This window comes from Mesotoga sp. H07pep.5.4, assembly GCF_003664935.1.
Taxonomy (GTDB): domain Bacteria; phylum Thermotogota; class Thermotogae; order Petrotogales; family Kosmotogaceae; genus Mesotoga; species Mesotoga prima.
Genome location: NZ_JFHM01000008.1, coordinates 1 through 57671, shown reverse-complemented (window position 1 = coordinate 57671; position 57671 = coordinate 1). Strand labels below are relative to the sequence as shown.

Annotated in this window: 48 protein-coding genes and 4 pseudogenes (1 of these 52 running past the window's edge); 32 read left to right on the top strand and 20 right to left on the bottom strand. The window is 44.9% G+C overall.

What is annotated here, in order from left to right; translation table 11 throughout:
- Positions 1–510, top strand: partial view of an amidohydrolase gene (locus tag Y696_RS06255; protein WP_006486510.1) — the 3' end only. It extends 654 nt beyond the left edge of the window; 510 of the gene's 1164 nt are visible here — the last part of the coding sequence; the start codon falls outside the window, past its left edge; the stop codon is at positions 508–510.
- 1191 nt (positions 511–1701) lie between these two features.
- A complete protein-coding gene (locus Y696_RS06250) occupies positions 1702–3093 on the top strand; it encodes an ATP-binding protein (protein ID WP_121509998.1) in 1392 nt (463 codons plus the stop codon).
- A gap of 1442 nt (positions 3094–4535) precedes the next feature.
- On the opposite strand, the gene Y696_RS06240 is transcribed toward Y696_RS06250, so the two are convergent.
- Positions 4536–5843 (bottom strand): nucleotide sugar dehydrogenase, encoded by a 1308-nt coding sequence (locus tag Y696_RS06240; protein ID WP_121509996.1) that lies wholly within the window; start codon positions 5841–5843, stop codon positions 4536–4538.
- Complete coding sequence (locus Y696_RS06235) at positions 5836–6507, bottom strand: winged helix-turn-helix domain-containing protein (protein WP_121509995.1); 672 nt, start codon at positions 6505–6507, stop codon at positions 5836–5838. Before Y696_RS06235 ends, Y696_RS06240 begins: the two co-directional genes overlap by 8 nt.
- A 187-nt stretch (positions 6508–6694) precedes the next feature.
- On the opposite strand from Y696_RS06235, the gene Y696_RS06230 reads away from it, so the two are divergent.
- The 5 genes and pseudogenes from Y696_RS06230 to Y696_RS06205 all read left to right on the top strand — a co-directional run.
- Positions 6695–7711, top strand: a complete 1017-nt coding sequence (locus Y696_RS06230; RefSeq protein WP_121510000.1) for a glycosyltransferase family 2 protein — start codon at positions 6695–6697, stop codon at positions 7709–7711.
- A gap of 11 nt (positions 7712–7722) precedes the next feature.
- Positions 7723–8556 carry a glycosyltransferase gene (locus Y696_RS06225; protein WP_259459866.1) on the top strand — a complete coding sequence of 278 codons (834 nt, stop codon included), beginning with the start codon at positions 7723–7725 and terminating at the stop codon, positions 8554–8556.
- Between the two features lie 13 nt (positions 8557–8569).
- The gene (locus Y696_RS06220; RefSeq protein WP_121509993.1) at positions 8570–9562 is read left to right on the top strand and encodes a glycosyltransferase family A protein; all 993 of its coding nucleotides are present in this window, start codon (positions 8570–8572) and stop codon (positions 9560–9562) included.
- 15 nt (positions 9563–9577) lie between these two features.
- The gene (locus tag Y696_RS06215; RefSeq protein ID WP_121509992.1) at positions 9578–10453 is read left to right on the top strand and encodes a beta-1,6-N-acetylglucosaminyltransferase; all 876 of its coding nucleotides are present in this window, start codon (positions 9578–9580) and stop codon (positions 10451–10453) included.
- A gap of 323 nt (positions 10454–10776) precedes the next feature.
- Positions 10777–11151: pseudogene (locus Y696_RS06205) on the top strand (alpha-1,2-fucosyltransferase); the annotation flags it as partial.
- Here the strand turns inward: Y696_RS06205 and Y696_RS14270 are convergent.
- The 5 genes and pseudogenes from Y696_RS14270 to Y696_RS06180 all read right to left on the bottom strand — a co-directional run bounded on the left by Y696_RS14270 (position 11117) and on the right by Y696_RS06180 (position 15994).
- Positions 11117–11227, bottom strand: a complete 111-nt coding sequence (locus tag Y696_RS14270; protein ID WP_259459864.1) for a hypothetical protein — start codon at positions 11225–11227, stop codon at positions 11117–11119. The pseudogene Y696_RS06205 and the gene Y696_RS14270 overlap by 35 nt on opposite strands.
- 424 nt (positions 11228–11651) lie before the next feature.
- Positions 11652–11843: pseudogene (locus Y696_RS14480) on the bottom strand (HNH endonuclease); the annotation flags it as partial.
- A gap of 79 nt (positions 11844–11922) precedes the next feature.
- On the bottom strand, positions 11923–13359 hold the full coding sequence (locus tag Y696_RS06190; RefSeq protein ID WP_147431774.1) for a Coenzyme F420 hydrogenase/dehydrogenase, beta subunit C-terminal domain: 1437 nt from the start codon (positions 13357–13359) through the stop codon (positions 11923–11925).
- Positions 13331–14758, bottom strand: coding sequence for a lipopolysaccharide biosynthesis protein (locus Y696_RS06185; protein WP_121509988.1), 1428 nt, complete (start codon positions 14756–14758; stop codon positions 13331–13333). Before Y696_RS06185 ends, Y696_RS06190 begins: the two co-directional genes overlap by 29 nt.
- The gene (locus tag Y696_RS06180) at positions 14759–15994 is read right to left on the bottom strand and encodes a polysaccharide pyruvyl transferase family protein (protein WP_259459865.1); all 1236 of its coding nucleotides are present in this window, start codon (positions 15992–15994) and stop codon (positions 14759–14761) included.
- A 1588-nt stretch (positions 15995–17582) separates the two neighbouring features.
- On the opposite strand from Y696_RS06180, the gene Y696_RS06175 reads away from it, so the two are divergent.
- The 9 genes from Y696_RS06175 (at position 17583) to Y696_RS06130 (ending at position 27368) form a co-directional block, all read left to right on the top strand.
- A complete protein-coding gene (locus Y696_RS06175) occupies positions 17583–19298 on the top strand; it encodes a hypothetical protein (protein ID WP_121509986.1) in 1716 nt (571 codons plus the stop codon).
- Between the two features lie 868 nt (positions 19299–20166).
- Entirely contained in the window at positions 20167–20469 is a 303-nt protein-coding gene (locus tag Y696_RS06165) for a nucleotidyltransferase family protein (RefSeq protein WP_121509984.1), read from the top strand.
- Complete coding sequence (locus Y696_RS06160; protein WP_121509983.1) at positions 20462–20818, top strand: DUF86 domain-containing protein; 357 nt, start codon at positions 20462–20464, stop codon at positions 20816–20818. The genes Y696_RS06165 and Y696_RS06160 overlap by 8 nt, the downstream gene beginning before the upstream one ends.
- A 1029-nt stretch (positions 20819–21847) precedes the next feature.
- The gene (locus Y696_RS06155; protein WP_183084189.1) at positions 21848–22585 is read left to right on the top strand and encodes a GntR family transcriptional regulator; all 738 of its coding nucleotides are present in this window, start codon (positions 21848–21850) and stop codon (positions 22583–22585) included.
- A 4-nt stretch (positions 22586–22589) separates the two neighbouring features.
- Positions 22590–23450, top strand: a complete 861-nt coding sequence (locus Y696_RS06150; protein ID WP_121509981.1) for an ROK family protein — start codon at positions 22590–22592, stop codon at positions 23448–23450.
- A gap of 11 nt (positions 23451–23461) precedes the next feature.
- On the top strand, positions 23462–24226 hold the full coding sequence (locus Y696_RS06145) for a sugar isomerase domain-containing protein (RefSeq protein WP_121509980.1): 765 nt from the start codon (positions 23462–23464) through the stop codon (positions 24224–24226).
- A 55-nt stretch (positions 24227–24281) separates the two neighbouring features.
- On the top strand, positions 24282–25574 hold the full coding sequence (locus tag Y696_RS06140; RefSeq protein WP_183084188.1) for an extracellular solute-binding protein: 1293 nt from the start codon (positions 24282–24284) through the stop codon (positions 25572–25574).
- A gap of 65 nt (positions 25575–25639) precedes the next feature.
- The gene (locus Y696_RS06135; protein ID WP_121509978.1) at positions 25640–26530 is read left to right on the top strand and encodes a carbohydrate ABC transporter permease; all 891 of its coding nucleotides are present in this window, start codon (positions 25640–25642) and stop codon (positions 26528–26530) included.
- Positions 26523–27368: a carbohydrate ABC transporter permease gene (locus Y696_RS06130; RefSeq protein WP_121509977.1), complete on the top strand. Its 846-nt coding sequence runs from the start codon at positions 26523–26525 to the stop codon at positions 27366–27368. Before Y696_RS06135 ends, Y696_RS06130 begins: the two co-directional genes overlap by 8 nt.
- A gap of 270 nt (positions 27369–27638) precedes the next feature.
- Here the strand turns inward: Y696_RS06130 and Y696_RS06125 are convergent, their stop codons facing one another.
- Entirely contained in the window at positions 27639–27896 is a 258-nt protein-coding gene (locus tag Y696_RS06125) for a hypothetical protein (protein WP_121509976.1), read from the bottom strand.
- Positions 27897–28593: 697 nt separating this feature from the next.
- Between Y696_RS06125 and Y696_RS06120 the strand changes: the two genes are divergently transcribed.
- The 10 genes and pseudogenes from Y696_RS06120 to Y696_RS06060 all read left to right on the top strand — a co-directional run bounded on the left by Y696_RS06120 (position 28594) and on the right by Y696_RS06060 (position 36302).
- Positions 28594–28842 carry a hypothetical protein gene (locus Y696_RS06120; RefSeq protein WP_121509975.1) on the top strand — a complete coding sequence of 83 codons (249 nt, stop codon included), beginning with the start codon at positions 28594–28596 and terminating at the stop codon, positions 28840–28842.
- Between the two features lie 1217 nt (positions 28843–30059).
- Positions 30060–30227 carry a hypothetical protein gene (locus tag Y696_RS14010; RefSeq protein ID WP_183084187.1) on the top strand — a complete coding sequence of 56 codons (168 nt, stop codon included), beginning with the start codon at positions 30060–30062 and terminating at the stop codon, positions 30225–30227.
- The gene (locus Y696_RS06105; protein ID WP_121509972.1) at positions 30227–30793 is read left to right on the top strand and encodes a GNAT family N-acetyltransferase; all 567 of its coding nucleotides are present in this window, start codon (positions 30227–30229) and stop codon (positions 30791–30793) included. Before Y696_RS14010 ends, Y696_RS06105 begins: the two co-directional genes overlap by 1 nt.
- A 703-nt stretch (positions 30794–31496) precedes the next feature.
- Positions 31497–31706, top strand: coding sequence for a 2-oxoisovalerate dehydrogenase (locus Y696_RS06095; protein ID WP_121509970.1), 210 nt, complete (start codon positions 31497–31499; stop codon positions 31704–31706).
- Positions 31703–31801: pseudogene (locus tag Y696_RS14475) on the top strand (type II toxin-antitoxin system HicA family toxin); the annotation flags it as partial. The gene Y696_RS06095 and the pseudogene Y696_RS14475, both read left to right, overlap by 4 nt.
- Before the next feature lie 1106 nt (positions 31802–32907).
- Entirely contained in the window at positions 32908–33258 is a 351-nt protein-coding gene (locus Y696_RS06080) for a helix-turn-helix domain-containing protein (protein WP_121509967.1), read from the top strand.
- Positions 33251–34000: an ImmA/IrrE family metallo-endopeptidase gene (locus tag Y696_RS06075; RefSeq protein ID WP_121509966.1), complete on the top strand. Its 750-nt coding sequence runs from the start codon at positions 33251–33253 to the stop codon at positions 33998–34000. Before Y696_RS06080 ends, Y696_RS06075 begins: the two co-directional genes overlap by 8 nt.
- Positions 33993–34526 (top strand): hypothetical protein, encoded by a 534-nt coding sequence (locus tag Y696_RS06070; protein ID WP_121509965.1) that lies wholly within the window; start codon positions 33993–33995, stop codon positions 34524–34526. Before Y696_RS06075 ends, Y696_RS06070 begins: the two co-directional genes overlap by 8 nt.
- A 1130-nt stretch (positions 34527–35656) precedes the next feature.
- On the top strand, positions 35657–35902 hold the full coding sequence (locus Y696_RS06065; protein WP_183084186.1) for a hypothetical protein: 246 nt from the start codon (positions 35657–35659) through the stop codon (positions 35900–35902).
- Positions 35895–36302: a type II toxin-antitoxin system VapC family toxin gene (locus tag Y696_RS06060; RefSeq protein ID WP_121509964.1), complete on the top strand. Its 408-nt coding sequence runs from the start codon at positions 35895–35897 to the stop codon at positions 36300–36302. Before Y696_RS06065 ends, Y696_RS06060 begins: the two co-directional genes overlap by 8 nt.
- Before the next feature lie 606 nt (positions 36303–36908).
- On the opposite strand, the gene Y696_RS06050 is transcribed toward Y696_RS06060, so the two are convergent.
- Positions 36909–37295, bottom strand: coding sequence for a hypothetical protein (locus Y696_RS06050; protein ID WP_147431773.1), 387 nt, complete (start codon positions 37293–37295; stop codon positions 36909–36911).
- Between the two features lie 47 nt (positions 37296–37342).
- On the opposite strand from Y696_RS06050, the gene Y696_RS06045 reads away from it, so the two are divergent.
- Complete coding sequence (locus tag Y696_RS06045) at positions 37343–37939, top strand: hypothetical protein (protein WP_121509961.1); 597 nt, start codon at positions 37343–37345, stop codon at positions 37937–37939.
- Positions 37936–38778, top strand: coding sequence for a nucleotidyl transferase AbiEii/AbiGii toxin family protein (locus Y696_RS06040; protein WP_121509960.1), 843 nt, complete (start codon positions 37936–37938; stop codon positions 38776–38778). Before Y696_RS06045 ends, Y696_RS06040 begins: the two co-directional genes overlap by 4 nt.
- Positions 38779–39038: 260 nt before the next feature.
- Here Y696_RS06040 and Y696_RS06035 read toward each other — a convergent pair whose 3' ends face one another.
- The 8 genes and pseudogenes from Y696_RS06035 to Y696_RS05990 all read right to left on the bottom strand — a co-directional run bounded on the left by Y696_RS06035 (position 39039) and on the right by Y696_RS05990 (position 49970).
- Positions 39039–39407 (bottom strand): putative toxin-antitoxin system toxin component, PIN family, encoded by a 369-nt coding sequence (locus Y696_RS06035; protein WP_259459863.1) that lies wholly within the window; start codon positions 39405–39407, stop codon positions 39039–39041.
- Positions 39391–39639, bottom strand: coding sequence for a type II toxin-antitoxin system Phd/YefM family antitoxin (locus tag Y696_RS06030; protein WP_121509959.1), 249 nt, complete (start codon positions 39637–39639; stop codon positions 39391–39393). Before Y696_RS06030 ends, Y696_RS06035 begins: the two co-directional genes overlap by 17 nt.
- Positions 39640–40634: 995 nt before the next feature.
- Entirely contained in the window at positions 40635–41480 is an 846-nt protein-coding gene (locus Y696_RS06025) for a hypothetical protein (protein WP_147431772.1), read from the bottom strand.
- Positions 41458–42039, bottom strand: a complete 582-nt coding sequence (locus Y696_RS06020) for a nucleotidyl transferase AbiEii/AbiGii toxin family protein (RefSeq protein WP_183084185.1) — start codon at positions 42037–42039, stop codon at positions 41458–41460. The genes Y696_RS06025 and Y696_RS06020 overlap by 23 nt, the downstream gene beginning before the upstream one ends.
- Positions 42040–42917: 878 nt before the next feature.
- Positions 42918–44066: a Fic family protein gene (locus tag Y696_RS06010; RefSeq protein WP_121509955.1), complete on the bottom strand. Its 1149-nt coding sequence runs from the start codon at positions 44064–44066 to the stop codon at positions 42918–42920.
- An 891-nt stretch (positions 44067–44957) separates the two neighbouring features.
- Positions 44958–45948 (bottom strand): annotated as a pseudogene (locus Y696_RS06005) (nucleotidyl transferase AbiEii/AbiGii toxin family protein).
- Positions 45932–46567: a DUF6088 family protein gene (locus tag Y696_RS06000; RefSeq protein ID WP_121509954.1), complete on the bottom strand. Its 636-nt coding sequence runs from the start codon at positions 46565–46567 to the stop codon at positions 45932–45934. The pseudogene Y696_RS06005 and the gene Y696_RS06000 overlap by 17 nt, the downstream one beginning before the upstream one ends.
- A 1249-nt stretch (positions 46568–47816) precedes the next feature.
- Complete coding sequence (locus tag Y696_RS05990; protein WP_121509952.1) at positions 47817–49970, bottom strand: hypothetical protein; 2154 nt, start codon at positions 49968–49970, stop codon at positions 47817–47819.
- Between the two features lie 546 nt (positions 49971–50516).
- Between Y696_RS05990 and Y696_RS05985 the strand changes: the two genes are divergently transcribed.
- The 3 genes from Y696_RS05985 (at position 50517) to Y696_RS05975 (ending at position 53559) form a co-directional block, all read left to right on the top strand.
- Complete coding sequence (locus Y696_RS05985; protein WP_121509951.1) at positions 50517–51695, top strand: ATP-binding protein; 1179 nt, start codon at positions 50517–50519, stop codon at positions 51693–51695.
- A 410-nt stretch (positions 51696–52105) separates the two neighbouring features.
- A complete protein-coding gene (locus Y696_RS05980) occupies positions 52106–52702 on the top strand; it encodes a type IV toxin-antitoxin system AbiEi family antitoxin domain-containing protein (RefSeq protein ID WP_121509950.1) in 597 nt (198 codons plus the stop codon).
- Complete coding sequence (locus tag Y696_RS05975; protein ID WP_121509949.1) at positions 52699–53559, top strand: nucleotidyl transferase AbiEii/AbiGii toxin family protein; 861 nt, start codon at positions 52699–52701, stop codon at positions 53557–53559. The genes Y696_RS05980 and Y696_RS05975 overlap by 4 nt, the downstream gene beginning before the upstream one ends.
- 501 nt (positions 53560–54060) lie before the next feature.
- On the opposite strand, the gene Y696_RS05965 is transcribed toward Y696_RS05975, so the two are convergent.
- Both Y696_RS05965 and Y696_RS05960 read right to left on the bottom strand, forming a co-directional pair.
- Entirely contained in the window at positions 54061–54465 is a 405-nt protein-coding gene (locus tag Y696_RS05965) for a putative toxin-antitoxin system toxin component, PIN family (protein WP_121509947.1), read from the bottom strand.
- Positions 54449–54697, bottom strand: coding sequence for a type II toxin-antitoxin system Phd/YefM family antitoxin (locus Y696_RS05960; protein ID WP_006486447.1), 249 nt, complete (start codon positions 54695–54697; stop codon positions 54449–54451). The genes Y696_RS05965 and Y696_RS05960 overlap by 17 nt, the downstream gene beginning before the upstream one ends.
- 712 nt (positions 54698–55409) lie before the next feature.
- Here Y696_RS05960 and Y696_RS05955 point away from each other — a divergent pair.
- Positions 55410–56084 carry a P-loop NTPase fold protein gene (locus Y696_RS05955; RefSeq protein WP_183084184.1) on the top strand — a complete coding sequence of 225 codons (675 nt, stop codon included), beginning with the start codon at positions 55410–55412 and terminating at the stop codon, positions 56082–56084.
- Here the strand turns inward: Y696_RS05955 and Y696_RS05950 are convergent.
- Complete coding sequence (locus Y696_RS05950) at positions 56030–57313, bottom strand: transposase (protein WP_121509946.1); 1284 nt, start codon at positions 57311–57313, stop codon at positions 56030–56032. The genes Y696_RS05955 and Y696_RS05950 overlap by 55 nt on opposite strands.
- Between the last annotated feature and the right edge of the window lie 358 nt (positions 57314–57671).

The following is a 57671-nucleotide window of genomic DNA, read 5'->3' as shown; positions in this document are numbered from 1 at the left end:
ATCCCCGCTAGAATTCACGCTCACAGACAGGACGATATTCTCACAGCAATCAGGCTCTCAAAGGAGTTTGATTTCGATCTAGTAATCGAACACGCGACGGAAGGTTATAAGATTGTCGATTTTCTCAAAGAAAACAATGTGCCGGTAGTTCTTGGGCCAATCTTCGGATTCAGGACTAAGCTTGAACTTAAGGATATGAGTTATGACGCTCCAAGGATACTCAACGAAAAGGGCGTTCTTGCAGCTTTCATGTGCGATCACCCTGTTATTCCCCTTGAGAACACGAACGTGCAGCTTGGCGTAGCCTTACGGTACGGGTCAAAAGAGGAAGATCTTTTGAAGATGGTCACCATAAATGCCGCTAAGATCCTGAAGATCGACGAAAGAGTTGGATCTCTCGAAGTTGGAAAAGATGCCGATATTGCAATCTGGACAAAGCATCCATTCAATCTGGCAGCCAAGGCAGAGAGAGTTTTCATAGAAGGCGAGGAAGTCTACAGCGATCTTTGAAGCACACACTTCCAGAAGAAGATCAAAGAAAAATTGTATGTAATCAGGATCAGATAGATTCGAAACTTCGCTGTACCGCGCTTTTTTGCCAGAGGTGATGGGGTTTCACACCAACGGAAATTAGATGTTCCGATTCACACTTCAATTTGGATCCGAGAGAGAAAAGTATTATAATAGTAATGCGGTCACCCGGAAGGGTTTCACGCACTAGGCCATAGAGCCTGCTCACGGCGAAAAGCCGTTGATGAAGACGTGGGAGTATTCCCACGCCTTCTTTATTTCTTCTCTTTAGTAGCACTCAAATTATGGAGTCAACTGAAACGAACGAGATGATAGAGAAGTTCAGATGAGCACATTTTAAAGGTTTAGGAAAAGCAAAACGTTCGCATCACGGGTAATTTGCCCAAAAGCTTCTTCAGTCAAGTTGCAGAAGTCCCACGGGTCCTAAGCCTTCCGCTGAAAGCTGCTTCACTTCCTTAGAAAATCTTTCTCGTATCAGATCATAGTCAGCAGTATTGCGCCCTGGCTTAATTTTCGCGAGAGCCGCTTCCCGGCATGGACTCTTCGGCCTCGCGCCGCGTCCAGATCCTGACCAAGAGCATTGTCAGGATGACGTTAAGAGAGGAGAGTATACTGCCCTGAAAAGATATTATTTCATCCCGTAATGTCACCTCACTGTCATTCCATAGAGCCTGCCCCTAAAGCCACTCACTTTGTCATCCCGCAGTGATCCTGTACAGGATCTCGCATTCAAGAACCGCTTCACGCTTAAGAACGAAAACCCGCTGATCGCTGTGAAGACAACGTTGTCAGTCAACGGTCCACCGTCCTCCGCATATTTTTTAGGCTGGCGTAGCGGAACTGGCGTTTGCGAAGCAAAGACTGGCCACCGAAGGTGACTGGCCTGTGTCAGCAGATTGGCTGATTTGTGCCCAAAATCCACCCTCCTTGTCATCCCGTAGTGCTTCTATACGGGATCTAGGTTTTCGCCATATGTATGACTGAGCGAAAATAGGGACTGACAATTCTCCTCTTGTCTGTCCCATTTTTCGCGTAAAAGGCAGAGATTCCAACCAGGACCTTTTTCGGGCGAACAGCCGTTCGCCCCTACAAGAGAACTGCACAGATAATGATATAATTAACTCTAGAGTTAGTAACTTACGAGTTAGAAGTTGTGTTGGAGGTTGTTAAATGTTCATCAACAGAGAGAAAGAGCTTGCTTATCTCAGGAAACTAATGAACAGCGGAAAGTTCGAGATGGTCGTTGTTTATGGACGTCGAAGAGTGGGTAAGACCGCTCTTCTAAAACAGTTCTGTCATGATATGGAAAGCATCTTCTTTGTCTGTGATGAGGTCAACGAGAAAATGATGCTGCGAAACTTTTCGGAAGTCGTTCTAGAGCACTTCGGCCAGAAAGACACATTATCTTCTTTTGAGTCATGGGAGAAGGCGATTAGGTTCGTTGCGTCCCAAGCAAAAGAAAAGCGTCTTCTCCTAATAATAGATGAGTACCCATATTTGGCGAATGCTAGTAGCTATTTCCCGTCTCTCTTACAGCGCCTTATAGATCATGAGCTACTTGAAACAAGGCTCTATTTAGTTCTTTGCGGTTCATCTGTGAGTTTCATGGAGAGTGAAGTGTTGGGCAGTAGGAGCCCCTTGTTTGGAAGAAGAACTGCTCAGATGAGAGTCGAGCCATTCACCTATCGCGAAGCCTCGCTGTTCTTTCCGGAACTGAGCAATGAAGAAAAAATTATCGCGTATGGAATTTTGGGGGGCATCCCGCAGTATTTGCAGAAGTGGAACCAGCATCTTCCATATAAAGAGAATATTGCAAACAACTTTCTCGATACATCGGCGTATCTTTATGCCGAGCCGAGATTCTTGTTGAGACAGGAACTGCGCGAACCTTCCCTATACAACACAATAATTGAATCAATTGCCCAAGGCGCTACTCGCCTGAACGAGATAAGCACAAGGGTAGGAGAGCCTAATGATAAGACTGCAAAGTACATAGCTACACTGCTGAACTTGAATATATTGGGACGAGAAGTGCCCGTTACAGAGAAGAACACTTCACGGAAGGCGATCTACTATATCAGAGACAACCTTTTTAAGTTCTGGTACACGTTTGTGTTTCCTAATCTCTCGCTTATCGAAACCGGTATGACAGAAGAGCTTCTGAACAAGAAGATCGCCGACGGACTCAGCAAGTATCTAGGTCTAGCTTTCGAAAATATATGCAGGGAATATTTATCGCACAAGAGTGTCAGGGGAGAACTACCCTTCAGAATTATGAAGTTGGGCAAGTGGTGGGGAAACAACCCGGCAACGAAGAAGGAAGAGGAAATTGACCTTCTTGGTCTCGGAGATAGTCAAGTAATAATCGGTGAATGCAAGTGGACAAACGCTAGAGTCGGCGTAGGCGAACTTGAGAGATTAAGAGAAAAGGGATCGAATATCGCTTGTCAAGAAAGGATATTCGTGATCTTTTCCAAGAGAGGATTCACCGCAGATCTGGAAGAACTAGCAGCAAGAGATGCAAGTGTTTACCTGGTGACCTTAGACGACCTCTTTGCCTGAAACGAAATTGGATCTCAAGTGGTTTCATTAGGGCAAGGTCTCGAAGGCCTCCTGCCGAAGGCAGCCTTGCGTCCACTGATGTTCTTCAGTGCCCTGCGTCCCGGCATGTTCTTTGCTCACCAACTTTTCAAATTCACGGATTCATCATCTTAGATGCCTTCAAAGAATAGATCCCGAAACAAGTTCGGGATGACAATGAGAGGGACTTCCAAAAACCGCTGTCCGGATAACCTTCTCAGTTGCATTGAAACCCTGAATTGATTGCCGGTTCTCTTCACTAGACTCCATACCCTTTAATCGGCAGCGCGCCCTTCACGTCATGAACTCGTTTCAGCATCTAGTTCTTGAAAGCCGCTGTCCGGTTGTTCTGCTCTTGTGACTTGCAACTTGCATCATGAAACCTGAAACCGTTCTTTTCGGAGAACGGAGAACCATTCAACGGTTGACCTCGCGCGGCGTCCAGATCCTGACCAGAAGCATTGTCAGGATGACGTGAAGAGCTGTCATACAGTAAGCCTATGCGATGTTGTTCCTTTAGCCGCCCTAAAATCCACCCCTTTGTCATCCCGTAGTGCTTCTATACGGGATCTGGGTTTTAACCCTCCTGCCGGAGGCAGCCTTGCGGCCACTGATGTTCTTCAGTGGTTTGCGTCCCGGCACAATCTTTGCATATAGTGCGACCGCCGATGCGTTTCGGCGCATTGCGGCTTTCGACTAAAATATGTTCTTGTCGGAGGACGGTGGTCCCTTGACGATTGACCTGAGAAGGGGTTGTCATTCCGTAGAGCCTGCCCTGATTAGCTCACCTTCTGTCATCCCGTGATGCTTATGCACGGGATCTATCACCTGAGATCCGCTTTTCGCTGCACGCTGAACGCTATAAGCGAAAATAGGGACTGACGATTCTTCTCACGTCCCATTTTTCGCGTAAAAGGCATGAGATTCCAACCAGGACCTTTTTCGGGCGAACGGCCGTTCGCCCCTACAAGAGAACTTCACAATCATCTTGAATTGTCATCCCGTAGAGCCTGCCCTGATTAGCCTGCCCCAATATGATCCTGTTTGGGGCTCCTGTTCAGGGGGTCTGCACGGGATCTCGCTCTTCAAAACTTGTTTCTGACAACCCGCTTTTATCAACCCGATCTTTCTAACCCGCTCCTAGACACCGCTCTTCTGCCAGGGACCTGCACGGGATCTTGCTAGTGCGAGACCTTGGACCGGCTTTTCGTTTTTTCGGAGGAAGGAGCATTGACGGACAACGTGGTTTCATAAGCGAACAGAGACTTTTGGCCCGAAGTGCTGAGACAATTCCAGCATAAGCAGTGGTGAAGTTTTCGAAATGGCCAAACGCTGTCATTCGTAATAAGCGCTAATTACGTAAGCAGAACACCGCCCAATTCTCTGACCCGGTCCGAAGATTGCCTTGCTCCCGCAATGATTTACTACAGAAGACTCACATTGTTTTTGCTTTCGAGACCCAGCTTCCTCAAGACGCTCCTAGTGTCTAGGATTAGCTGAGCGTTATCAACGATCAGTTCGTAGTCCACGTTCTTTATATGAGCGGTTGTTATTATGACTGCGTCCGAATTGGTAAAAAGGTCCCCTGTCAGTTTGGATGTCTTCCTTTTCGCACCTTGCCACTCGAACTGTTCAATGTAAGGATCGACGATATCTACAACGGCGCCGTTCTCTTCGAGAATTCTGAGAACATCCAGAGCGGGACTTTCTCTGAGATCAGAGATATCACTCTTATAAGCCAGCCCGACAAGAATGATTTTCGAGCCGTTGAGGCATTTCTTGTGACCGTTGAGTAGTTTCATCAGCCTTTCAACGACATACTCCGGCATCGAATTGTTTATTTCACCCGCAAGTTCTATCAGTCTGGTGTGATAGTCGTACTTTCTCGCGATGTAGGTCAAGTAGAATGGATCGATTGGAATGCAGTGGCCTCCTACTCCAGGGCCCGGGTAAAATGGCATGAAACCAAAGGGCTTCGTAGAAGCCGCATCAATTACCTGCCATATGTTTATTCCCATTCTCTCGGCAACAATAGCCATTTCGTTCGCCAGAGCAATGTTTACTATTCTAAAAGTGTTCTCAAGGATTTTCGTCATCTCCGCCTCTCTCGGAGAGTCGACAACGAATATCGGAGCGTTAAGTACTTTGCTGTAGAAGGCTTTTGCTAGGGAGGTTGATTTTTCACCGCAACCTCCGACAACTTTCGGAGTATTTCCAGTCTTGAAGCTCTGATTCCCTGGATCCACTCTCTCTGGACTGAAGGCAAGAAAGAAATCCTCTCCACAAGTTTTCCCGGCTTCTTCCAGTATCGGCTTCATGATATCTTCAGTCGTACCAGGGAAAGTTGTAGATTCTAGAACAACTAAAGTTCCGAATTTCATATATTTTGAAATCTCTCGTGAAGCATTGATAATAAATGAAAGATCAGGTTGCTTGAAGACATCAAGAGGAGTTGGAACGCACACTATAACAATGTCACAAGAAGCAATTCCTTTGAAATCAAGACTTCCATGTAGCTTTCCGTTAGTGACCAAGCTTTCCAGTTCAGCATCCTCTACATCGCCTATATAGTTCTTGCCGCCATTAAGGAGTTCAACTCTTTCACGACTTATCTCAAAGCCTGAAACATCAAAACCTGCTTTTGCTACCTCCACTGCAAGAGGAAGTCCAACATAACCCATTCCAATGATTCCGACCTTTGCGCTTGCATCAAAAATCATCCCGTCAGTCATTCACAAAACCTCCATTCTGGTCATGCTTCTTCAAAGAAACGCTGCCGTTTTCAGAAATCTCAAATACATAAAGCCTTTGGAGGCCTTTTTCCTCAGCTCTAGTAATTATCGAAGATGAGTGAGCAAAAGAGGCCACAATAATTGCATCGTAATCGGTTTCGATCACTTGCTCAGGATCGAACACCGGCACACCGCTAACTTCTTTTCCTTTCTTGAGAGCTGAATCATCAATAAAGCCAATAACTTCTATTCTCTCGAAGAACAAGATTGTTGATAGCATTGTCCCAACAATACCCGCCCCGTAAAGATAGACGCTGTCAAATCCATTCATGCCAATGAAGTCTAGAACTTCTCCGAAAACACTCCTCGATTGAGCGTAGATTTTCGCAACTTCAGAAAGATAGGCCACGGTAAGGTACTGGAGCCTATTCCTTCCCTCACCTTGCAGTACATAGCTCATTGTCCGTCTGTTTTCCCCTGCCTTCTTTATTAGGCCTGTCTTTTCAAAGTCATCGAGATATCTGTGAACCATTGAAGGGACGATCCCGATTTCTCTTGAGAGTCGCTCCTGAGAAATCGAAGGATTTTCGGCTATGGCCTTCAGTATACTCAGCTTTCGCATCTCTGGAGAGGGGTTGAAGAAACTCCCAAGTTCCTGATACATGGCAACATCTCCCTAAAGGATATTCACTCACTGAGTGAATGATAACATGTACATCTTTGCTCGTCCACAACTTGCGATCACTTTCATTGGCAAGAAGGTGAATTGTGTGAGAAGCTTCAAAGGAGATGTTATCATAATAAATGGTCATTAATATCGGAAGAGATTTTCGTGTTTGTGGGGAGAAGACATGTCAGTCCCATTCGTCTCTGTAGTAATTCCCGAAAGGAACGAAGAAGAAAAGATCTCGTTTTGCTTAGAGTCTTTGCTCGGTTCAGATTATCCCCATGATCGTTTTGAGGTTATTGTTGTCGACGGCATGAGCGAAGACAGAACCGTGGAGATTGTCAAGTCATTTTCACAACAACATCAGAACATAAAGTTGTTGTACAACGAAAAACGTATTACACCGGTTGCGAGGAATATTGGTGTTAAGGCGTCTGTTGGAGAATATGTAATGTTTTTCGATGCGCACTCAATTGCGTCTTTCGATTACATAAGTAAATGTGTTAAGCACATTCAAGAAACAGATGCAGACAATGTTGGCGGAGTTGTAAAGACACTGCCTGTTTCTGGGTCAATCTTAGGGAGGACGATTGCTGCAGTCTTAGCAAGCAGGTTTGGAGTAGGTGGGTCGAAATTTCGAACTGGCGTTACCAGCCCGGAGGAAGTCGACACTGTGCCTTTTGGATTCTACAAGAGAGTAGTATTTGATAGAATTGGACTTTTCAACGAAAGTTTAGTCAGGAATCAGGATATCGAGTTTAACCTCAGACTCAAAAGAAATGGTGGAAAGATAATTCTGTTTCCCGATATCAATCTAGTCTACTTCAGTCGGTCTTCTTTGAGGAGCTTTCTTAAGAACAACTATGAGAATGGGTTCTGGGTAATCTTTGCATCTCGGTATTCAAAGCAACCATTCTCTTTACGGCACATAATACCATTGATGTTTGTCCTTTACCTAGGTTTGGTGATCCTACTATTGCTATTACCTATTGCGCTTACGTTGGTTTGGGTTCTTCCTCTTCTTTTTTATACTGTTTTAGATGTTTTATTCTCAGTAGAGATTGTGCGGAAAACTGCGTGCTGTAAAGCTTTTTTCGTTTCTGCGATGATATTCCCGTTGCTGCATATCAGCTATGGAACTGGCTCCCTCATAGCTTCAGTGAAGCTGTTGTGGGCTAAAGTGATTAGGCACGGGAGATGAGAGAATTGAATGTGGATCTTGGTATAAGTACTATGAATAGCAGACTTGAGCTATTGATGGAGAAATCACTGACTTCTCTTCTTAAAGCTACTGAAGAATGCAGGAATACTCACTTCAGATTTCTTATTGTAGTTCAAGAGGTTGATAGTGAACAGAGTGCTCGCAGAGTCAAAGAAGTGCTTTCACATGTTACTGAAAGATTCGATACTGAAGTAATTCTGGATCGGAGAAAAGGTCTTTCACGAAGCAGAAATCAGATTCTTGAGAAGTTTGAGGGGGACTTCCTAATGATATGCGATGACGATATTGAATACAGAAAAGATTCACTTCAAAAAATAATTGAAATTGTAGAGTCCAGCAATATGGATTTCCACTCGTTTATGCTTTTTACGCCTGATGGAAAAGATTACAAGGATTATAAAGCATTTCCATTTGCTCATAACATGAAGACAATAGCAAGAATCAGTTCAGTTGAAGTTATTTTGAAGTCAACAGTAAAACAATCTGGAGTGGTTTTTGACTCATCTTTTGGTAGAGGAGCTCGTTGGCCGTGCGGAGAAGAGAACATATTCCTTGCTGATCTTCTAAAGAAAGGTTTACAAGGTTCTTTTGTGCCGATTAAGATCGGCAGTCACCCGAAACCCCTTGATGCAGATTCTATGACCAATCAAGAATTTGTCTGTAAGGGTGCTGCACTGACTAGGATCTATGGCAGAACGTTTTCTTTAGCTGCAGTGGTTTATCTCTGGTTGAGAAAGTCTGACGCATTGAAATTGAGGGATCTAAAAGCTTTGCTTTCAGGGCGGAGAGAGTACTTGAAGTTTCTGAAAGAAGAAAATGTATAGGCGGTGAAGACCAGTGGCAGAAGCTTATGTAAGCGTAGTAATACCTGCCTATAACGCAGCTCATACTATTGAGGCAACACTTAGTTCAGTATATTCTCAAAACATGGATCGTATTCAGATAATTGTCGTCGATGACGGTTCACTAGATAATACATACAGGATAGCAACTGAATTTGCACAGAAGGATTCGCAAGGCAAGACTTTCATAATAGTTAAGCAAGAGAATAGAGGGGTAAGTGCTGCACGTAACACAGGTATAGATTTGGCAAAGGGAAAGTATCTCTTCTTTCTTGATTCAGATGATTTGCTCGAACCTGACTGTCTAAGTGAGCTTTGCGAGGAAGCCGAACTGACAAATTCGGAGATTGTGATGTGCGGCTTCGATGAGGTTGGCGAGAATGGGACGGTCTTAACCCCTTTCGAACAGCATTATAGATTCCCTAATAAAGGTATAGATGGCACGAAACTGCTCAAGTTACTTCTAAAGAAATCAACAAAGATCTGGACCTCATCAGCAATATACTCATCGTCTCTAATCGAGCAATCTCGTCTAAGGTTTACAGAAGGAGCCAAATTCGGCGAAGACCAAGAATTTATATTCAAGGCAGTATTCAATGCACGCAGAACGTCCTGCTTGGAAAAGACACTTTCACACTACGTTATTAGAGAGCGTTCAACGATGAGAAGTAGGGGGCTTTCTCATTTTCACTATGTAGCTTCAATGCTTAGAGTCCATAACTATCTTGTTAAAAGCGGATCCAGTGAGGAAATTCTTTCTTTGATCAGGAAGAGCAAGATACCTGAAGCGTACATGGATGTATTCGCTCTGTTAGTGAGAGGTGGCAATAATATGGAAATGCTTGACATTCTTCATAGACACAAAGCGATTCGAAAACAGATTTCAAATACGAGCATAATGGTAGATTCATTAATGTGGCTTAAGTCAGTTCTCCTGCTGTACGCTCCAAAGATTATGTACTCTTATTGGCAGAAAACCAATCAGTGAACTGGGAGGGGTACTATGCTGGTTTACATAATTCTTGCCCACAAGAACATGAAACAAGTTGCTCGCTTGGTTAGGAGCATTGAACCGGACAGAAATATGATTCTGATTCATGTTGATCGCCGGGTAAAAGATGCTGAATACAACCTGATGAAATCTGATCTAAAAGAATACTCAAATGTGAGGTTCGTTCAAAGAAGAAAATGCAATTGGGGAAAGTTCGATCTAGTGGGTGCAACGCTGGATTCGATAAGAATCATAACAGAAGAAAGAGTGAGTTTCTCGTTTTGCAGTCTTCTGAGCGGGCAGGATTTCCCTATTAAGAGCACTAAACATATCGAGCAGTTTCTCAAAAAACACGCTGACAAGAACTTCATGAATTACTTCAGCCTACCGTGTGATTGTTGGCAGAATGGAGGCACAGATCGCTACAAAACCTATCACTTCAATCTCTTCTCAAACGCAAGAATAGACGAGCGCATATCAAGAATTATCAAGATCAGCCGAAGGATCCCCGCCGGTATACGCTTTTTTGGAGGTTCTCAATGGTGGACTCTTAACAAGGGCGCTGTGGAATATATAAATCTTGCAGTTTCTCATAGGCAAGAGTTCGTAGAATGGTTTCGGAATGTTTTCATACCAGATGAGATGTTCTTTCAGACTCTGCTAATGAATTCTGAGCTAAGCGAATCGATCGTAAACGACAATCTAAGATATATCGTTTGGCCAGGTCCAAAGGTTTTTGGAGAAGAAGATACTCGAACACTTCTTAATTCGGGAGAAAGCAAGCTTTTTGGCAGGAAATTTGATGAGAGTCTAAATAGCGGTGTTATGAGCATCATTGAGAGTCATATAAAGGATCATAATAGGGCAAGTACAGTCTTTGGGGGTTAGTCTAGTGATAATCATGCGTCTGAAGGGAGGACTAGGTAATCAGCTCTTTCAATACGGTTTTGGAAGAGCTCTTTCCATAATGAAATCTTCTCAATTGGTTTTTGACAAAACATGGTACTTTGTGAATGCCTTAACAAGAAGCGCCACACCACGAAGACTTGTCCTCAACAGTTTCAGGATAAGAGATTGTTCAATAAAATTAATGCCATTTAAGTACTGCCTAATGGAGAAGAGAAACCGTTCCGCAACATTACTTAGGAAGCACAAAATGATCTTCATCAACGAAGATGAATTGAAAAACACCGACGTTTGTTTTTGGCAAAACTGACAACATTTACTTTGACGGATATTGGCAACAGTACTCTCACTTGAAAAGGATAAGGAGTTTATTGGTTGAAGAGATTGTACCGAAAGTCAGTTTGCTAAGCGAAAATTGCGCAAGGCTAGTCAAAGAAACTGCAAATCCTGGGTCTGTTGCGGTTCATTTCAGAAGAGGCGATTATGCAACTGATGTTGGGACAAGAAACCACCACGGACTGTGCTCAATTGATTACTATCATTCAGCACTTGAATATCTAGCAAGGCGTATTACGATCAAAAGGCTTTTCGTCTTTTCGGATGACATTGAATGGGTCAAGGATAATTTCCTCTGCAGCTTGCCGATCACCTATATAGATGATTCATTAGCGTTTTCATGAAGGCGTTTAGTTCTGACTTCTTCTGCGCTTCTGAAAGACGGTTCACCAGCGCAGCCGTTCTGAAGAAACGAACCACCTTGTTTCGCTTGCAAGCTTCTAAACCGATTGCCTGAGCAAGCGATACTTTCCAGTACCAGCATTCCGTACAGAATTAAATTCTTCTTCTCGTCTACGAAAGATGCTTTCTTCAGTTCTTCTGGACTTAAGTCCTGAGGTAGTCGTATCTCTTCGAACGAGAAATCTTCGAATGTCTTCATGGCATAGAAGCCCGCCTGTTTTACCAGGCGGTTCTTCCTTGAGGTCTCACGGTTATCCAGAGCAATCTGTAGTATTTTCATAAGGTATTCCTGGTTGTTGTCCGCTTCTACCTCTTCAAGTACATCCACTATCTGTTCCTTCCAAGGCAAACTAGAGTCTCTAGAACAAGCCCACGCCTCGTGATTAATTTTCATCTTGTAGAGTCTTTCTGCTGGGAAATCACAAGTGTTCTTATCAATGAGTGAATGATGTGTTGGACAGAGTAGTATCGAATTGGCGTAGCTGTCCCTTTCCTCGAGAGTCAATCTACTTGATCCTCTAGGTCCGTCTTCGCTCCTCGCAACGATGTGAGCTTGCTCGCCAATCACGTGAAACTGATAACTCGTGGAACTATCCACAGTGAGTCTTTGTTTACAACTGGGAAAAGCGCACATTCCACCAGAACGACTCCAAAGCAGTTTAAGATCCTTCTCTGAAATTGACAAAATGACCTCCCGATAATTGGAATCAAGACTAACGCTTAATCAGTTTTCTCAAAGAACGCTTCGCCTTTGAGAGTGCTCTTGAAGCAAATGATTTTCTGTATAGCCTGTCATATTCCTGAAGCAAGGGTTTCATTTCGGTTCTAAATACTTCGAAATCGTCAGCTCTCAGAGCTTTTTCAAATGCAATGTGTGATTTCTCTCTTAGTTGCATCCGAAGAACTGTTATCTTCTTGTATCTCTCACTGATACCGGCGGTATTTGCCTCTACTCGCTTTGGAGGGTACCATTTGCCTTCCATTTCCAGCAAAGCAATTCTGTAGGCAAGCAAATCTCTACGGTGCCTGAAACCTGCCTCTTGAGATTTAACAACCACTCCTGGGTCAAGAACATCGAGCTTCAAAGCTCTTTCTTTGATGCCTTGATCAACAATCTTCTTAATGACTGGGTTACGTATGATGATGACATTCGTTCCGCCGGAATCAGTAACATATTCAGGCAGCCATGCATCACCAACTGAAACGTCGGCAGTTTCGCTCACTACATCATCGCAATAATCACAAGCTTTGTACTTGAAGAAACCATAGCCCCAATTATACCCATAGAAGTCGCTGGCTTTTTCCGTCAAGGTGACCATCTCACCGTTCTTCTCTCCGGAAATCCTTATCCCGTATTCACTAGCAAGGCCTGAGGGATATTTCCACCTGAAATCAATGGTACGTAGATCTTCAGGCTTGACACCTTTCTGCCAGGCAAGCATTTCCGAGAAGCACGATGATTTCAAGTGACCGCAAACCAGTCCCACAAAAAAAGTTACTCTGTCAGCGATTTCCTTATCACTAGTGCAAAGTAGACGCATCGCTTTGACGAAGCAAGGAATTCCAACAAAAGCATATTTCTTTCGATTCTTTCTCACTTCGTCAAGAACTTCAGAGAATTCAACTGGATAATATCTCGACTTCGCACCGTTTCTTACTTCTTCAAGATTGCTTGAAATACCATATTCAAAGAGAATTCCTTTCTTGCCTGAGGGCTTTACATGAATAACAGCATCGATTAGACGCTCTTCGAGCAACCTTGAAAGAATCCATGTAGCGAACCCTCCAGAACTGCCTAGTTTTCTAAAGTCATCTTCTATAACATGACCGGCATAGGTCTCCAGGTAAAAGCCAATGAATTCATTCCGTTTTATGTCCTCAAAACCACTGAAAAGCATTTCACCTAATTCCGATTCATTTCGTGACGTGAAGAAAGGGCAAACGTCGCTTACTGGAGAATTCAGTTGATCAAAGGAAGGCTTATACATTCCATAAGGATCAAGCTTATTCGTGCCTTTGACATCGCCTTCCGAAACACAAGCCCCACAGCCGATGCAATAACCGTTATCAATTACCTTTTCTTTCAAATCTCTGTAGGAGTGCATATTCATTCCATCACCTCTAGTCCTTCTTATTCTTTCCTCTTTCACAAAATGCAATCCAGACTTTCTTCAACACGGCTCCTATTGATTTTCCCTCAAGTATGATGAATACGATCAAACAAACTATCTGAATCAAAGCTCCTACTAAGCCAAAATAGACCATCATTAGAGAAGCTAAAACCAAGGAAATCTCTACTGTGAGTCTTACCCAATCAATAGATACCGAAAAGTATTTTCTTGTCTCAATCAGCCTGGCAATCCACATTATGAAAAATGCCATAGCAGTAGAAATCGAGGCTGCTTGAATTCCAATTAACGGAATCAAGAGGAGATTAGTACCTATATTTGCTGCCGCTCCGATACCAGATGTTCTGAAGGCCCCACCGGTCTTCTTTGCGGCAAGATAACCTACACCGAAGAACTGTGAAAACGAGTGGAATACGGTACCTAATATCAGAAAAGGAACAAACCTCCAGGCCTCCTGAAAGCCTTCTCCTGTCATTAATATAACAAACGGCCGAAGTGCTAATGAGAAGGCGATGGTTCCTAGAAACATAAGAGTAGAAAGTGCTCTAAAGACGTTCGAATAGAATTGCTTTCTATCAGGGCTATTGAACTGATCTATCGACGATATTTGCCATGCCTGATAAAATACGCCATTCAGTACTGACAGGAGCATAGGAAACTTGTGTGCAACTGCGTAGATCCCGGTAGAAGAAAACCCTAAGAAAAAAGCCAACATATATCTGTCCGAAGCGCTCATTATCCACCATGCAAGTGCATTGGGAACTAGAGGGAGGGAATATTTTATCATCACCTTGATCTGTGCTACCTTGAAGGCAGAGGGTGCAATGTATTTTCCTACAGATCCGAAGAGGAAAAGAACTGCTGTAGAAATTGTTACAGCTATTATTTGAGAGCTCAAATAACCAATTACTCCCATCTTGAGAACTGCTACTAGAACAATGCCTGTTGAAGCGAATACTGCAGTATGAATAATATCGCTTACCGCAAATAGTCTTAGCCTCTGTTCAGCACGAATGAGGACCTTTGTTATTCCGTGAATTATGTCAATCAAGAACAACGCCAGGAAAGCAACGAGAAGTTGGCCTGAGACGCCAAAGTGAATAAAAACCGGTATGAAGCAAAGAAGGCATAAGAATCCGGCGGTTCCCACGGTTAGTGCTGAAGTGAAGATTGCTTGCTTCTCTTCCAGACTTCCTTTGTCGAGAGTGAAACGGAATACCGCTTCGACAATATTCAGGGTTAATAAAGGGAGTAATAGAGAGATCGAGGTCGTTATTATATCGATCTTGCCGTAGTCAGCCTGTGTCAGGACTCGAGTGAAAACTGGCAGCATGAAGAAAGAGATTGCCTTCGATCCAAAGGTTCCAATTGCAAATATGGCTGTGTTTTTACCAAGAGATCTGTAAGGACTAGAACTCATCTATAAGATTTTTTCCTTGAGTTTGTTAGCTATGTCTTCGATCTGATCCATTGCAAGCTTCTTGTTCTCTTCAACTGCAGGCTTTATCCTGGAGACAAGGAAATCATAATTGCTAAGAACATAATCAACCTTGTCCATGACTAGGTCGACAATCTTTCCTGACTCCCACAGATCGTCTCCTCTAGCTTCAATGATGAGATCCTTCATGCCCAGACCCTCTCCAATAACGCCTTTGTACTTCACACTGTAAGAAAGTGAAATCGCAGGCTTTCCCATTTGAAAAGTAGAAACGGCTGCGTGCATACGTCCAGTTATCGTGAAGAGTCCGTTTCCAAGAATTTGCCTTGCTTCTATGGGGAGCATTGCGTCGTAAATAGGAATGACATGTTCTTTCTGTTTGCTTGTTAGATTTTGTTCAATCTCTCTTATAACATTCCGATCGTCTGCTCCTTTAGGTTTTAGAACGTGACACAAAAGTACTATCTTCTTTGCTTTCAAAGTTTCATTTTCAACAAGAGAGTTCAGTATTGCAGTCCAAGTATTGAAGTATTCACCTGCCGATGAGCAGTATTGTCCAACGATACCTGAAGGAACCAACGTAATGTATTCACCTTCACTGATTGAATACTTGCCAAGAATAGTTGATTTAATCTTATTCTCATTCTGCCTAGGCAGATCCAGCCAAGCAAGGTCTCTTGATTCCTTCACGTTACTCAATTTCAGATCCCTTATTAGATAATCAAAAGTAAGCGGATCACGCGAATATATATGGCAATTCCGTAAGTATCGCTTTGCAAGTGGAACTCTCCACGAGTGGAAAGGACCGATTGTTTGACCCAACAAAAATGTGTTAACTGACTTTGAAAGACTCATGAGTCGATAGAGTTCAATTGCTATCCGATTGCCTGCATAGTATTCAGAGAGGTCGTCTCCTCCCAGTATTAGGATGGAGTCAACATTGCTTTCCCTGTACTTAATCGTCTCACTTTTTATTTGCCTATACAAATTGACCGCTTTTACAGCCTTGTTTCCCTTAGAGGGCTCCCTCTTTGAAATACCATCGATTCTCAATGGAGAGATGGCAGTAGCCAACTCCACTCTCTTTAGGTCATTCTCTGTTGAGAAATCACAGTAATACTCGCTACTCGAATTGAGCAGAGATTCAAGATAGAAAATGATGTTTTCAGCCATCATTGCAGATCCATAATTGAGAGTATTAGGGATGTGTCGAATCACTATCTTCAAGAGCTCATCTCCTTCGATCAGGCATACTATTCCTGTCATGTGTCTTAATTAGCAATTCACGAATGACAACAGAAAGCCACTTTTCACCATAATTCCAATAACTAACAGATAATCATCAGATAGAATATCGAAACAAACACATTCGAACAGTAAAAGTGAATTCGAAAGTTAAGATCTGAACAAAACGAATGTAACTGTAATGCAATCAATAATCTCTCAACTGGTTTGATACAATACTACTGACCTGTTGCACACAAATCAGCAAAATGAACAGAAGAGAACTTCTCTTTAAAATTATACACTATTACATTGTCTTGTTTAAGTCTTTCGTTGGTTGGTAACCACTCGCTAATACATTACTGGTTTCAAACAAAGAAAAACGGCAGGAGGTTGTTCCTTTCTTCCTGCTTCAGGGTGTGTGAGTAGTACAGTTCCAAGTTGTTAGTTGCAAGAAACAAACTTTGCATGTCAGAGGTCTAGCGCCCTCCTAAAAAAGCCAAAGAGCTGATCCGAGATTCAAGCTGGAACAATGGCTAGTTGCCTGTCACCCGTTCTCCGGAAAGAGTTGATGCACGCTTAAAAACGAAGATCCGCTGAACGCTGGGAAGAGCAGTTGTCAGCTCACCGATAAGATCGAGATAAGCCGAAAAGGATCATTTCGAGAGTTCGCTACGCTCATGAGAATACCGAGATTCTGACCAGGAACTTCGTCAGAATGACGAAAAGGAAAAAAGCGTCATCCCGTAATGACCCTATACGGGATCTCGATCTTCATAACCTGCTTGCTAAGAAATTCTGCACGTTGATCGCTGTGAGATGCAGTTGTCCGTTAACCTCTTCGCGGGCGAACAGCCGTTCGCCCCTACAAGAAGAATATGATTCTGAATTGATCACAGATCAAGAAGATCGGCTACGAGCTCTTCTTCTTTTTCTAGCAAAACCCGCTCTTATCAACCCGGTTTTTTTAACCCGTTTTTTGTAACCCGATCTTCCTAACCCGCACTTTGTAACCCGTTCCTACACTCCGCTCTTTCCCCGCGAAGCGGGCACTGCGACCTGGCATGATCTTCGCCAGCCTTGCGTCCCGGCTCGGTCTTTGCCGGCATTGCGACCGCCGATGCTTCTCGGCGCCGTGCCTCTAGTATCTTATGATAGAATTCACTTCAGTCTCTCTCTCTCCTCTTCTCGTGTTTTTAACGAAGAACGAAGAACCTGGACACGAAGTGTCGGAACGAAGAACCCTCTTTCCAAGAACAGTTCCTAACGATCTTGCCAGACGCTAGACCCCACAACCCTAGACCCGGCTCTTACGCCGAAGGCAGCATCACTTCTGCTACTGACCCGGAAGGCAATGGTGTGTGTACTTAACGTTTACTTGTCCGAGTAGATTGTTTGTGATGCTTATGGCTGACGGCAAAGGAAAAGGGGCGCATGCGCTATAATATAGCCATTGAAAAAGCTTTCCATTCATCTAGCTATCCAGAAAGCCGCAGATGGTGTACTAAAATCTAGATAATGAAAGGGGGCATTTTACGATCCTGATAGTCTTTAATAGCTCATTATAAAGGGGAGGTGTATCATGAAAACCAGACTACTGAAATATGTATTTTTTTCTTTCCTTCTTCCGATACTTTTTCTCTCAGCGTGTGTTAAGCCCAATCCTCAAGTGGTGAGGATAGCATTTGAAGAGCTCCAGGAGGGTGCATTCTACAACGGTAGCTTGATGTTTAATCCTTCGGATCCTTCTTATTCACACCTTGATAAGGGAACCTTGATCGCTTTTCAGGATATTACCTACGGTTGGGAAGACAGGGGAGATGACCTTTATATTCCCATAATCGTAAACAAGAAGTTTGGATATTTGTATATCCGCGATGTTAGTCAGGAGCATATTGAATACGAGTATCTTGTTTATGGTGCCGATGGAACAATTATCGAAAGAGAGGATTCAGTCTATTTAAATATGGGGGAAGGCGAAGCCAGTTTTTCAAGCGCTTCCGAAGATTCCGGATTCAGTGGTGTTTCTTATCATACTGGAGTTAACGCCACCCACCCGGTAATAGCGAACTCATGTCTTCTGTCGTTCATTCATGAGGTCCCAGAAGCAGTCTCTGAAGAGGAGACATCATCTAAACAAGAGTTCCGAAGAGTTGTGTTTAGAATTCAGCAACCAGGAATGACGCAAACTTCTCGCTATCCTAAAGGAGTTCTGGCAATAAGCACTTCGAGTCCGAAGTCACATGTGGTTAACTCATCTTTCTATCACAGAATAACAAATGGAGAGACAGATGCGGAAGATGAAATGGTGTTTCTTAAGACAGACAATCTTCCAGAATTCTGGCCAGGAGATTTCGTTCTCGATGGAAAATACGGAGTTGTGAAAATGGTCGAATCTGTTGACGATTCAGATCCCTCTCGAATCGTCTTGAACACAGTAGAGACTGCTCTTGAAGATGCTCTGGGAACAGTCATAATTGAAATTGAAGGAGATCTAGCGGAGATTTTGACGAAGTATTCTGATCCAGCCGATTTAATTGATCCCCAAAGCATTCGTGCTGAGATGCTAAAGAAAGAATGGGATGTTGAAATAGTTGACGATGAAGAAATTTCTGCGAAGATCAAAAATACTTTCAAGCTCTACGTTGACGTATCAATATCGTTTCATGACAGTGTGGACAAATTCAGCTCGTCAGGAAGAATATCGTTCCCCATGAGTCTAGCCTCTCTGCTCAGTATAGACGGAATAGTAGGTTTTGAAAATGATGACTCATACAAGCTCGCGGAACCTTCTATTGAGTTCAGCCTTTCTGGAATCCCTATAAAAGTGAGCGTCCCTCTATATTTCTTCTATGATGTGGCTGCGACTCTTGCTGAGCTCGAGTTTGAATTTGGACCTGAACTGACATTGGAACTTGGTTTTAACTACGATGTTGGGGCAGAAGTTGAATACAAGTACAAAATAATACCAGTGGGAGTTCATAGTTGGGGTAATGCGTCTGGCATATTCAGCCATTCTGAAGGCATCGATCTTGACTATAAATATGACACATCTCCGAATCTGACAAGCGAGGTTGGGTTCAAGGCCTATCCTGGAGTGACAATCGCATGTGTTCTTCGACCAGAGATGGAGATTCCTTTCGCCCTGCGTGGTAGTCTCGAAAACAACATACTTGACCTTGATCTTCTTGTTGAGGGACATATGGAGATGAAGCTGGATGTGAAGTTCTATGATCATACATGGAAGTTTGGCAGAGTCTTTAAACACACAAGGCAGTTATACGAGAAAGAACTGTAACACGATACCGTGGTTGTATGCTGTTCAATCTAGAATAGGCTAAAGAGAAGTCTATAGGAGCAAGCGGTTCATAAGTCATGAGTGCGTTGTCTTGCCGGATCTTCTTTTGAAAGTTGTGTGGGAGTGCGCCCCGGGATTCAAGTTTAGAGGTGTTGGACCGGTTACTGACTTTTTTGTTCACAATGCTATCAAGACGCGCTACAAGAGGATAAGGCAGGCATGCCACACGCTTAAACGGCCTTTATCGAATTCTGTTGCTATGAGAATTGTTTCGGAAAATAACGTCATGGCAACAGACAATCTTGCCAGGAAGTTTCTTTAGAGAACTACTCTTGGAGGAAGCGTCTACAACTCTCTTCAAGGTTCTCCACATAGAAGGCACGCCATCTCAACGTATACAGTTTGACTTAGCCTGAATGAAATACAGCAGAGTAATCGAACTCTTCGGGCGAACAGCCGTTCGCCCCTACAAAAGAATTCCAGAATCGTGTGACTGAGTCAGCCCAGCGCGGCAGAGCTCTTCGCTTTGTTCCTGGCGCGAAAGCACCAGCATCACTTCCTGAGATACCCCTTCTTCTAGCAAAACCCGCTCTTATCAACCCGGTTTTCTTAACCCGTTCTTTGTAACCCGATCTTCCTAACCCGCTCTTTTACCCCGATCCTTTGTTTCCCCGCGGAGCGGGCATTGCGTCCTGGCATGATCTTCGCCAGCCTTGCGTCCCGGCACGATCTTTGCCGGCATTGCGACCTGGGCCGTTCTTGCCCAGCCTTGCGTCTAGTGTTTTATGGCATCACTTCTTGAAAGTTCCTTCGCTAGCCTTGCTCAACCGTTCCGGCAGCTGTGATAGAATCTCATTGAGGTGATACTATGCAAGATCTAGAAAACGTTATACAATCATTGCGTGAAGACCTTCCCGAACTAAAAGAGCGTTTTTCTGTTTCAAAGATAGGGGTTTTTGGTTCGTATGTGAAAGGAAATCAGCGCGATGACAGCGACATAGATATCTACATAGAGTTTGACAGGGTACCTGGTTTAGAATTCATGGACCTCACAGAGCAGCTTGAACGCATCGTACGAAAGAAGGTTGATTTACTAACTCCTTCCGGGTTAAAAAGCATACGAAACGCTCGAATTAGGCACGATATCGAGCAGTCAATTAGATATGTCTAAAAGAGAAATCCGTGAGATCCTTGAAGATATTATCGATAGCATAGAACGAATCAAAGCCTATGTAGAGAATATGTCATATGATGAATTCATGACTGATTTGAAGACACAGGATGCAGTTATCAGAAACATTGAGCTAATAGGAGAAGCTGCAAAACAACTCCCAAATAACTTCACAATAGCACACAGCGACATTCCTTGGAGGGCAATAGCTGGTACAAGAGACCGACTGATTCATCACTACTCAGGTGTCAACTTTGACATAGTGTGGGCCGTCATTGTTAATGACTTACCTTCTCTTAGAGCGACGTTGGGTGAAATACTTCAAAGTGAGAAGAATTCAAACAAATAGCAATCTTGATATTCTCCTTTCCAGAGTCAATGCGATAGCCGACCAAATGGCCAAAAATGGTCTAAACCAAAAGAGCCAGCCTTCGAAAGGGCAGCTGCACATTGCAGTGACCCACTTTTCGCTGGATGCCGAAAGAACCGCTGTACGCTGGGAAGGACAGTTCCAAGTGCCATGTTGCAAGTTGCAAGTCCACAAATGAAATTTGGGGCTGACCGGCTGCTAAGGTCTGTCCATTTTTCGCTACATAAATGACAGTCATCCCGATGTGAAACTGATCGGGATCTAGCTTTTAAATACCGCCGAACGCTTAGGAGACACTCTGTGCGGTGATAAAAACCACGTTGACCGTCAACGGTCCTCCGTCCTCCTAGAAGAACATCGTTTGCACGTTACAAGCCGCATGACCCAAAGAGAGTTGCGCAGTTTCTTTTTTCGAAATGTCCTGCCTTCCATATTATGAAGGCGTCCTTTGAAAAGTTCTTTTCTATCTGAATGAGAGTTTTAATCCTCCCTTTAAGGAGGATGGGCCGCGAAGTGGCAGAGGGAGTGAGTCTCGGAAGACTAGAACTCGTTCGCACAATCGTATATTAGATAAGGCAAATTCACTGAATAAACTACCATCGTCTTATCAGAAAGGAACGCTTGTTCAATTCTTGGCAAGCCATACAATTGTAATGCCCTTCAGAACAGGTAAGAGATGGCGCGATGTGAGTGCAGAATGGCCTTTGAAGATTTGATTGGTTTTTGTTAGACTAATAGTGATTCTTGTTCGTTCTTTGACTTGCAAAAACCATCTACAAGCCATCATTTGTGTCTTCAATTCAAGTGCAACGCTTCAAAAGTCTTTGATGGATAAATAATTCGTAAGCATAATCTATCATTGTCGAGCTTTCTGTAGAAACAATCAGTTAATCCTTTCAGTCTTCGTCTCTTTGGACATCAAGTGAGTTAATCCACATTTTTCATGCATAGATTTAGGAATTACATGCGTTATAATCATTATAATGATTATATTGACTGGTGATGAATTTGAAGGAAAGCGACAGGATTGATTTCTTCCTTGACGAACCATTGCATTCGCAGCTGACCACGATAATCAAGAATGATATTCTTACTGATAGATGGCAGCCCGGCGAAAAGATACCGAATCAACAGGAGCTTTGCAAGATGTTCGATGTCAGTCTCGCTGTAGTCCGGCAGGCAGTTGAGAAACTGGTGTCTGAAGGCTTTCTTCGTAAGAGACAGGGCAAGGGGACTTTTGTTGTGGATCCAAGGATAAGGCAGGGTCCCAGAAAACTGACCAGCCTGTCGCAAGAGCTGAGCGCACGTGGTTCAAAAGTGGGAGCTGAAGTCCTTACTACAACGATCGAAACTCCGGGGGCAAGATTGGCAAGAATCTTCGGTCTGTCTGAAAAGGACAGGATTATGAGAATCAAGAGACTGAGGCTTATGGACAATAGTCCACTCGGCATTCAGACCTTTTTCTGCCCAGAGAGAATCTTTCCGGAAATGTTATCGCATGACTTGACTCAATCATTATACGACCTTATGGAACACGTCTACGGAATCAAGATAGTTGCTGCGGACGAGACGTATACTTCGATAATATTGGGAGAGTCCGAGTGCAAGTTTCTCAAAGTCGATTTTCCGCATGCCGGGTTCTACGTCGAACGTGTGTCAAGAGGCGTCGATGGAAACGCGGTTGAATATACTGAATCCTTTATACGAGGAGACAGATACTCGGTGCAGATTCATCTGAGGAGATGATTATTTGAAGCGACTTGTGCTGGACATCGGAGGAACAAACACAAGGATCTGTCTCGTCGACGAAACCCAATCAATAATACTCAAGGATCGTGTGACCTTTACAGGAGATGCTGAAGCGTTTTCGAAGTGTCTCAAGGAGAACTGCATTCGAATCTTACGCTCTGAGGATACAGATGATTTCGTTGGGCTTTCGGTTGCGGGAGCGTACCTGAATCGAGAAAGAAGACTCTGGATTCCCAACCTTTTCGGCAGCACTCTTGTTAGTCCATTCGATTTGCTCGCGATAGACAACGATTCCCTTTTTGTTACCAATGATAGGATCTCGGGATCGATTGGCGAAATGTTCGTAGGAGCGGCAAAGGGATGTAGAGATTTTCTCTACATCTCCATCGGTACAGGAGTAGGAATAGGAATAGTCTCTGACGGTCGTGTGGTCAGTGGTAGTAACGGCTTCGCCGGCTCGGTGGGATGGCTCAGATTCAACGAAGAGAGGATCGAAGATCTTGTAGGAGGTATCGGAGTGTCTTCCAGTTACGAGAAACTCACTGGAATGAGACTTTCTGCAGCAGAGATATTTGATTTGGCTGAATCCGGGTCTTCTGAAGCTGCCGAAGTAGTTGCTGTTACAGCTTATTATCTTGGTAAGCTTATAGCTTGTTTCACAAATAGTACAAATCCCGAACTGATTGTCCTTTCCGGCAGCGTCGGGAGTCGATGGAAGCTTCTCAAAGACCGTGCGATGGAAGTAATCTACAAGGAGACAAGCCCGATGATTACCATCCCGGAGGTGCGCCTCAGTTCGCTGGGAGAAGACGCTCAGATTCTTGGAACAAGTATTCTAATGCAGCACAAAATATCTATTTAGGAGGTATGTCGATGGCGATTTCTGCTTATCTATCCGAGGTAAGAAAGCTGGTTGACAGAATCGAAACAGAGCAGGTGAAGGAAATCAGAAATACTGCCGAGATAATGGCTAATTCAATCTTGAAAGGAGGGTTCGTTCATTTCTTTGGTAGCGGTCATTCAGTCATTCCTGTTATGGATGCCTTTCCAAGGTACGGCAGTTTTCTTGGGCTCAATGCCTTGATGGAGCCAAGACTAATGTGGGGGAGTATTACCGGCCCTTCCAGCGCCCCCGGATTGTTGTTGATAGAACGTAAAGAGGATTTTGTGGTTGATGGCTTCTTGCGTTATCAGCCGCTGAAGAAAGAGGATGTGCTTGTTGTTTACTCACATGGAGGAGTAAACGCGGCTCCAGTCGAAGCCGCACTATACGGAAAGCAAAAGGGAGCAAGGGTCATTGCAGTGACTTCTAGGTCAAATCAACAGGTTGCTAAGGCCACACATTCCTCTGGAAAGAAGCTGATAGACATTGCGGATATTCTTATTGATAATTGTGTACCTCCGGAAGATGCTGTTGTCGAGCTTAAGGGTGTCAGAGCGAAAGTAGGTGCGATCTCGACAGTCGCTACAGTAGTGATCACTATGTGTATGATCTCTGAGACTGCGGAGATACTAAACGAGAAAGGCTTTGATCTCAAGATTTTTGTGTCTCCTAATGTCGAAGGCTACGGAGTCAGTCACAATCTTGAGATTTTCGATGAACATAACAAAAGGATTTCTGCTCATTCACTGAAATAGCGTCAGGTTAATGACTTGCTTTGCAGCAAGTATACCTGCAAAAGGAGGAGAGAGTATGAAAGAGAAAGCGATTCTAATTTTGCTCGTTCTGTTCGCTTCTGCGTTTCTGTTCTCGCAAACTACGCTTGTGTTTCAGACTCACTGGTCAGATTTTCGAGTAAACGGGATATACGATCGAGATGGAAATCTTCTTTATCCCGGTCTTAAGCATTATCTAGAGGAGTATGAAGCGGCAAATCCAGGGGTGAAGATCGAGATTAGAGAGGTTCCGTTTGGAAACTACCTTCAGCAGATTCTTGTGGGGCATATGGCAGGTAGAGGAGCCGACATCTACAACCTTTACTCACTCTGGGGGGTACAGTTGGTAGAGTCGGATGTTCTCGCCCGGCCACCAGAACAAATTATCTCGAAGGTTAAATCTGACTTCTCATCGACTTCTGTTCAGGGAGCCACAATCAACGATGTAGTTATGGGAATTCCAGCAGAGGTTAACACCTACGCTCTCATCTATAACAAGAAGTTATTCGAAGAAGCTGGGATTGAAAGAGCTCCTGTAACTTGGGATGAGCTGGTCGAGTTTGGAAAGCTACTGACCAAGAAGGATTCGAGAGGGATAATAACTCAATATGGGTTCGCCTTTCCTATGTTAGAGGAAAGCTCAGTCAGCGACATTGTGCATCCCTATTTCGCTCTCTTATATAGCGCGGGAGGAAAACCCTTCAACAGCGACTTAACCAAATCACTTCTGGATAGCCCAGAGGCAATTCGCGCAATGGAAGCCATTGTAGAGCTATTTGAAGAGGGAGTTACGGACACTGCTGGAGGTCTTTTCGACTTCACTCAGAAAAATGTAGCAATGGTCATTAAGGCCCCGTGGTACGTTTCTTATTTGAAGGAAGCCTTTGGCGACGAATACGAAGATATTGTGGGGATCGCGCCAATTCCATATATTGACACTCCCGCAACTTCTGCCTATACGTTCTTCTACTCAGTACACAGCGGATCCGGGAATCAGGAAGAGGCGTGGAAATTCCTCGAATGGTTTGCGCTCCAGTACAAAGAAGCCCCGGAAATAACGCGGGCCGGTGAGCTGGGAGCTCAGGTGATAGGCGTAATACCACCAAACAAAAAGGATCTAGAATACTTCAAGGCAGAGCTTGTAGATCTTCAGGAATACGTGTCTCTACTGGACTTTGCCACTTCGGAGCCCAATATCTCTCAAGGCGACCAGATAAAGAAGACGATAATGGATGAGATCGTTGCGGCCATGAATTACATGAAGAGCCCAGAACAGGCAATGAAGGATGCTGCTTCAAAGATAAACTCCATTCTACAGTCTGTCAACTGACCACAATCCAGAGGCGGGCAACATGCCTGCCTCTGTTTCTTAATGACTTATAGGGAGGTGCGCTAGTGACACGAAAGGGTAAGGAAAATCTAACAGCCTATCTCTTTCTGAGTCCGATTCTTCTTTTCTTCGCTGTATTCTTCTGTTTTGCTGTTGGGTTCTCGGTACTTATCTCCTTCAAGAACTGGAACATGCTTGACTCGCCAATTAGTGCACCTTTTGTTGGTCTTGGCAACTACGTGAGCCTGTTCACAGATCCGCTGTTCAGAGCAGGGCTCTTGAATACGATTGTCTTTGCACTTGTGGTTACATTTGCAAGTATCACACTAGCTCTTCTTGTAGCATTGGCCCTTTATAAGCTAAAAGGATCGGCAGTGTGGAGGTTCATCTTCTTTGCTCCGATGATAACTCCAGCAGTCGCCGTGGGTAAGATCTGGTCCTACTTATACAATCCAAGCTATGGAGTCGTTAATCATGTGCTTGGGTGGTTCAATATACCGGCTAGAGCCTGGCTTTCAGATCCGAATCTAGCGCTTTTCTCAATCATGATAGTGGCAATTTGGAGCGGGCTGGGAGTACCGATGCTAATCTTCACTGCCGGTCTTGATTCGATTCCGACTTCATATTACGATGCAGCCAGAATCGACGGCTCCTCGAAGATTCGAACGTTCTTTTCTATAACTCTTCCGCTACTTAAGCCGACCACGTTGTTTCTTCTTGTTACTGGGATGATTAACGCATGGCAGACATTCGATCTGATATACATTATGGGCGGTGCAGCACCCGCAAGCAGTACACAGCTAGTATCGACCTTCATGTACAACACTGCATTCTCATATATGCAAATGGGGAAAGCACTTGCCGCTTCAGTGATTCTGTTTGTTATTTCCCTCATTACGACGTTGTTAGCACTTAGATCGTTCAGGACGGGTGGAATGGAGAGTTACTATGCGTAAACGAACTACAAAGCGAATTAGATCGATAATCAAATACGTCATAATATCATTGATCGGGTTTATTATGGTTTACCCGTTTATCTGGCTCTTGTCTTCGTCACTCATGACCGTTCGGGAGTTTGTGTCAGTTCCGCCGAAATTGGTTCCCGAGGCTCCACAGTGGGGAAATTACTCCGCCGTTCTTCAGAGAGTACCTTTCCTCAAGTACTTACTAAACAGTTTGATAGTGGCAACCAGCATCTCTATTCTAGTCGCTTTTACAAGCGCGCTGGGCGGATATGCCTTTGCAAAAATGGATTTCACGGGAAAGAAACCACTCTTTCGGTTCATCCTAGCCACTATGATGTTTCCGAATTTCCTCTTTCTTATTCCCAACTTCTTCCTGTTGACGAAGATTGGTTGGGTTGATACTTATCTGGCTTTAATAATGCCCTTTGCTGTCAGTGGATATGGGATATTCCTTCTTAGGCAGTTTATCATCAACATACCGTCGGAGCTTATTGAGAGCGCTAGAATTGATGGAGCATCACAGCTAAGGATATTTATGCAGATAATCGTACCACTTTCGTTACCGGCAATGGCAACGCTAGTGCTTCTTACATTTGTCGCTCAGTGGAACAATTTCCTCTGGCCAATGATCATTACCTCGTTCACCCCGTCGCTAACAACAATACCGGTTGGAATTGCCAAGCTGAATCTTTCATTCGGAAGTTTGGCAAACCAGCACCTCGTGCTTGCCGGAATGGTGATTCAGATACTGCCCGTCATTCTCCTCTTCGTTTTCCTGCAAAGATATTACGTCAAGGGTATTGTAATGACTGGTTTTGGAGGCATCTAGAAAAACCGCCTAACATTACCAGTAGCAACAAGTTTCAGCACCGACCGGAAGTAGTTGACGATTGGCTATCGTTTTTTATGTAGCTCGGCAAAATACAGGCATGTACTTCTCGAAGTCAGTATTCTCAAGCTGTTTTGTGCTCGGCCCTCACATTCCTTGTTCACGCTCTTCAAAAAGAGTACTTGATAGTCCTTCTTTTAAACAAGGGCCCTTTCGGGCCCTTGCCTCTATAATGGGTTGGGGTTTTATTTCTTGCAGCTGTGCTGCTTTTTAGAATCCTCTGCCGAGTCCCGGTCCCTTTTCGCCAGAGGCGCCGTGCCTGTAGCCCGTTCCGTCCTGGGCATTCTTTAGTTCTCTTACACCGTCATTCGGGCAGTTGTCATTTATTCCGTCGCCGTCTGCATCTACGAAGTTCTCACAGGTTGTAGGATCCTGAACTCTCTGCATCGCCTTCGTTCCGTAGCCTACTGCCAATGTCATTCCACCGATTAGAAGAACGGTTATTGCAATTAGTACTATCTTTTTCATCTCTTACACCTCCATATGATTTTTGGTACATTCTCAGTCTACGGCCCATTTCTTAGAGCCCGCTTAGCATCCGCTTAGAGATTGCTTAGAAAACGGAACAGTGTTACGGGTAGCAGATTTGCTGTTGGAAGCGCGAGCTGTTGCAAGCTGAAGGACCAAAAGAGAGTTGGCAGCTCTCTTGATAACCCAGCTGCGATAGCCCGCTCCTGGAAACCGAATTTCGCAACCCGTTCCTACACGCGGCTCTTCCCAGCGAAGCAGAAACAGCCTCACAGGAAATGTGACTTACATCAAAAAGTGGTGCTGGTGAAGGCAAAGCCTTCCCTGCCGGGGGGCAGTCTTCGGTTGACATTCTTACGCTAACCAAACAATTCTCTTAAACAATTGAAGCCTTCTAAATATAAGGAACAACTTGATTTAGTTCTAGAAGGTAAGTCCAGTCGACGGATCACGCGCAAGCATGTTATGTATCTATTTACTGAATTGGAAATCCGAACGACAGTTCGCACAGTAAGAACATTGAAGGAGTTTCTTTCTGGGACCAAACATGATAAGCACGGTTGAGATGAAGTTACATTCTTTTGTTACAAATTCAGAAGAGGTTTGCCAGACGTATTAGAACTGATATAATGGGTAACGGTAAACATCGGGCGTTTGATGATAGTTTTTTGGTCGAATTCTATGGGGGTAAAAGGGTATGAGATTAATGCCAAGCCGAAACTGGCAGCTTAAAAACCTGAAGCTTTCTTTGCTTGTCTTAGCAATTGGTATGGTGATTGCAAGCGTCTATACCAGTTACTGTGTGTTAACAAAAGGCGTAATACTTCTAGCAAATCCCAGATTGTGGGTAGTCGTGATTGAAGTATATGCCTTCACTGCTCTTAGCGCGATCTACTACGCAATACTTTGCAAAGCCTACAGAAAACGCAAAAGAACCGATTGGTAGCAAACAGCCGTTGTTGGTCCTTCGTTGTTAGTTGTTCGCAAGAACATTTACATCACAGAATACATACTCCTTGAAGGGGCTGTCATCTCATGGGGACAGCGCTGAAAAGCCTGCCTGAAGTGCTTCTGTTCAGGGCCTTCGCACGGGATCTCGCAAACAAGATCCGCTGCATGCTTAAGAGCATGAACCCGCTGATCGCTGGGAAGAACAGTTCCAAGTGCCGTGTTGCAAGTTGCAAGTCCACAAATGAAATTGGGGGCTGACCGGCTCCTTAAGAACCGATGTACGCTTAAGAGCATCAACCCGCCGAACGCTGCTAAACAGAGACACCATTTCAACTCTCCTTCTGTCATCCCGATGTGAAACTGATCGGGATCTAGCATCAAGGAACCGCTGTACGCTTAAGAAACAGGACCCGCTTTTCGCTGCACGTTGATCGCTGTGAGATGCAGTTCTCTGTTAACCTCTTCGGGCGAACAGCCGTTCGCCCCTACAAGAATTCCATGATTCTGAATCGGATCACAGATGAAGAAGATCGGTAAGCGGCTCTTCGCTTTGTTCCTGGCGCGAAAGCGCCAGCATCGCTTCCTGCCTGAGTTGGTCTCGCCTCCTGCCAAAGGCAGCATTGCGTCTTGTATCTTATAATAGAATTCTCTTCAGTCTCGCCCTCTCTCCTCTTCTCGTGTTTTTAACGAAGAACGAAGAACCTGGAGACGAAGTGTCGGAACGAAAATTCGCCATTTGCCAGTCGCTGATCGCTGTGAGATGCAGTTTCTCCGTTAACCTCTTCGGGCGAACAGCCGTTCGCCCCTACAAAAGAATTCCAGAATCGTGTGACTGAGTCAGCCCAGCGCGGCAGAGCTCTTCGCTTTGTTCCTGGCGCGAAAGCGCCAGCATCACTTCCCGACGAAGTCGGCCTCACTTCCCCGGATGTTCCTCCGGGCATCACTTCCTGGGATGTTCTTCCCAGCATCACTTCTTCAAAGGTTCTTAGGTGCCTTGCGTCCTGGCATGATCTTCGCCAGCCTTGCGTCCACTGATGCTCTTCAGTGCCTTGCGTCCCGGCACGATCTTTGCCGGCATTGCGACCTGGGCCGTTCTTGCCCAGGATTGCGTCTTGTGTTTTATAGCATCACTTCTGCAAAGGTTTATCGCTCCATCCCACCTATCAGTCACTGATTTCGTGATAGAATAACCGATGAAAGGAGCGATCTGTTGTGAAAAAGACTTTGACAGGTGAAGAAGTAAGGAGTTTGTCGTGTAACGTAAGAGTGAGTGGAATTTATGCAAAGCGAGTAGTTGAGGCACTTAAGAAGCCTGCTTCTTCCGATTCATTAGAGAAGAACAGAGCCGCCTCGGATCTTGTAAGAAAACTGCGAAAATAATGGGCTCCGGAAAGCTTCATATAAATGATTTTCAAGAAAACCTTCAACTTGTAAGGTTCTCCACTGCATATAGGATTGACTCGTTTTCATGTGGGATCGAAGAGTACAATACTTTTCTTACTGAGTTTGCGCAAGACTATGAAAGCAGAATGATTTGTGCGACTCACTTACTCGTGAACAGAAGTAATGCTGACATAGTTGCCTACATGACATTATTGATGGCTTCCATAACCATATCTGAAGATGAAAAAGAGGATGCTGAGATTGGAGATATCTTGTTCAACTCAATACCATCGATGAAAATAGGCAAGCTTGCTGTCTCGCTTGATTACAGGAAAAAATATTCGGGAATAGGTTCCTTGATGATTCAGATTGCAAGAGGCATAGCAAATGATGCTTTCAGTGGCGGAGTTGCCACACGTTTCATTATAATTGACGCCGACATTGGAAACGACCCTGAACTGGTAACTTTCTACTCCAAAAATGGGTTCAAGAGAAATGAAAGATACTCAGGTAAGAAAAACAAGCGAACACTGAGTATGCGGCTTGATATTCTTCTAGATTAGTAAGACCATCAGAGTTTTGATTAGGACTCCTTTCATCTTGTTGCAGAAAACACAATGCCTTTTCTACTACTACTTCACTCGATCTTCTTAACCTGGTTCTTATAACCTGCTCTCTGTGTTTCTTTCAGAGGATAGCGAACCAAATACGACCAACGACTACAGTTAGTCCTTTCTGGGAGATTCGCTCTAGACAGCTTTTCCGATGAACGTCTTATATCCGCAATTTATAGCTGTCGGAGCTGTCCGGAATGTGACGGTCTTGTCTGCCAGGTCGGAGCACTGAAGAACGTACGAGGAACGAGTAAAAAAGTCTTGCACTACAGCATGGAACTTTCAACGATGTTCTTTTCGAAGGACGTCAGACCGTCCAGCTCGGAGGACAGAGAACCATTGACGGTCAACTTTGCTTTTCAGCATTCAGCGACCAGCGGATCTCAATACGGTCTTTCTCGAAGAGAAGCTTCGTCTCAAACTCAAGACCTCTTTCGCTCTCTCAGACGGCCTCTCTTTTCTTGCAGGACGCGGACTCGCGATAGCCAACGTGGTGGTTTTTCAGTCCACGCTTTCCGATCCTATAATTCTTTTGATTAGTTACTTACGACGGGAATCACACTGATACGACAGAGTTATGAAATACCGATCATGTCCATTACGATCGGCCGAAAAAACGAGGGATACACTGGAGAAAGAACGGAAGTGGAACGTGAATACCGAGATAATCTTTCTCGTCGAAGAAGATTCTGTTTCTGGATACTTTGCACGCGCTTTGGGTCACCCCATATTTACTGAAGCAGAGACTCTGGAGGAGCTAAAGAATAACATTAGAGACGCAGTTAGATGCCATTTTGATGAAAGCGAGCTACCGAGAATAATCAGGCTTCATTTCGTCAAGGAAGAGGTAATTGCTCTTTGAAACTCCCTCGAGATATAAGCTGTGAAGAACTTATGAAAGCTCTTACTAAGCTTGGTTACGAGGTCTCACGTCAAACCGGCAGCCACGTGAGGCTCCAATTCTTCTAGCTCAGCAAGAATCTTCTTGTATTCAGGAATACTAAGTATAACGCTAATTGGGTTACCATCCTCATTAACAATCATCTGCGGTTCCTTCACAGAATCACCTGAGCTGGAATTATAGCATCTCACTGTACACTGAAAGAACCGCTGAACGCTGGGAAGAACAGTTGTCAGTTCACCGATAAGATCAAGGAATAAGAGACTGATCATTTCGACGGGTTAGCTGCACTCACGATAAGCCCGAGATTCTGACCAGGAACTTCGTCAGAATGACGGGAAGGAAGAAAAGACTGTCATCCCGTGATGCAACTGCACGGGATCTCGCACTCAAGATCCGCTGAACGCTTAAGAGCATGAACCCGCTGTGCGCTGTTGAACAGAGACATTATTCGACTCTCCTTCTGTCATCCCGATGTGAACCTGATCGGGATCTCGACCATCAAAACCTACTTGCTAGGAAATCCTCTTCGCGGGCGAACAGCCGTTCGCCCCTACAAGAATTCCAGGATCGTCTGACATAGTCAGCTTGTCGCGGCAGCGGCTCTTTTTGCCTTGCATAGCCTGACTGGTCTGCGTTAGCACACTGGCTTTGAAGAACCGCTGAACGCTTAAGAACGAAGACCCGCTGATTGCTGTGAAACAGACAAATCATTCGACTCTCCTTCTGTCATTTCGATGTGAAACTGATCGGGATCTAGCTTCTAAAAGCCGCAGAACGCTTAAGAGATATGCTGTGCGGTGATAAACCACGTTGCCCGTCAACGGTCCGCCGGACTCCGAGAAAAAGATCAAAAACCAGATCCTCAACAGGAGCATTTCAGCTGACAAAATGAGTGGTTCTGATCAGATGGCTTTGATTTGCCTTCTTTTCTGTCTCTTGTTTTTCCCTTACAACTCACAACTTGCATCTTGGAACTGATTCTTTGCTCCTGACTAACCACCTACCACGAACCACCAACAACGGCTCCCTCGGCGCATTGCATCCGACGTATTTTGATAGTTTAATTTCTTCGTGCAGAAGGTTTTTGTTGTCATAACATCGAAGAATATATTGACACAACATATGACACATCGTATAATATTCCCGGGAGGGGATAAGTATGCTTCGAGTGAAAGCTTTAGGAACTAAGCTTAGGGAACTGAGAGAGAAAAACTCAATAACCCAGAGTCAGATCGCAGAGTATCTCAAGGTAGATCAGAGTTACATCTCGAAATTCGAGAGCGGCCAACGACAGCTCAGCATGCTTTCTCTGGAGAAGCTTGCTCATCTGTTTGGTTTGCCGGTCGAATCGTTATTGGAAGAGAACGTCTCTTGCGAACAAATACCTTTTGCAATGAGAGCTAGAGAGCTGGAATCTGAAGATCTAAAGTCGATTGCTGTCATAAACAGAATTGCTCTTAATTTGAATGATATGCAGAAGTTAGCAGAGGTTCACTCAAAACATGCCTGAAGACATTGATATAAATGCAAATGCCCTTTCACTGAGAAAAACACTTGGAGAAGATGCCTACTCTCCAATCGACATTTTCGCTGTATTGGGTAGTATCGACGACCTGACTCTTGTCTATTATCCTTTAGGCAAAAGAATCAGCGGGATGTGTTTAAGAGAGAAAGAAAACAAGATAATCGTAATCAACTCGGACCAAACCTACGGCAGGCAACGCTTTACTGCAGCTCATGAACTTTGCCACATCTACTTTCATGAAGATCTTCATAAAGTAGTCTGCCCTGCTGCCTTTGATGAAAAAGACCCTGCAGAAGTCGAAGCAAACAAGTTCGCATCGTATTTCCTGGCACCGTATGAATCGCTAAGGGAATTCCTTAATAAGCGTATTCAGAAAGGAGGAAGGATTTCACTTGAAAACGTAGTCGAAACTGAGCAGTACTACGGCTTAAGCAGACAGGCAACCCTGATTAGACTGATTAAAGAAGGATATATATCGGAAGACGAGGCGGCCGAAATGCAAACTAGAGTCATTAAATCAGCTCAGGATCTAGGTTATGATGTAACCCTATACAAACCCTCCCCTGAAGAGAAGAAGACAATGACTCTGGGAAAGTATGTGAAGCTTGCGGAAATGCTTAGAGAAAGCGGAGCAATCTCCGAAGGACTATATGAACAATACCTCCTTGAGGCTTTCAGGTCAGATATAGTATATGGAACTGAAGACGACGAAGAGAGATATGATTGAACAGATATTCTTTGATACAGACTGCATTTCTTCATTTTTGTGGGTCAAAAGAACAGACATACTGCTAAATCTTTACGGAAAACGGATCATCCTGCCAGAACAGGTATTGGATGAGCTTTCAAATCCAGGTGTAAGTCATCTGTCAACCAAAGCAAATCAGTTACTATCTCAGAATCAAATCGGAACGGCGGAAATACTTGTAGGTACAGAAGAATTCGATCTTTACTACATGCTCACAAGGAACCCGCAATACGGACAGAAACGCATAGGAAAAGGTGAGGCGTCCGCAATTGCGTTAGCAAAGGTCCGAAAAGGAATACTGGCTAGTAACAACCTAAAAGACATTCGGTACTATATTCAACAATTTAATCTCAAAAACCTAACGACTCCAATGATTCTTCGCGATGCATTACTGAGAAAATTAATCGACGAAACTGAAGGCAACGCCATTTGGAGACAGATGATAAACAAACGAAGAAAACTTCCCGCAGCGACATTTACGGATTACATCGCATCGCTTAAGTGAACGAATCCACTATTAACCAGATTTTTGTTACACGTATGGCTCTTTATGTTTCACGTATTACTCACTATCGCTCATGAGACACAAAATGACTGCTTCATTCTTTTTCACTGTTGACCGTTCAAGAGAAAAAACTGTTCTTCGTTCCAGAGCAAGGATCTGTTCTTGGTTCTTGGTCAGGATCAGAACCAAGAGCGAGATGATGGCCAGAAGCACGACGATAACGCAAAGCAAAAAAAGACCGTCATCCCGTAGAGCCTGCCCCTAAATCCACTCACTTTGTCATCCCGTGATGCTTCTGCACGGGATCTCGCACTTAAGATCCGCTGTACGCTGGGAAGAACAGTTCCAAGTTCCATGTTGCAAGTTGCAAGTCCACAAATGAAATTGGGGGCTGACCGGCTCGTCAAGAACCGCTGAACGCTTAAGAGCATGAACCCGCTGCACGCTTTGAAGAACCGGTGAACGCTTAAGAGCATGAACCCGCTCAACGCTGGGAAGAGCAGTTGTCAGTTCACCGATAAGATCAAGAAATAAGAGACTGATCATTTCGAGAGTTAGCTACGTTCATGAGAATACCGAGATTCTGACCAGGAGCTTCGTCAGAATGACGGGAAGGAAGAAGAGACCATCATCCCGTAGAGCCTGCCCCAGAATCCACTTTCTTTGTCATCCCGTGATGCAACTGCACGGGATCTTGCACCTAAGAACCGCTGTACGCTGTGACATGCAGTTATCCGTTACTCTCTTCGGGCGAACAGCCGTTCGCCCCTACAAGAAGAATATGATTCTGAATGGGATCACAGATCACGAAGATTGGTAAGCTCCTCTTTCCCCGCGAAGCGGGCATTGCGACCTGGCATGATCTTCGCCAGCCTTGCGTCCCGGCGCGATCTTTGCCGGCACTGCGACCTGGGCCGTTCTTGCCCAGCCTTGCGTCTAGTGTTTTATAGCCTCACTTCTACTCTTTCGAGACCCTAGACCCCACAACCCCATTCCCGGGCTCTTAGCCAATAACTTGGACACTAAGTGTCGGAACGAGGAACCGCTCTTACAGCTATTCCCAGCGCTCAAGATACCTTGTTGAACATCTGTGCTAGAATAATAGCGAGAAACCTATGGGAAGTGATCTTATGAAATCGACTGGAATCAAGAAGCAAATGATCGATGAGCTTGAGGGTATTTCGGAAGACAAGCTTCAACTGCTTCTGGAGCTAATCAGAAGCAGCAAGTCAGATTCTTCTAGTCTGCAGCCAATGAGAAAATCGATTATCCACTACGCTGGCTCCTGGAAAGAGATCGATTCTGAGCAATACAACGATATGGTTGAAGAACTAAGAAACCGAAGAGAAAAGGCAAGCAGGGAGCGCGATGTCTGACTTAGTACTCCTAGATACAGACATACTTTCGATGTTCTTCCGAGGCCACCCTTCAGTTGTTTCTAGAATGGAAGAATATACAAAAGATCACGAGAAAATCTATCTTAGCATAATAACTTACTACGAGATCCTTAGCGGTCTAAGACACATCGAAGCGACAAGACAAATAGAGCAGTTTCTGGAGTTTTGCCTTTTCAACGAAATACTGCCTATTACGCTTGAATCAGCTTCTATCGCCGCGAAGCACTACGCAAATCTTAGAAAACTTGGAACCCCTTTGGCTGATATGGATCTTCTCATAGCAGGTATAGCTATCGAAAACAATATGACTTTAATCACGCATAACATGAAACACTTCAGCAGAATTCCAGGAATAAAGGTGCAAGATTGGGGAGAATAATCACACCCACAATATTAGCGGCAAGACCTCCCTTTTTGTCACCGAGAATAATCCCCTGATTCGACCCCCACAATATCATCTGTGAAAACCAGTTTAGATCCCAGTTTTTCTTTCTCCAATCTGTCATCCCGTAGTGCTTCTGTAAGGGATCCCGAACTTAAGATCCGCTGAACGCTTTGAAGAGACGTCCTCCGTGCAATAGCAAGAACCAGTTCATCGATAAGACCGAGATTCTGACCAGGAACTTCGTCAGAATGACGGGGAGGAAGAAGAGACCGTCATCCCGTGATGGGTCTGCACGGGATCTTGCACTTAAGATCCACTGTGCGCTGTACGCTGAACGCTGTGAAGAGACGTCCTCCGTCAACCATCCAAGACCAAGAACCCGTTCACCGATAAGACCGAGATTCTGACCAGGAACTTCGTCAGAATGACGAAAAGTAAAAAAAAGACGGTCATCCCGTGATGCAACTGCACGGGATCTCATGCCTTCCGTCTCGTCCTCTTTCTCATTCCGTGGTCCTTAACGAAGAACCTGGATACGAAGTGTCGGAACGAGAATCGGCTATTTGCTAGTCGCTGATCGCTGTGAGATGCAGTTCTCCGTTACTCTCTACGGGCGAACAGCCGTTCGCCCCTACAAAAGAATTCCAGAATCGTCTGACAGTGCCAGCCCGTCGCGGCAGCGGCTCTTCGATTTGTTCCTGGCGCGAAAGCGCCAGCATCACTTCCTGACGAAGTCAGCCTCACTTCCCCGGATGTTTCTCCGGGCATCACTTCCTGGGATGTTCCTCCCAGCATCACTTCTGCAAGGTTCATCGCCAGCCTTTTGCGTCCACTGATGCACTTCAGTGCATTGCGTCCCGGCGCGATCTTTGCCGGCATTGCGTCCTGGGCCGTTCTTGCCCAGCCTTGCGTCCAGTGTTTTATAGCCTCACTTCCCCACAAAGTCGGCCTAACATTCTGCCAAGTAATACATACTTGTACTAACATGCGTTAATATGGTATTATTAAAGAACAGAAGTACAGCAGGTGAAACAATGGGTGACTTAGAAAAGATCAGACAGATCGCTGCCAAGAACAGCGGTTTCATTGAAACCGGTACTGTTGTTGCAGAGGGAATTAGAAAGGAAGTATTGAAACGTCTTCTTGAGCTGGGAGAGCTTGAGAGAATCTCGCGAGGAAGATACGTTTTATCAGGAAGTATAGTAGATGACTATAAGATACTCCGGATGAGGTGCAAATCTTGTATCTTCTCGCACACGACCGCACTTTATCTATTGGGTCTCTCCGATCGGGCGCCATCCCAATACCATATGACAGTAGCTCAAGGTTCAAACGTAACCTATCTCACAAGAGAGTACGATGATCTGGTTTTCCATTATGTAAAACCCTCGCTTATTAAGCTTGGTTTGACCAGTGTTAAATCGCCTTTCGGAAACACTGTAAGGTCTTACGATTCCGAAAGGACCATCTGCGATCTGCTCAAAGAGAAAGACCGGTTTGATATTCAGATCGTTTCCAATGCCTTCAAATCGTACTTCAGGGGCAGGCAAGATATTTCCAAATTGTCGAAATACTCACGCCTTTTGGGAGTTGAAAATCTCTTGCATACCTACACGGAGGTTCTTTTGTGATAAACGCTGAAAAGTTGAAATGCGAGATTCGTAAAATCGCGTCAGAGAAAGACTTGAAGGCGGGAGAGATACTTCACATGTTCATGTTCGAAAGGTTTATTGAGAGATTGGCTAGATCCTTTTACAGAGAGTCATTCATATTGAAAGGAGGCCTTTTGATTGCTTCGATGATTGGTATAGGACAGAGAACCACAATAGATATGGATACTACAGTCAAGAACCTTGCAATGAAAGAAGATACGCTCAAAAGAGTTCTGACCGAAATAATCGACACAGCGCTTGATGACGGGGTTAGTTTCAAATTCGAGCGAATAGTGCCAATCCGCGAGGAAGACGAATACAATAACTTCCGTGTTTCATTAGAAGCTAGATGCGACAGAATCAGAGTTCCAGTGAGAATCGACATGACAACTGGAGATGCAATAACTCCCGGAGAAATCGATTACCAGTATCGCACAATCTTCGGAAAAGAGGAAATCATCATAAAAGCATACACACTTGAAACGATACTCGCCGAGAAATACGAGACCATATTGAGAAGAAGTGTGTTAAGTTCTCGACCTAGAGACTTGTACGACATTCACACTCTTTTCAGACTCAAGAAAGACCAAATCTCCACCCCCACTCTAAAGAAAGCAATTGAAAACACTGCGCTCAGGAGAGGATCTTCTAACACAATTGCTGATTATGAAAGCATTGTCTCCGAACTCATGGAATCAGAATACCAGAAAAGGCTCTGGAGAAATTATCAAAATGAAAACAGCTATGCCAAAGGCATTCAGTTCAACAATGTGGTCCAAACAGTGAAGATAATCGGCGACCTTCTTAAAAAACTCTGATCGACTGAATTTTGACTGAGTAATAGCAGTCCTTTCATTCGATCCTGAGACCGAGATTCTGACCCGAAGCTTTGTCAGATGACTTCGAGAAGGGGATCGCACTTATCATTGCCCTTGCTAAAGAGGCTGGATTGCTCTTCTTGCAACTTGCATCGTGGAACTTGCAACGATGTTCTTTTTTGAGGACTCCGGCTGCTGGAAGGCTCTTTCGCTCTTTTAGGGAGCGTCAAAAATAATCACTTAGATACTGGGATGGTGTCTTAGCTTTTACATTGCCACGCAGCACTTTTCAGACAAAGCTTGTCCCCGGTTATGAGCAATGCATTTCGCGCAGCCGCCAGTGAGATGAAATGATTGTCCGGAGAATCACTACTGAAACTAACCAGCTCGTAGTCTTCGACAACCTCTACCATCATTGTGAAATACTCCATAAAGTTGGAAAGACCCTGTAAATCACGACTTCTATACTTTTCCTTTTTTTTCAATTTTATTATGAACCTTCGCAACTCTTGCGGGAATATTCTCGGTTCGATTACTCCCTGCTCTAGTGCCTTAAAAACGGCGTGGCTGCACGTTTTGGAGCCGAGAGCCGCCGAAATTACAACATTCGTATCAATAACGACCTTCATCCTTCATCTCTTTTCTTACCTCGTCTAGAACTTGTAGTCCCTCTTTTTCACTGAGTCCGATCTTTTCCGCTTCTTCCTGGGCCTTTGAAAGATAGTAATTCATCAAATCCTCCTTAGACACGGGTGATAACTTCATAACTGGAACCCCACGCCTAAGAATCAAAAGCTCTTCGTTTCCGTCAACAATCTCGCTGAACCTATTTCGAATGTCTCTAACATTAACCGTCTTCATGACCATCACCTCGATATAATTGTATCACTGTTGTGCTCTTTTATGATACATGTGTATCACATATATTATTAACCACCCCATGCTCTTCTGGTTAAACAACTGAGTTGCAGGTAGGTCGAGCTATGCATCGAGATCCTTGGCAGATGTACGAGCATAATATGAAGGACTGTCATCTTGAGGAACTTGCCCTGATGAGCCTGCCTCAAAATGACTCTATTTGGAGGTTCTGTAAGGGATCTCGCATTTGAGAGCCGCTATTCGCTGGCCGCTGAGCGCTGTGAAGAACAGTTCCAAGTGCCATGTTGCAAGTTGCAAGACCACAAATGAAATTGGAGGCTGACCAGTTCAAGGGGTCCGTTTTTCGCGTCATGGTCTAGATCCTGGCCAGAAGCATGCCAGGATGACATCAAGGGCTGTCATCCCGTGTTGCAACAGCACGGGATCTCATGCCTTCCGTCTCGTCCTCTCTCCTCATCTCGTGGTCCTTAACGAAGAACCTGGAAACGAAGTGTCGGAACGAGAATCCGCTATTTGCTAGTCGCTGATCGCTGTGAGATGCAGTTCTCCGTTAACCTCTTCGCGGGCGAACAGCCGTTCGCCCCTACAAGAAGAATATGATTCTGAATATGATCACAGATCAAGAAGATCGTTAAGCAGCTTTTCGCTTTGTTCCTGGCGCAAAACCGCCAGCATCACTTCCTGAGATACCCCTTCTTCTAGCAGAACCCGCTCTTATCAACCCGGTTTTCTTAACCCGGTTTTCTTAACCCGTTCTTTGTAACCCGATCTTCCTAAGTTATCACTTCATTTTATTGCGTCCCGGCACGATCTTTGCCGGCATTGCGACCTGGCATGATCTTCGCCAGCCTTGCGTCCACTGATGCTCCTCAGTGCATTGCGACCTGGGCCGTTCTTGCCCAGCCTTGCGTCTAGTGTTTTATGGCATCACTTCTGCTCTTTCGAGACCCTAGACCCCACAACCCTAGACCCGGCTCTTACGCCTGAGAAAGCGGGCAAAGACATCTATAGTACTCAGTAACGCTCTCATAAAACTCGTATGCTGTTGATCCTGAAAGAGTCAAGTTGCATTCGCCAGCCCTCTGAAGATATTCAGACACTCTTTTTTTCTGATCCATAAATGCGGAAAGCACTAGATATTCATCTTCGATTAGCTCATCTGTAAGACATTTTTCTAGTATCAACAGCGAAGCAAGAAGAAACCATGAAGCACTAATCGACTGAATTTCAAATTCAAAAAGCCCCGCGAAGTCTCTTTGGACGGAAAACAGTCTCTCCCTTGCTGACCTTTTCTCTACCAAAACACCGGCTTTAGCCAGCTTCTCGAGTTCCAGGAGTACCGCCTTTTGATTGAGAAAGCGACGGTTTGCTATTTGATTCGAGTTTGCGCTTCCCGTGGTCAATAAATGGAATATTACCTCTGCTCTGGTAGTAGATCCGAAGATCAGCCTCAGTCGGATAAGCAAGTTCGATACTTCTCTTGCGTCAGGCTCGGTGATGTACTTGCTTGAAGTAGAGGCAGCGTGCATTTCAGAAATATCAACAGGTAGTTGAACATGCTCGGTCACAACTTTCCTAAGTCTTTTCAAGCGAGAATGATTGATATATTGGAGGTTCTCTTTGCTCCAGTCCAAGGAGATCTTCTCGAGACGCTTTTCATGTTTACAGAAATAACTGGAAAAGGCAATCGCGCTCTCCGGATCACTAAGAGCTTTCACCGATTGCCCGGTTTTTGACGAGGCGCCAAGATTCATCCACTGGTCCCATAGCAATCCAACGGCATTATCTATTATCAGTGTCTTAAAGCTCTTTGGATCCATCATCAAAACCAAGCCTCCGCAAAAGGTCAATCATGATTCCTCTAAAAGCCGGTGAAACATCATGAGTCATAGTCCATTTGGCTGCCTCCACAATCTCTCTTTCAGTAGGTTTTAACTTCATCAGATCATCTACGTGATACCCGCCACGGTCAGCTGAAGCGTACAACTTGAAATAGATCTGATCTATTCGTGAAATATAATAAACAGAAAGAGAGCTTCCAGTTTCAACCTTGGTTAGTCGTCTTGAAAATCCTTCAGGCAAACCGAGTTCTACGAGTGCTGCCGGTCCGTCGTTTATCCAGTCTTTGGGAAGCCCTAGATCCCTGGCCACCTTTCCAGCAGCGTCTCGAAGCCAACCTGGAAATTCGGCCCTACTAACGACTATCTGACCCTCGACTTCCTCTGCGAAACCAACTACGTCTATATCAGCAGTTGTCCTCTGCACTAAACCGAGAGCGTTCAGTGCGGTGCCCCCACAAACAACCAAACCGATTTTCTTATCAATCCTCGTTAACTGAGAGTTCAGAGCCCTCAAAGCAACTTCGATATCAGAAAAACGCATATTTTTCTTCATGGACTTAGTATATCACATACCATATAGTAGTAATTACAATACTACTTACTTGCAAATGCCATTTGCTATTCCTTAAAAGGCGGCACCATCGTTTCACTATGTCAGTCTCCTCCAGCAGCTCTCCTTAACTCGAATTCAAGCTTCCGCCCCGCGAGCTGAGTATGAAAACAAAAATGTTGGCGCACGAGATGCTGAAAACAAGATCAGATACGAAGATAACGGGCCTCGGGTCTGGAGTCTAGGGTTTGGTGAAAACAAGCTGAGATCCATCTATGATCATCTGCTACTGAGGACGTCATCCCGGTAGTCCCTCCCCCTGAATCCACTCACTTTGTCATCCCGTAGTGCACCAGTGTGTGATCTTGCATTTAAGAACCGCTGTACGCTGGGAAGAGCCGTCCTCCGTCAACCGTCCAAGACCATGAACCCGTTCACCGATAAGACCGAGATTCTGACCAGGAGCTTCGTCAGAATGACGAAAAGTAAAAAAGACGGTCATCCCGTGATGTAACTGCACGGGATCTCGATCTTCAAATCCTGCTTGCTAGGAAATCCTCTTCGGGCGAACAGCCGTTCGCCCCTACAAAAGAATTGCAGAATCGTCTGCCATAGTCAGCCCGTCGCGGCAGAGCTTTTCGCTTTGTTCCTGGCGTGAAAGCGCCAGCATCACTTCCCGACGAAGTCGGCCTCACTTCCCCGGATGTTTCTCCGGGCATCACTTCCCGACGAAGTCGGCCTCACTTCTGCTACTGATCAACCCGATTTTCTTAACCCGCTCTTCGTAACCCGATCTTCCTAAGTTATCACTTCATTTTATTGCGTCCCGGCACGGTCTTTGCCGGCATTGCGTCCAGTGTTTTATAGCATCACTTAATCATCTCCAACAATTCTGAAGCGACGTATTTCTTTGCGTATTTACTTTCATCTAACTGCGTAAGTATTCCCTTTTTGCATAGAGACTCAATAGCCCTTCTCGCGCTGACATACGTTACATTAAGCCTCTTACTCGCCTGAGGGATCGTTAGAATCGGGTTTTCAAACAAGTGATCAATTAGAGTCAGAGGCAGCGAAGATGAAATAGATCTGACACGTTGTATCCAATCGTTCCTCAGATTCATCATCTCTCGCAGTTTCCTCTTTCCAGCGTTTGACTGCTCGAGCACTGCCTCAATAAAAAATAGTATCCATGCATTCCAGTCACCGTCGAAACTGACGCTTCTCAGTCTCGAATAATACTCCTGTCGATTCGCTTCGAAATACCCGCTCAGGTACAGGCCGGGTTGATCCAACATTCCCCATGAAGTTTTCAGTAGTGCAATCAGCAATCTCCCAACCCTGCCATTACCATCTACAAAGGGATGGATTGCCTCAAACTGGTAATGGACAAGAGCCAGCTTTACAAGAGAAGGTATTTTCGCTTCAGAGTTAATGAACAGTTCCAGTTTTGCGAGGCATTTATTCAACTCTTCTGGAGGCGGCGGAACAAAGTCAGCTTCACTCAACGTGCATCCTGGCTTCCCGATCCAATTCTGTGTTGTTCTCAGTTCTCCAGGGTAAGCGTGCCCTCCTCTGACTCCTTTCATCAGAATGGCGTGAAGCTCTCTGAAGAGCCTTGTCGAGACTGGCAGCGTCTTGATACGCTCTAGACCATACTCAAGCGCCTTTAGATAATTCGACACCTCCCTGACGTCCCCAGACAAACCTGAACTCTCGTCCTCGGCTTCAAATAGGTAAAGGTCAGCTATCTCTGAAGTGGTCCCCTCAATCTGAGACGACGACACTGCCTCCTTTCGCAATAGGGGGCGGATGAGCAACCTTGTGCCGGGACTTCCCGCAAGCAATCCAGAGAATTCGCCCATCGCCCGATTAGCTTCTCCCAACGCAACCACAAGATTATCTACATAATTAAGCTTCGGCGGCAAAGGATCGGGAATAAACGCCCAATACGAAAAACCCGAACCTATGACCTTCTGAACTCTTCCCGGAGAGTCGGCAGAGAAATCTTCTGGTCTCATTCAAACCTCCAAATTGCACAAAGTATAATTTCTATCGAGTAAATTATACAATAAGAACTAATAGTATAACTTCCTTCTTCATCCTGATTCTTAGGAGGCGCATTTCACTACGGTGAAAGAAGAACTCCTGTACCATCAGCGTATATCCACCTGTCCCATATCTATCATCCAAGAACCGCTGTACGCTGTGAAGAGACGTCCTCCGTCAACCGTCCAAGTAAAGGAACATTTGTTCTTCGTTCCAGAGCGAGGATCTGTTCTTCGTTCTTAGCCAAGATCAGAACCAAGAGCGAAATGATGGCCAGAAGCACACCATGATGACGTGAAGAAAATGACATCCCATTAATATGCCCCCGCACTGTCATCCCGTAGAGCCTGCCCCTAAATCCACTCACTTTGTCATCCCGATGTGAACCTGATCGGGATCTCGCATTTAAGATCCGCTATACGCTTTGAAGAAACGCTATACGCTTAAGAACGAAGACCCGCCGAACGCTGTGAGATACAGTTCTCTGTTAACCTCATCGGGCGAACAGCCGTTCGCCCCTACAAGAAGAATATGATTCTGAATATGATCACAGATCAAGAAGATTGTTAAGCGGCTTTTCGCTTTGTTCCTGGCGCGAAAGCGCCAGCATCACTTCCTGACGAAGTCAGCCTCACTTCCCCGGATGTTTCTCCGGGCATCACTTCCTGGGATGTTCCTCCCAGCATCACTTCTGCAAGGTTCATCGCCAGCCTTGCGTCCCGGCACGGTCTTTGCCGGCATTGCGACCTGGGCCGTTCCTGCCCAGCCTTGCGTCTTGTGTTTTATAGCATCACTTCTGCTCTTTCGAGACCCTAGACCCGGCTTTTCGTTCTTTTCTGAGGACGACGGACGCTGGATGGCTCTTAACGAGTTCTCATTTCCTTCTCAAATTCGCGAAGCGTAGCAAGAATTTCATCGAAAGTGGGAATCGCACCAAATATCATTGGTTTCATATTTTGGAAGTCTTCTTCTAGTTTCTTTACAACACTGTCAGGTGGCACTAATCGCAACGTTTCGGGTACTGCTTCTTCGTATTTTGCCCACGCGCAATGAAAGAACTTGTCCTTGAATGCCGCAACCTTACGAAGCAATTCGATGTCCTCAAGGGCTTCATGTTTGATTGGGGTGTTGCACAACATATGAAGATCATAGTAATGCCTAGAATACCTAAGCGGTAGTACTCCGTTCTTTCTGTTAGCTTCACGGTGAAGGATAGTCGCCTTTTCCCAAAATGTACGTTTTGCTTCTACTGTTCTTACAAGAGTACTCGGAACACGGAAAGCTTTGGGGAATTCTTCGGCGATATATGGAGTAATGGGTTTATCAGCAGATGGGGACCACGCCGCCAAGGGTCCGATTTCCAGTCTAATCTCCTGAAGTAGGCTCTTGTCAGTGAATATCTGTGGATATGTAAAGAGAACGGTCTGAGAATCATCCGGATCGACATACAAATCGAAATCTCTGATAAACGAACTCAATGATTCTCGCAGACTCGGAACAAACTCTGTAGCCAAGAACTGTTCAGTTCTCGAAGCTGCTTCCTGATTAAAACTCTCTTGCTTCCTGTTAGATCTTGATTTCCATGGCTGTGTTAACGAATATCCTAGAAGCCTCCAATCAAGTATCAGATCGATATCTTCAGAGAAACGTTCTATTGCTTTATATACTTTTGAAAGAGACGTTCCACCTTTAAAGGCAAAATTCTTTGAATACTTGCTTTGATGAAAGAACCTCAAGCAGGAAACATACCCAAAAGTCCTTCTCTATAATTGCCGGACTGATACCTCTTCTGGTTGCAGTATTCCCAAAAATGGCTCTCAGATTTGAGCTAGTTTCGTTAGCGATGCGATACACTGTTCCCGCTCCCTTCAATCAATTTGCAGATTTCCTCATAAACCCATTTTCTACTCTTCTGAACTCGCTTTTTTAAAGCTTCTAGTTCTTTCTTACTGAATCTTCGAAGTATCCTACTCCTGACTTCAGGAGAAATCCGATCCTTACCAAGAGTCTTAAGTGCTTCAAGGAGAGCCGCTTCCTTGTAGCTAAGTTTGCTTATTTCACGAATAGTCCTATGCCTGAACTCTATTTTCCTTCCGTCACTGAGAGATACTGTTCTATATGGGCCATCACTTATGTACTGAAAGACACTAGGTACCTGAGTTGACAAACCCAACATATTCAAAGCTGTTTCCTTGTGCGGAGCGATCTTCCAGCCATAGGCCTCCGCATAGGCTCTCGCGAACTGATCAGGGTCTGAAGAAGTTTCCTCATTAATAAGCTTGTTGAATTCCGAGGACTTATAGAAGCCCCTTGAAACACGGATTAACCTCCCCTCCATTTCCAATCGTGAAAGAGCTTTCCGGATGCTAGCATAAGTACCGAATTTGGAAAAATCAGAGATAGAGTAAACCCTTGACTTTGGATTCCTCTTAATATAATTCAACATTCTCTCACTGGTGCTGATTTCTTTCATAATGTTCACTCCTTCTGTCACAAATAGCATATAGTATTTGTGACAAGAAAGCAAGCTCTATTCTCTTGAATATGAACTACAATGCAATTACAGTCTCAACCTGTAAACCTCGAGTTAGAAAAACGAGAAAGAGGGAAAAACCTGGATCAAGACCAGGAGTTTTATCAGAAGACTTGACAAAGGTGAATGACGTGAAATAATAATAGCTGTCATCTTGAGGAGCTTGCCCTGATGAGCCTGCCCCTAAATTCACTCATTTTGTCATCCCGATGTGACACTGATCGGGATCTTGCATCTAAGAGCCGCTATACGCATGAAGAGCCGTCCTTGGTCCTTCGTCCCTGATCATGGACCCGTCCTTCGAAAGATCTTCTGATCGCTGTGAAACAGAGACCTTTCGACTCTCCCAATTACGTCATCCCGTGATGCAACTGCACGGGATCTCGCCTTTGAGATCCGCTGAACGCTTAAGAGCGGAAAACCCGCTGATCGGTGTGAGATGCAGTTCTCCGTTAACCTCTTCGTGGGCGAACAGCCGTTCGCCCCTACAAGAAGTCCATGATTCTGAATCGCATCACAGATCAAGAAGATTGTTAAGCGGCTTTTCGCTTTGTTCCTGGCGCGAAAGCGCCAGCATCACTTCCTCGCGCTAGCGAGCCTCACTTCCCCGGATGATCCTCCGGGCATCACTTCTGCTCTTGACGACGATCTCGGAGGACGGAGAACCGTTGACGGACAACGCAGTTCTTCAGCGTACTCTTCTCCTTTAGCCAATAAGACCCGATGCACCAGATCCATACACTCTTTCCTTCCACCCGCTCTTATTAACCCGCACTTCCTAACCCGCTCTTTTAACCCGATCCTTTGTTTCCCCGCGAAGCGGGCATTGCGACCTGGCATGATCTCAGCCAGCCCTGCGTCCACTGATGCTTCTCAGTGCATTGCGTCCCGGCACGATCTTTGCCGGCCTTGCGTCCGCCGATGCTTTTCGGCGCATTGCGACTTTTGCTATGGTCTGTCCCGTTTTTTGCGTCCATGATTCGCAAGACCCAAGATCAGATCCTGACCAGAAGCATTGTCAGGATGACGTGAAAGGCTGTCATCCCGTAGTGCTCCTGTACGGGATCTCGCTCTCTCCAAACCCTAGGCCAGGCTTTTCGTTCTAATCGGAGGACGGTGGACCGATGACGGTTGACCTGAGAGGCTCCTTGCGAAGCAGCATAACTTCCTCCTGAGTGTCTATTAGGAGCTAGCTCACTTCATCAAAGACCCTCTGGACTTTCTTGAGCCAGTCTTTACCGCCCTTGAGCTTGAACCAGTCTTCTCTGAACTCTTCTGCTAAAAGCTTAGCGTCGATCTTCTTCTGGTACCTGACATCGCCATCGTCAGCCCGGTCGAAGTCCTCTTCATCGGGTTCGTCATTTTCAAGAAGATACTGAATGAAATCTGGCAGCTCCTGAAGAATACCGATCATGATTCCTTCCGCCGAGTCTACTTCTTTGTCGGAGTAATTCATGAGCGCCTTTACGACTAACGCTTTGGGATCGTCTTCCTCGTTTATAGCTTCGAGCATTATTCTCAAGTTTTCGAAGTCCTTAGTCCTCCAGCGAACGATTGTCATACTGGTGAAAAGGTTATCGAGATCTTCGGGATTTACATATGGATCGATCGCCTCTATAACCCTTGATGCCTCCCTGTAGTTCTTGTCGTAGATCAGCTTCTCGACATACTTCTCTATAAGGTTTAGATACTCCCTGTTGGAAGGACTCTCTTCTTTACTCATTAGGTAAGCCTCATCCTCTCGGTCGGCAACGTCATCAATGAAATCCGCGGCCATTTCTCCCGAGAAAAGAAGATGCTGCATAACTCCATCCATATTTTTTGTGGGCATATACAGAAGAGTATTAATGAATTCGAAGTTGAAGATGTACCTGTCGCAATAGGCCGCAATCGCCTCGATTGCATCATCAAGATCGTTGTTTCTCATCACCGCGTTTATCAGCGTGTACATGGGCACTCGAGAATACTCCACTTCCTCCGAGTCGTCGGCTGAAGCGAAGAAAGGCTCCGTAATCTCTTCCAGCTCTTCGAAAACGTCTTCTAGATCGCCCATATGATCGTAGTCGGTTATCATCTCCTGATAGGCCAGTTCAAGATCGTCAAGAAACTCTCTCGCAAGTCGTAGAAGGAAGTCATAATCCGACTCTTCACGCTTGCCATCACGCTTTATCTCAGTCGAGAAGGAATCGTCTTCCAATTCGTACTTACTAGATAGCAGAAACCCTGCCGTCACCAGTCCGAAGGAATGCCTGAAAGCCTTCAAATACTCAATAAAACTCTCGACGTTTTCTTTCGGCTCCTCCTTATCTATAAGCGCGCTTGCAACAGCCAACAATGCTGCGTCTGCAAACTCTGCCTTGAGCATCTCCATAAGAGACGTCAATCTATCGAAAAGCTTCGGAAAATCATATAGCAGAACTATCTGGTAAAGAAAGCCGTTTATAGTCAACTCGTCCCCACCGTTCAAGACAAAAGCTAGAATCGAATTTTCAAGCGAATCAAAGACTCGAAAGACTATTTCTCTAGCCCGCTCTCTCTCTTCGGCAATGTCGCTTCTGGTCATGGCAACAGGAGCATACATTAAGTTCACGACTGAATACTGAGTAATGCTCTCAATCAGCTCCACGATTTCCTCCGCACCTACATTCTTGTTCATAATCAGGGAAAGCATTGGAAGCTGTGAAGAGGTATCGCTTTCGGCTTTTGGAACCTGAAAACCCACGACCGACCGAACAGCCTCGCTCATCGGATAAGAGGCTTCAACTGAAACCATGATCTTCTTTAGCTTCTCGGCAGTTTCACCTTTAAGCCCCTGCTTATCTACATTCTCGGAAAGAAAAGAGGCCAGTTCATTTCCCCAAAGGATCAGAGGGATAAAGTAGCTGTCTTTGCTGTAATACCAGAAAAGACTAAGGTTTTCCCTCAGACTTGATTTTGATCTCGCCTTATCCTTATCCTCGAAGAGAGGAAAGAATCTCTTATCGTAGTCTCCAGCTTTTCCATAAAACTTGTCAACACTCGGCAACGACTCGTCTGCGCTCTTCAAAACCGAAAGAAGATTATCCTCAAGAATTCTCGCTATCTCCTCTCTCTTTTGGAGAGAAATAGAGTCGTCGTGGAGCGTAAGTCCGGCAAGATAACCTCTAAAGAAGCCGTCATCCATAATCTCTTCAACAGACTCTTCTAACATAAACCCGCTCTTCAAAGCCTCGGCCAACTTCACGGTTGTATCTTTGTCCAAGAAGGAGTCTAGCTCGGCGAGCGGTTCGTATACAGTATAAGAATTCCAGTTCATTTCAAGCGCCTCGGCCAAAAGCGTAAGCTTCACAGTCTCTCTATCCATACATCACCTCAAAACCCTAGATATGAACAATCTTATCATCATTAAATGGAAAGGTTCACAGTTCACCGTTCAAAAACAATTCGAACCTCTCAGATAAAAGATCATTCGAGAAAGAGCATTGTCGATAGTTCGCTTCGCTCAAGAGAAAGCGAGGGACAGAGATCCTGACCGGAAGCATTGTCAGGATGACGTGCTAGGAACCGATTAACGCTGTAAGCGAAAATAGGGACTGACGGGATCTTAGCGTCTGTCCCATTTTTCGCGGGAGAGAGGGATCCTGCCCAGAAGCATTGTCAGGATGACGTGAAGGGAGTAAAACTGTCATCCCGTAGTGCTCCTGTACGGGATCTCATCTCTTCAGTCTCGTCCTCTCATTCTCTCACCCTCTCTCTTTTTTCTCTCTCTGTCTCTCTATCTCTCTTGTATCCCTTTCTCTCCTATTCTCTCTCTTTCGCAGAAAATGGAGTCCTATTCATTAGTCGGTAAAGTATATTAAACTCGAATCGCTAGAATGGTATAATGTAATGAACTAAATGGAGGTGCGCCATGGTAGACCTTCAACCTTTTTTTGAGATCCAGGAGAGACTTTTCAGTTCTGTTCCTACAGAGTTCAAGCGTTATGCATATGAGCTTATTGATTGGAATGATCCACTTCTGGGAATCGTGGGAGCCAGAGGCTGTGGAAAGACAACTATGCTTCTGCAGAAGATCCTTGAGAAAGGACAGAAGGGCTTTCTATACATCTCCGGGGATAATCCCTTAGTTCTCAGAGAGGGAATATATGCCATAGGAGACACGTTCTTCAAGCTTGGCGGAAAGACGTTAGTGGTAGATGAAGCTCATAGACAGCCAGGATGGGCAAATGATATCAAGGCCTTACATGATTCGTATCCGGGAAAGCAGATTCACTTCTCGGGCAGCTCTAGATACTCCGTAATGAAAGGGACCGCAGACCTTTCAAGGAGGGCGGTATTGAGTGAACTAAGGCATCTCTCATTCAGAGAATTCCTCAATCTGGAGAAAGGCGAAAACTTTCCCGCAGTAAGCATCACTGAGCTCCTCGAGAATCACATAAATATCAGCAGAAAGCTTCAGAAGCTACATCCGCTGGAGCTGTTCAGGGAGTACTTGAGAGCCGGTTCGTACCCTTTTCGGCTTTCGTACGGCTCTTACTACGAGAGAATACTAAACACTCTGGACAAAGCGATTTATCAAGATGTTGTAGAGCAAGACTCGCTGAGAGGCGAGGCAGCAACAATCATTAAGAAGATCATCGCCTTTGTGGCAACCAGTGTTGTTCCTTCAATCTCTCCCGAGTCGCTTTGTAAGGAGTTAGGAATAAGCAAAGTCACCTTATACACCTATCTAGATTCTCTCGAGAGGGCAGGAGTTCTGAAAAGAGTCCTTCCGTGCGGAAGAGGAATAAAAGGAATGCGCAGCGGTTCAAAAGTCTTTCTCGGTGAAACCAATCTCTATTATGCTCTCGGTCTACCGCAATGGAATCTTGAGGCAAACATGGGAACGATACGCGAAGCCTTCTTCGTTTCGCAAGTCAGTCATCTGGGGATTTGCGTGCCTGCCAGCGGTGACTTCACCCTGAAAGAAAAAAACGAGGAGATTACTTTCGAAGTAGGTGGTCCAGACAAAGGAAGACGCCAGCTTAAGGATTCCTCAAACGGATTCGAGAACATCATCCCGCTGTTCCTCTTCGGGTTTCTCTATTAGCTGCGAGAAAAAAAGGAGTGACGATTCTCCTAATGTCTGTCCCGTTTTTCGCGGGAGAAAGGGATCCTGACCAGGAACGTTGTCAGGATGACAGACAAGGCTGTCATCCCGTGATGCACCTGCACGGGATCTCATTCTTCTTGTTGCCTTGCTCTTCAAGCGATTAGTGTCTTCTAGCAAGCGGCCAGCGGTTCTTAGCCGGTGGACCCATGACGGTTGGCCTGGCAGGCTTGCCACACAGCAGCATCACTTCTTGAAAAGTTCTTTTCCGGCATTGTATCCGAAGGTGATTTACGGCGCATCATGTCAAATGGCATATAGTAGCCTCACCTGGCGTCAAATAAAACCCGGTTGTACTAACGTGCGTTAATATGATATTATTAAAGCACGTTAGTACAGAAGGTGAAACGATGAATGAGTTTGAAAAGATCAAACAAATCGCTGCCGAAAACAATGGTTTTGTTGAAACCTGTGATGTCGTAGCAGAGGGAATTAGAAAGGAAAAGCTAAGACGGCTTCTTGAGTTGGGACAGGTTGAGAAGGTCTCGCGGGGGGTGTACGTCTTATCAGAAAGATTAATAGATGAGTACAAGATACTCCAGATGAGGTGCAAATCCTGTGTCTTCTCTCACACAACATCCCTCTATCTACTTGGTCTCTCAGACCGGGCACCATCCAAATACCACATTACTGTACCTCAGGGATCAAACGTAACGCATCTTTCGAAAGAGCGCAGTGATCTGGTCTTCCATTACGTGAAACGGTCGCTTTTTAACCTGGGTTTGGCCAGTGTTAAATCGCCTTTTGGAAACACTTTAAGGTCTTACGATTCCGAAAGAACCATTTGCGATCTGCTAATAAAGAAAGATGAGTTTGATATTCAGATCGTCTCGACTGCCTTGAGATCTTACTTCAGGGGCACGCATGATATTTCGAAACTATCGAAATACTCTCGCATTTTGGGAGTTGAAGATCTCTTGCATACTTATACGGAGATTCTGCTGTGATAAACCCGGAAAAGCTGAAAAACGAGATTCGTAAAATCGCCGCAGAGAAAGACTTGAATGCGGGAGAGATTCTTCACATGTTCATGTTCGAAAGGTTTATTGAGCGAGTGGCTAGGTCCTCATACAAAGAGATCTTCATATTGAAAGGTGGGCTTCTAATCGCATCTATTCTAGGTATTGGGCAGAGAACGACAATAGATATGGATACTACAGTCAAGAACCTTTCAATGAAAGAAGATACGCTCAAAAGAGTTGTGACCGAAATAATCGACACAGCGGTTGATGACGGGGTTAGTTTCAAATTTGAGCGAATAGTGACAATCCGCGAGGAAGACGAATACAACAACTTCCGTGTTTCCTTGGAAGCAAGATTGGGTCGAATCAGAATTCCAATGAGAATTGACATGACGACTGGAGATGTTATAACTCCCGGAGAAATCGACTACCAGTATCTCTCAATCTTTGGAAAAGAGAAAATCATCATAAAAGCATACACACTTGAAACGATACTCGCCGAGAAATACGAAACTATCTTGAGAAGAAGTGTCTTGAGTTCTCGTCCTAGAGACCTGTACGACGTTCACACGCTTTTCAGACTGAAGAAAGACCAAATCTCCACCCCCACACTAAAGAAAGCAATTGAAAACACCGCGCGTAGACGAGGATCATCCAGTATACTCGCTCATTACGAAAGCGTTGTCTACGAACTCATTGACTCTGAGTACCAGAAAAGACTTTGGGAAAAGTATCAAAATGAAAACAGCTATGCCAAAGGGATTCAGTTCAACGATGCGGTTGAAACAGCGAAGATAATCGGTGACCTTCTCAAAACCTCTGATAGACTGGGTTTTCATTGAGTTGCAGCGGAACGTTCTTTCGATCCTGAGTTCAGGATTCTGATCACGAGCATCGTCAGAATGACAGTATGTGACGACTTCTTAATAACCTAGACCGCCATGACATAGTGTCTACTGCACGGGATCTCGCGTAAAAGATCCGCTTTTCGCTGCAAGCTGAATGCCGTAAGCGAAAATAGGGACTGACGGGATCCTAGCATCTGTCCCTATTTTCGCGTCTCTTCCAAGGACGGCTCTTCTCGCTATTGTCGGAACAGTCCAGAATTTGACGGACCTGTCGGCCAGGTCGGAGTGATAAAATCTCTGTGCAGGAGGAAGAACCGGGATCCTGACCAGGAACATTGTCAGGATGACGGGCAGGGCTGTCATCCCGTGATGCACCTGCACGGGATCTCGTGTAAAAGATCCGCTGTTCGCTAAAGAACGAAAAACCCGCTGAACGCTGTAAGCGAAAATAGGGACTTACCGGCTCTTGGGGTCCCTTTTATGCGTAATGGAGCATCAAAAAGATTCACTCAGATATTGGGCTGGCGTCTTACAATTTACATTCCCAGTTAGTGCACTTTCAAGACAAAGTTTATCGCCGGTTATAAGCAATGCATTTCGTGCTGCCGCCAATGAAATGAAATGATTGTCGGGAAAATCAGTGCTGTAAGGAAGCAACCTGTAGTCATCTACAATCTCTACCATCGTTATAAAATAGTCTATGAAATTGGAGAGGTGTTCTAATTCAATGTGCCTGTACTTTTCCTTTCCTTTCAGTTTCTTTATGAAACTTCGCAACTCCTGCACAAATATCAGCGGCTCGATTACCCCCTGGTCTAGTGCCTTAATAACGGCCTTGCTACAAGTTCTGGAACCGAGAGCCGCCGAAATCACAACATTCGTATCAATAACGACCTTCATCTTTCATCTCTTTTCTCAGCTCGTCTAGAACTTGCAGCCCCTCTTTTTCACTTAGCCCGATCTTTTCTGCTTCTTCTTGTGCCTTTGAAAGATAGTATTTCATTAAGTCTTCCTTAGAGACTGGTGATATCTTCATCACCGGAACCCCACGCCTTAAAATCAAGAGTTCTTCATTTCTGTCAACAATCTCGCTGAACCTGTTTCGAACATCTCTAACATTAACCGTCTTCATTTCAATCACCTCAATAATATTGTATCACTTAGGTGATTTATTATGATACATATGTATCACGTAAGTTCTTGATCAAGCACGCTCTGATTAACTTCCTGAGGGGCGCGAAGGTCGGATCATAGAAACCGCTGCACGATGTAAGCCAAAATAAGGACTGAACAGCCCTAGATGTCCCGCGATTGTCCTCTCTACGCCTGAACATGTTTCAGCATCCTGTTCTAAGAGAAGCTCTGCGCTAAAGAACGATGCCCGCCAATCGAGGTAAGCGAAAATAGGGACTGACAGGATGTTAGCGTCTCATTTTTTCGCGAGGGGCAGGGATCCTGACCAGGAGCGTTGTCAGGATGACAGGTAGTAGTAACACTGTCGAAAATAGGGCCTGATTGGTTCCTTTGGTCCTGTTTGTCGCGAGAGACAGGGATCCTGACCAGAAGCATTGTCAGGATGACGTGAAGAGGAGTCATCCCGTAGAGCCTGCCCTGAAATCCAATCACGGGCGCACAGCCGTTCGCCCCTACAAAAAGAATCGCATAATCGTCAGACATTGTCATCCCGTAGCATTTCGAATACGGGACTGACGGGTTCCTGACGTCTGTCCCATTTTTCGCGTCTCTTTCCAGAACGGCTCTTCTCGCTTTTGTCGGAGCAGTCCAGAATTTGACGGACTTGTCGACCAGGTCGGAGTGATATAATCGCTTTGGAGGTGTTGTTCTTGGACATAGGGAAGATAGTACGGGCACTGGTAGATAGGCCTCTTCAACGTGAAGAAAATCACAGTCTTATCAACCGTCGTAAAGAGATTCGATCTCTCGAGCTTCTCATAAAATATCAGCCTTTCGGCATATTTGGCATTTCTGGAGAAACTGGAATAGGAAAGACTACCGTGCTGAACGTTCTTGATTCCGGAAATATAAAGAAGCTGAGTGTTTCGTTGATCCACAGGGACAATCGGGAAACGATTCTTTACGACCTGCTTTTTAGCCTGTCCAACGTGCTCAAAAAGGACTCTTCCGGCAAAGTGAGCGCTACCGCGAAAGGAACGGAAGAATGGATCGTCGAGCAAGTCTCGATTATAAAGGGCGCATCGTTGGGAGTCTCTCTCTTCGGAAGCGGCGGAGTCAGCATTGAGAAGCAGAAAATGCCGAGATTCAACGTTTTTGCCGCTCATGAAAAACTGCGAACTCTACTCGAGACACTGGTCATGAACTACGGCAAGGTTCTACTGGTAATAGATGAACTTGATAAAGAAAGCAAGCAGGATGTCATTAGTGTTCTCGATTCTTTGAAGCTTGAACTACAACCTTATCATATTCATAAGGAAAAAACTACTACTCAGGTGACATTCAAGTTCTCGACCACATCCTTAGTGGCAGCTAAGGATGGATGAGCATCCTGGGAGTATTCAGGATTTGTGAAAGCCTCAGGAATTATTGTATTATTTTGTTGAGTGGTTTTAATTCCTTTGGCATTGAGGAACAAGGTTTCATCGTATTCTTTCATCTTTGACAACATGGAGAATGCGATTTTGAGGATGATGTTCCCCAGTGCTCTGAGGGCATGACCGTAAGTCTTGCCCTCTTTTCTCTTTCTTTTGTAGTAGTTTCTTGCCCATCCACAAGTCTTCAGAGAAGCGAAAGCTGCGATGTGAATCATGTTTCTTAGGTCTTTGTCGCATTTCTTTCTCATCAGCATTATTGACTTTCTGCCACTTTGAAAGAGGAAGGGAATAGTTCCAGCGTATTTCTGCATCTCCTGGTAGCTTCTGAAATCATGTGTGAGATAAGCCTTTACTATGTATGAGCCTATTACAGCCTTCACACCTGGAATAGAAAGAATGATCCTGTATGGACTATTCTCTAGGGTCTCTCCCATCTCTTCCCTCAATCTTTCTTGTTCCTCTCTCAAGGTGAGAATTTGATTTGCCAGGAACATTATGAGATTACCCTCACATGATGTATCGCCCCAAGAGATCCCTTCGCTTCTTATCCTGTCAAGCTTCTTTCTCAAGATACTAGTCATTCTGTAGTTCTCTTTGTTCAGTATTTTCTTGAGCTCTTCGTTCGAAACTTTCTTAAATTCAGTTATCGTAGGGCAGATGCTAAGAATCCTCAAGGAGGTATTTGATCTGTACTGCTTATCCATAATGTGCAAGTATTCCGGGAAATACCTCAGTAGGACTGAATACAATCTGTTGCACTGTTGACTGTGAATTTTGGATACAATGCTGTACATAGTCACCAGTTTAGTGATCTTCGCTCCGACTCCTGAATATCTTGCCTTGAGACAGTAAGAGGGATGTTCCTTGAAGGTAAGAGCTATCGCCTTGGCATCTAGACTATCGCTCTTTGCCCCGGAGCTAAAATGATACTTCCTGGCTTCTTTGGACCTACAAGGAGGTAAGACATACACCTCTCTCTTGTTAGTGAGAAGGTAGTCTCCTATCCTGTTGTTTGCTTCTTCGATCACGAAAACTGCCTCTGGATAATCGTTCAGCAGTCTTTCATAACCTTTAACAGAGTCTGGGATCTTGAAACTCTTATCAGCCTTGAGGTCATAGCAAGTATGGGAGTCAGCTGACCAGTCAATACCTACGATCATACCGCTTTGATCTTTCATCTCACCAACACCTCGCAATAAATGGATTAGCAGTCTACGAGTACCGATTTCCCTGTTGTAGCGTTCCTGAGGATCTTTCCCCGGATGAACTTATCATAGAACCTGAAGTACTCCCAGGAAGAAGATGAGTGTTGTCCCCACGTAGCTCTTCCTTCATAAGGAAGGCTGATAGACTCCAAGTCTCTACCTTCTCCCTGACTGCCACCATCATTGTAGATAAATCATTCCTTAGAATTCAAGTCATAGCTCATATATCTACAACAGACTCCATTTTCTCAAAAGCAGTTCCTCGTTCCGACGCTGCGCATCCTGATTCCTCAGAAGAGCAAGAAGACGTCCTTGGTTGTTTGTTAGAATA

Bases quoted from the DNA above. Each gene is read 5' to 3' on its own strand.
- Y696_RS06000 (WP_121509954.1), bottom strand. From the start codon at position 46,567: ATGAAAGAAATCAGCACCAGTGAGAGAATGTTGAATTATATTAAGAGG.
- Y696_RS06160 (WP_121509983.1), top strand. From the start codon at position 20,462: ATGTCTAAAAGAGAAATCCGTGAGATCCTTGAAGATATTATCGATAGC.
- Y696_RS06145 (WP_121509980.1), top strand. From the start codon at position 23,462: ATGGCGATTTCTGCTTATCTATCCGAGGTAAGAAAGCTGGTTGACAGA.
- Y696_RS05960 (WP_006486447.1), bottom strand. From the start codon at position 54,697: ATGAAGACGGTTAATGTTAGAGATGTTCGAAACAGGTTCAGCGAGATT.
- Y696_RS06240 (WP_121509996.1), bottom strand. From the start codon at position 5,843: ATGACTGACGGGATGATTTTTGATGCAAGCGCAAAGGTCGGAATCATT.
- Y696_RS06165 (WP_121509984.1), top strand. From the start codon at position 20,167: ATGCAAGATCTAGAAAACGTTATACAATCATTGCGTGAAGACCTTCCC.
- Y696_RS05980 (WP_121509950.1), top strand. From the start codon at position 52,106: ATGAATGAGTTTGAAAAGATCAAACAAATCGCTGCCGAAAACAATGGT.
- Y696_RS06010 (WP_121509955.1), bottom strand. From the start codon at position 44,066: ATGAGACCAGAAGATTTCTCTGCCGACTCTCCGGGAAGAGTTCAGAAG.
- Y696_RS05965 (WP_121509947.1), bottom strand. From the start codon at position 54,465: ATGAAGGTCGTTATTGATACGAATGTTGTGATTTCGGCGGCTCTCGGT.
- Y696_RS06080 (WP_121509967.1), top strand. From the start codon at position 32,908: ATGCTTCGAGTGAAAGCTTTAGGAACTAAGCTTAGGGAACTGAGAGAG.
- Y696_RS06050 (WP_147431773.1), bottom strand. From the start codon at position 37,295: ATGTTAGTACAAGTATGTATTACTTGGCAGAATGTTAGGCCGACTTTG.
- Y696_RS06075 (WP_121509966.1), top strand. From the start codon at position 33,251: ATGCCTGAAGACATTGATATAAATGCAAATGCCCTTTCACTGAGAAAA.
- Y696_RS05985 (WP_121509951.1), top strand. From the start codon at position 50,517: ATGGTAGACCTTCAACCTTTTTTTGAGATCCAGGAGAGACTTTTCAGT.
- Y696_RS06035 (WP_259459863.1), bottom strand. From the start codon at position 39,407: ATGAAGGTCGTTATTGATACGAATGTTGTAATTTCGGCGGCTCTCGGC.
- Y696_RS06235 (WP_121509995.1), bottom strand. From the start codon at position 6,507: ATGTATCAGGAACTTGGGAGTTTCTTCAACCCCTCTCCAGAGATGCGA.
- Y696_RS06025 (WP_147431772.1), bottom strand. From the start codon at position 41,480: ATGATGGATCCAAAGAGCTTTAAGACACTGATAATAGATAATGCCGTT.
- Y696_RS06120 (WP_121509975.1), top strand. From the start codon at position 28,594: ATGAGATTAATGCCAAGCCGAAACTGGCAGCTTAAAAACCTGAAGCTT.
- Y696_RS05950 (WP_121509946.1), bottom strand. From the start codon at position 57,313: ATGAAAGATCAAAGCGGTATGATCGTAGGTATTGACTGGTCAGCTGAC.
- Y696_RS06105 (WP_121509972.1), top strand. From the start codon at position 30,227: ATGGGCTCCGGAAAGCTTCATATAAATGATTTTCAAGAAAACCTTCAA.
- Y696_RS06185 (WP_121509988.1), bottom strand. From the start codon at position 14,758: ATGAGTTCTAGTCCTTACAGATCTCTTGGTAAAAACACAGCCATATTT.
- Y696_RS06215 (WP_121509992.1), top strand. From the start codon at position 9,578: ATGCTGGTTTACATAATTCTTGCCCACAAGAACATGAAACAAGTTGCT.
- Y696_RS06125 (WP_121509976.1), bottom strand. From the start codon at position 27,896: ATGAAAAAGATAGTACTAATTGCAATAACCGTTCTTCTAATCGGTGGA.
- Y696_RS05990 (WP_121509952.1), bottom strand. From the start codon at position 49,970: ATGGATAGAGAGACTGTGAAGCTTACGCTTTTGGCCGAGGCGCTTGAA.
- Y696_RS06175 (WP_121509986.1), top strand. From the start codon at position 17,583: ATGAAAACCAGACTACTGAAATATGTATTTTTTTCTTTCCTTCTTCCG.
- Y696_RS06020 (WP_183084185.1), bottom strand. From the start codon at position 42,039: ATGCGTTTTTCTGATATCGAAGTTGCTTTGAGGGCTCTGAACTCTCAG.
- Y696_RS06065 (WP_183084186.1), top strand. From the start codon at position 35,657: ATGAAATCGACTGGAATCAAGAAGCAAATGATCGATGAGCTTGAGGGT.
- Y696_RS06140 (WP_183084188.1), top strand. From the start codon at position 24,282: ATGAAAGAGAAAGCGATTCTAATTTTGCTCGTTCTGTTCGCTTCTGCG.
- Y696_RS06250 (WP_121509998.1), top strand. From the start codon at position 1,702: ATGTTCATCAACAGAGAGAAAGAGCTTGCTTATCTCAGGAAACTAATG.
- Y696_RS06070 (WP_121509965.1), top strand. From the start codon at position 33,993: ATGATTGAACAGATATTCTTTGATACAGACTGCATTTCTTCATTTTTG.
- Y696_RS06045 (WP_121509961.1), top strand. From the start codon at position 37,343: ATGGGTGACTTAGAAAAGATCAGACAGATCGCTGCCAAGAACAGCGGT.
- Y696_RS06230 (WP_121510000.1), top strand. From the start codon at position 6,695: ATGTCAGTCCCATTCGTCTCTGTAGTAATTCCCGAAAGGAACGAAGAA.
- Y696_RS06060 (WP_121509964.1), top strand. From the start codon at position 35,895: ATGTCTGACTTAGTACTCCTAGATACAGACATACTTTCGATGTTCTTC.
- Y696_RS06130 (WP_121509977.1), top strand. From the start codon at position 26,523: ATGCGTAAACGAACTACAAAGCGAATTAGATCGATAATCAAATACGTC.
- Y696_RS06030 (WP_121509959.1), bottom strand. From the start codon at position 39,639: ATGAAGACGGTTAATGTTAGAGACATTCGAAATAGGTTCAGCGAGATT.